Consider the following 56,882-nt stretch of genomic DNA (forward strand, 5'->3'; position numbering starts at 1 on the left):
TCAGGATCCAGCGTATCGTTCACCGGCTGCCCCGGGCAGGAATTGTCGTGAACTGCTCGATTCCCGGCTGGTTCGGGGTCTACCGTAGAGGGGTGAGTGATCGCCCCGATATCTTCACCGTTGGTGAGTTGCGTGCCGCCGGCCATGTCCGCAAGGACCTGCGCCTCGAAATCCGTGACAACCTGCTGGCTGCGCTCGCCGCAGGCAGCGACCCCTGGCCGGGGATCTTCGGGTTTGGCCGGACTGTGCTGCCCCAACTGGAGCGCGCCCTGATCGCCGGGCACGACGTCGTCCTGCTCGGTGAACGTGGGCAGGGCAAGACCCGGCTCCTGCGCACCCTGGCAGGCCTGCTTGACGAGTGGTCGCCGGTGATCGAAGGATCCGAGCTGAACGAACACCCGTACGAACCGATCACCGAGCAGTCCCGCGCCCAGGTCCTCACCGAAGGGGACCGCCTGCGGGTGGCGTGGCGCCACCGCTCGGAGCGTTACGTCGAGAAGCTGGCGACGCCGGACACCTCCGTTGCCGACCTCATCGGCGACGTCGATCCCATGCGTGTGGCCGAGGGCCGCCGGCTCGGGGACCCGGAAACCATCCACTACGGCCTCATCCCGCGCTCCAACCGCGGCATCGTCGCCATCAACGAACTGCCGGACCTCGCCGAGCGGATCCAGGTATCGATGCTGAACGTGATGGAGGAGCGGGACATCCAAATCCGCGGCTACGTGCTGCGGCTGCCGCTCGACGTGCTGGTGGTCGCGTCCGCGAACCCGGAGGACTACACCAACCGCGGCCGGATCATCACGCCCCTCAAGGACCGCTTCGGCGCAGAGATCCGCACCCACTACCCCTTGGAGCTGGAGGACGAGGTCTCGGTGATCCGGCAGGAGGGCCGGCTCGTGGCCGACGTCCCGCCCGTCATCCTCGAAATACTGGCCCGGTACACCCGGGCGCTGAGGTTGTCGCCGGCCGTCAACCAGACCTCGGGCGTCTCGGCACGGTTCGCCATCGCAGGAGCCGAAACGGTTGCCGCCGCGGCCCTGCGCCGGGCCAGCGTGCGCGGGGAGGAGCAGGCCGTGGCGCGGATCATCGACCTGGATACCGCCGTCGAAGTCCTCACCGGAAAGATCGAATTCGAATCCGGGGAGGAAGGCCGCGAGGAGGCAGTCCTGGACCACCTGCTGCGCACGGCCACCGCTGAGGCGGTGCGGGCGCACTTCCAGGGCCTGGACCTTGGACCGCTTGTGGCCGCACTCGACGGGCACCGGACTGTCACCACCGGAGACCAGGTCACTGCCCGCGAGTTCCTCGAAAACCTGCCGTCCCTCAACGGATCAGCCCTTTACGACGAGATCAGCGGCAGGCTGGGCGCACAAAATGACGGTCAGCGCGCCGCCGCCATCGAACTTGCCCTCGAAGGCCTTTACCTCGCCCGACGGATCTCGAAGGAGTCCGACGACGAGGAAACCATCTACGGCTAGCGAATCCGGAGAGAGGCGAACCATGAGCCTTCACCACCGATCCTCCAAATACGGCCGGTACGCGGGAGGGCCGGACCCGCTTGCGCCTCCGGTGGACCTGGCCGAGGCCCTCGACGCAATCGCCGAGGACGTCATGGACGGGTACTCGCCCCGGCACGCCCTGCAGGAGTACCTTCGCCGCGGCGGCCGGAACAGGGAGGGGCTGGACGACCTCGCCAGGCGGGTTCAGCAGCGCCGCAAAGACCTGCTGGGCCGGCACAAGCTGGACGGCACCTTCAACGAGGTCAAAAAGCTGCTGGACACCGCGGTGCTGGAGGAGCGCAAGCAACTGGCCCGCGACGCCATGATGGACAACACCGACCGCGCCTTCCGGGAAATGCAGCTGCAAAACCTGCCGCAGTCCACGGCCGCGGCTGTCAACGAGCTTGCCGCCTACGACTGGCAGTCCAGCACCGCGCGCGAAGCCTACGAAGCGATCAAGGATCTGCTGGGCCGCGAGGTCCTGGACCAGCGCTTTGCCGGCATGAAGCAGGCACTCGAGGGCGCAACGGAGGAGGACCGGGCGGCCGTCAAGGAGATGCTGCAGGACCTTAACGGGTTGCTCGGCAAACACCGCCGCGGCGAGGACACCGACGCTGACTTTCAGGACTTCATGGCCAAGCACGGCCAGTTCTTCCCGGAGGATCCGCAGTCTGTCGAAGAGCTGATCGATGCCCTCGCCCAGCGGGCGGCTGCGGCCCAGCGGCTCATGCAGTCGATGTCCGCCGAGCAGCGGGAGGAGCTGATGCGCCTGTCCGCCCAGGCGTTCGGCTCACCCGAACTCATGGCGCAGCTGGACCAACTCGACGACAGCCTGCGGGCCCTGCGCCCCGGCGAAGACTGGACCGGCTCCGAACGGTTCGACGGACAGGAAGGCCTCGGCCTGGGTGACGGCACGGGCGTGCTCCAGGACATCGCCGAGCTCGACGAGCTGTCGGAACAGCTCTCCCAGTCCTACAACGGATCACATCTGGACGACCTGGACCTGGATGCCCTCGCGCGGCAGCTCGGGCAGAACGCCGCCGTAACAGCCCGCACCCTGGCCGACATCGAGCGGGCCATGCAGGACGGCGGCTATTTGCGGCGCGGGACCGACGGTGACCTCCGGTTGTCCCCGCAGGCGATGCGGCGGCTCGGCAGGTCCCTGCTGCGGGACACCGCCAAGCAGCTCTCCGGGAGGCAGGGGCGCCGCGACACCCGGGTGGCCGGCGCCGCCGGCGAGCAGACCGGTTCCAGCCGGCAGTGGGAGTTCGGGGACGCGGAGCCCTGGGACGTCACCCGCACCATCACCAACGCGATCCGCCGGACCATGGCCGACGGCGGCGACCCGGGCAGCGGATTACGGCTCAGCGCGGCGGACATCGAGGTGGCGGAGACAGAGGCACGCACCCAGGCCGCCGTCGTTCTTTTGGTGGATGTGTCGTTCTCGATGGCGGCCGAGGGGCGCTGGGTGCCCATGAAACGGACCGCGCTTGCCCTGCACCACCTGGTTTCAAGCCGGTTCCGGGGGGACAAGCTGCAGCTTGTCACCTTCGGGCGCTACGCCCAGAACCGGGATATCGGCGAGCTCACTGCGCTGGCGTCGCAGCGGGAGCAGGGAACAAACCTGCATCACGGCCTGCTGCTGGCCAACCGTTTCTTCCGCCGGCACCCCTCGATGCAGCACGTCCTCCTGGTGGTCACCGACGGTGAGCCAACCGCGCACCTGCTTCCGGACGGAGACTCATGGTTCGACTATCCGCCCGACCCCGAGACCATCCGCGTCACCATCGCCGAACTCGACCGCCTTGGCCGTGCCGGCACACAAACCACCTTCTTCCGCCTCGGTGATGACCCGGGGCTCGAGCGCTTCGTCCAGCGGATGGCCCGCCGGGTGGACGGCCGCGTGGTTGCGCCCGAAGCCGGGGATCTCGGCGCCGCCGTCGTGGGCGAATACCTCAGGGCCCATTTCCGCGACCGCCCCTACGGCGACGCCGACTGGGTCTCCTAGCGCTTCCGGGCCGGCTTCCACCCCGCTGAATGCCCGACGGCGGTCAGGCGGGTTGGGGTGCCTTGCTCACCGCGGCATCGTCTACCTCGGCTGCGTACGCCTGTGCCTGCCGGCCAAGCCAGTGGGCGCTCTCCTTGGGTGTCCTTTCCTGGGTCTCGCGGTCCACCGCGATGAGGCCGAACTTCGGACGGTAGCCGAACACCCACTCGTAGTTGTCGAAGGCAGTCCAGGCGATGTAGCCGCGGACGTCGATGCCGTCCGCCAGGCAGGAGGCGACGCAGTCCACTGCCGCTCGCAGGTAGTCCACCCGCTGCGCATCGTCCTCGGTAGCCAGGCCGTTCTCCGTCACGATGACAGGAATCCCGGCAATCCTGGCAGCTTCCCGGATGGTCGCCTCGAGGGCCTGCGGGTAGATCTCCTCACCCATCTGGTTGGTGGGCACACCCTCAGGCGCCGGGGCATGGCCGTTCGGGCCGTACACGGTGCGGCCGTAGGTTTGAATGCCCACAAAGTCGTCACCGCGGGACGCTTCCAGAAAGCGTTCGTTGACGTCGCGGCGCACCCGGCCGGCAAGTTCCTCGCCGCCGGCAATCGACTGGATGTCCGAGTTGGCGAGCGTCCAGCCCACCGGAAGCTCCGGCCGCCGGGCTTTAATCGCAGCGGTGGCGGCGCGGTGTGCCGCCAGCTTCACGGCGAACCCGGCCTCCGTGGAGCAAAACTGGAACGGCGCCACCGTGCTGGCGTCCACACCGAGGCGTTCCGCGGCCGCGGCCCACACCGGCACTGAGCCGCGGTTCTCCGGTGCCACGCCGCCGATCCCGAAGGACTCCAGCAGCCACGGCAGGTTGGGCTCATTCAGGGTGCAGGCAACGCCAATAAGGTCGCCCAGGTGTGCCATGACGCGGTCGCAGTAGCGGGCAAAGAGCTCCGCGGTTCGGGGGCCTTCCCACCCGCCCACGGCGAGGAGCCAGCGCGGTGACGTGAAGTGGTGGAAGGTGACCACCGGGGTGAGGCCGTGCTCGTGGCAGGCCACCAGCATGCGCCGGTAGTGGTCCAGTTCGGCCCGTGAGAAGTGGCCTTCCTCCGGTTCGATCCGGGCCCACTCGACGGAAAAGCGGTAGGTGGTGAAACCGAGGCGGGCAATGAGGGCGATGTCCTCGCGGTAGCGGTGGTAGTGGTCCACGGCGTCACCCGACGGCTCGGAAAACATGCTGCCCGGGAGGTGCTCGAGGAACCACGTGTCGCTGTTGACGTTGTTTCCCTCCACCTGGTGCCCGGCGCTGGCGACGCCCCAGAGGAAGTCCTGCGGGAATGGTGTTGCGGTGGTCATGTGGTTCCTTTCGGTTCAGCGCTTAAGAACAGCGCAGGGGGCCTCTCTGCCCTGGCTTTCAATCCTTTCCTGCCGCGTGACCGGGGACACAATACCTTTTCAATCAATGACATTCTCATGTGAGCGCCAAACGTCCCCGGCCGATGCTGGAGGGGAGCCGGCCACCAGCCCGGCCCCGAACTCTTCACTCTTCGTTGTCACCTCGGAATGCAAAGGCGCACCACATGAAACTGAACTCCACCGCCCGTGCGAGCTCCGCCGTTCTGGCCGGCGCGCTCCTGCTGGGATCACTGACCGCCTGCGGCGGCTCCAGCCAGGCCACCGCCAAAGCCGACACCAGCTCCCTGACCCTCGCCGTCGACAGCGACTCGGCATCGTTCGGCTTTGACCCGCTGCGCGTCTCAGCTGCGCAGCGGCAGTTCTTCGAGGGCCTCTACGAGAGCCTAATGACGCTGCAGCCGGACGGCTCGGCAGCCCCGGGCCTGGCCAAGGAGTTCAGCTACAACGCCGACAACACCGTCCTGACGCTGACGCTCAAGGACGGTGTGACGTTCACGGACGGGTCAAAGCTCGACGCCGAACTCGTCAAGGCAAACCTCGACCGCCGGTCCGATACTGCCCTCAGCGCCTACTCCGCCGTAGCCAAGGGCGGCGCCCAGGAAATCGCCTCCGTTGACGTGGTCAGCCCCACCCAGGTGGCTTTGACCTTCACCAAGCCCCAGCCCGGCTTCGAGAAGAACCTGGCCTCCACCACCGGCATGATTGTGGGCAAGAACGGCGTCACTGACACGGCCAGCCTCGCCGCCACCCCGGACGGATCCGGTCCCTACACGCTGGATCCCAGCACGGTGAAGGGCAACAAATACGTCCTGGTGAAGAACAGCAAGAGCCCGGAAGCCACGAAGTACACCTTCGATAAGGTCATCTTCAGCGTGGTCCAGGACCCGCAGGCCCGGGCGAACGCCCTGGTTTCGGGCCAGGCCGACGTCGCCATGCTGACCTCGAACACCGTTGACTTCGCTAAGTCCAAGGGCGTGGGTGTGTCCCAGATCGGCGGCACCGTCAACACCATGATCTCCTTCGACAAGATCGGCAAGACCGCCCCCGCGTTCGCGGAGGAGAAGGTCCGGCAGGCCATCCAGTACGCCATCAACCGCCAGGCCCTGGTGGACGCGCTGCATAAGGGTGACATCCCCGCGTGGAACGCCCTGCCCAAGGATTCCGCAGGCTTCACCAAGGACATTGAAACCACGTTCGCCTACAACCCGGACAAGGCCAAGAGCCTGCTGGCGGAAGCCGGTTACCCGAACGGTTTTGAGTTCACCATCATTGCCAGCGCCCAGACCCAGACGGACCTGCAGGCAGTCCAGAAGGACCTCGCCGCCGTCGGAATCACCATGAACGTGAAGATGGCCTCCTCCACGGATGAAGCCTTCGCCGCCGTGGCCACCACGCCTCTGGGCTACGCGCCGCTGAACTGGGACAACCCCGTGGGCGTGATGTACGGAGCCATCCTGAACGGCTTCACCAATGTGCAGAAGGCCACTGATGAGAAGTTGACCGCAGCCACGGGCGAGCTGGCAGCCGCCAAGGACGACGCCGCCGTCAAGGCCGCGGCCACGAAGCTGAACACCCGGCTCGTGGAGTCCGGCTGGATGATCCCGCTGTATGAGGCGCTCACCAACCAGGGATACAACACCAAAAAGGTTGCCCCGGTGACGTTCGCCGGCACCAACGCCTACCCGCTCCTCTCGTCCTACAAGCCGGCCAGCTAATACCCCCGAACTCTCCGGGCGGCCGCCCCGAGGGACGGCCGCCCGGAAAGCTCTGACCGATGGAGGTCACCATGGCACTATTCATCACCAAGCGCCTGCTCATGGCGCTGGCCACCGTGCTGGTGGTTGCGGTGCTGGCATTCCTGCTGGTGCACGCAATGCCCGGCAGCCCCGGAGCCGTTTCCCTCGGCGCCGGCGCCTCCCAGGACGCGATCGATGAGGTCAACCGGCGGCTTGGCTGGACTGACCCGCTCCTGGTCCAGTTCTTCAGCTGGCTCGGTGGCGCAGTCCAGGGTGACCTCGGAATCTCCCTCATCGACGGACGCTCGGTGAGCGCGGACCTCGCCAGCAGGCTTCCCGTCACGGCGTCACTCGCTGCCGGTGCCACCCTGCTCAGCGGAATCCTCGGCATCGCACTGGGCGTCACAGCGGCTGTCCGGGGCGGCCTGGTTGACCGCGTCATCGGCGGCGTTGCGGGCATGGCCGTAGCCCTCCCGTCGTTCTGGATCGGCATCATCTTCGTCTATCTCCTGGCCGTGCAGTCCTCCGTCTTTCCCGCCACCGGCTATGTTCCGTTCGAGGACTCCCCGCAGGACTGGGCGTTGTCCCTCGCGCTGCCGGTGATCACCCTGGCCGTGGGCGGCGGGGCCTTCATTGCCCGCCAGACCAGAGCCTCCATGCTCGAGGCGCTCCAGCAAGAGCACATCCGTACCCTCCGGGCCACCGCCACACCCACCTGGAAAATCCTGTACGTCCATGCCCTGCGCTATGCCAGCCTCCCGATCGTGGCCGCCATCGCGCTGCAATTCATCCAGCTTTTCGGCGGCTCCGTCATCGCCGAGCAATTGTTCGCCATGCCGGGCCTGGGCCAGGCCGTCCAGAACTCCGTCAGCACCCATGACGCCCCGTCCGTCCAGGGCGTGGTGGTGATCGCCACCGTTGTGGTGGTCGCCGTGAACCTGGTGCTCGAACTCGCCACCAAGTTCCTCGACCCGAAGTTGCGTGCCTCATGATCCCCAACGTTGCCCCCGCCCCCGCGGACGCGGACCAGACAGCAAGTACGACGGCGGCTGCCGTCCTTCCCGCGGCCCCGCGCCAAGGCGCGGTGAAGAAATTCTCCGGCAGCAAGCTGTTCGGCTCACCGGCGAGCATCGCCGGCGTCATCTGGCTGGCCGCGCTGGTGGCCGCATCCCTGACCGCGCCGCTGTGGCTGCCCTTCAAGACCGAGGACCAGGACTTCACCGCCGTCCTGTCCGGACCCACTGCCGCCCACTGGCTCGGCACCGACGAGCTGGGCCGGGACCTCCTGAGCCGCATCTTCGCTTCCGCAGCCGGCACACTGGGGACGTCCATGATCACGGTGATTGTCGCCGTCGGCCTCGGCACCCTCCTGGCGATGCTCGCGGCGGCCGCCAGGGAACGCGCGGAGAACGTCATCAGCCGCGTCACCGAAATCATGATGTCCCTGCCCGGCACGGTGATCATCCTGGCCGTCATCGGCGCCGTGGGAACCAACATCCCGCTGGTCATGGGAATCCTGGGCGTGCTGATCTCGGCGGGAATCTACCGCGTGATGCTGGGCCAGGCGAAGTCCCTGCAATCCCAGCTTTACGTGGACGCCGCCAAGGTGGACGGCATGGGCATGCCGGGCATCAGCCTGCGCCACGTGCTGCCCGGCCTGACCAACACCATCGTGGTCCAGGCCGCCCTGATCTTCGCCGTCGGCATGCTCATCCAGGCCGGCCTGGCGTTCATCGGCTTCGGGCCGCCCCTTCCCGAACCCAGCTGGGGCGGCATGATCCAGGGTGCCTCGCAGCACGTCTACGACGCCCCCTGGCTGATGGTTCCCACCGGTGCCGTGCTGGCGCTGACAGTCCTGGCCGCCAATGCGATCGGCAACGCCCTCGGCAAGGCACCCAACGCCACTGCCTCGCACCTGCCCTCGGCCGCCGCCCGGCGCCAGCGGGCAAAATCCGTCGCCGCGATCGCGGCAGCTGCGCCGGCTCCGAAAGACGCAGTGAAGGACACGCTTAGCGTCCGGAACCTTTCCGTAGGCGTGGAGAACGGGGTCCGCCTGGTCACGGACGTCTCCTTCGACGTCGAAGCCGGCATGGTCCTGGGCCTGGTGGGCGAGTCCGGTTGCGGCAAGACCATGACGGCGCTCTCGCTGCTGGGACTGCTGCCCTCCGGAGTTTCCGTGGCTGAAGGGCAGATCCTCTGGAACGGGACGAACCTGGCCGCGGCCACCGAGAAGGACATGGAAGGCATCCGCGGGCGCGAGGTGGCGCTCATCTCGCAGGAGCCCATGCGCGCCCTGGACCCCATGTTCACGGTGGGCTACCAGCTCACCGCCGCCATCCGCCGGCTCCGCAGGACGGGCAAGGCCGAAGCGAAGGCCGAAGCCCTGGGCCTGCTGGAAAAGGTGGGCATCGTGGACGCCGCGCGCATCCTCAAGACCTACCCGCACCAGATCAGCGGCGGCATGGCCCAGCGCGTGGCCATCGCCCTGGCGCTCTCCGGACGGCCCCGCCTGCTCGTGGCAGACGAACCCACCACCGCGCTGGACGTCACCGTGCAGGCCGAGATCCTCTCGCTGCTGCGCAGCCTGGTGAAGGACACCGGAATGTCCGTGGTCATGGTCACCCACGACCTCGGCGTGGTGGCCGACCTCTGCGACCAGGTGGCCGTCATGTACGCGGGTCAGGTGGTGGAGAACGGCAGGACGGACAGCATCCTGGACAACCCCCGCCACCCCTACACGCTTGCCCTGCTGGCCGCGGACCCGCACGCCAACCACGCCTCGGACATGCCCGAACGGCTGGCCACCATCACCGGCCAGGTTCCGCAGCCCAAGGACTGGCCAAGCCCGTGCCGGTTCGCTGCCCGCTGCCAGTTCGCCGGCTCCGCCTGCATGGTCCCCGTTCCGCTGCTTACCTCGGGAACGGGCGACGGCGTGGTGCGCTGCGTCAAAGCCGACGAACTCGCCGTCGAAGGCCTGGACTGGGTGCCAACGGACGTCCCCGCCCGCCACGTATTGACCCTGTCTGAAACCCGGACTGTTAAAACCCGGACTGTTGAAAAGGATCACGCATGAGCACCGCAACCTCGGTCCGCCCCGAATCATCGCGGCCCGCTCCCGTCCAGCCCCTGCTGGAGGTCAAGGACCTGGTGGTCCGCTACGGCCGGAGCCGTAAGGCAACCGCGGCTCCCGCCGCCGTCGACGGCGTGAGCTTCAGCATCGCCGCCGGCGAAACCGTGGGGCTGGTGGGGGAGTCCGGCTCGGGCAAGTCGACCATCGGCAAAGCGATCCTGGGCCTGCAGAAGGTTTCCGGCGGGTCCATCACCTACCAGGGCAAGGACATCACTTCGGCCGTCGCCTCCCAGCGCCGGGCCCTGGGCGGGGAGCTGCGGGCCGTCTTCCAGGACCCCAACTCGTCGCTGAACCCGCGGAACACCGTGGGCTCCTCGCTGGCGGAACCGCTCCGGCTCCGCGGCGTGGACGCGGCCGAGGCCCGGCAGCGCGCCGAGGACATGCTGGAACGCGTGGGCCTGCCCCGCGAAGCCGTGGACCGGTACCCGAGCCAGTTCTCGGGCGGCCAGCGCCAGCGCATCTCCGTGGCCCGTGCCCTCATCTGCGACCCCACCCTCGTGGTCTGCGACGAAGCCGTGAGCGCCCTGGACCTCTCCACCCAGGCCCAGGTGCTGAACCTCCTGGCCGACCTCCGGGACGAGCGCGGCCTGGGCTACCTGTTCATCGCCCACGACATCGCCGTGGTCCAGTTCCTGGCCCAGCGCGTGGTGGTCCTCTACCGCGGGCAGGTGATGGAAAGCGGACCGGCCGCCGCCGTCACAGAAGACCCCAAGCACCCGTTCACACAAGCGCTCGTGGCAGCGTCCCCGGTGCCACGGCCCGCCGAACAGGCCGCACGCCGCCAGGCCCGCGAGTCCCTCGGCGTCCGGACCGGAGCGGCCGCCACCCCCGGTCCCGGCGGGTGCCCCTTCAGGCTCCGCTGCCCCCTGGCCACGGATCTCTGCCGCGACGAACGCCCGGCGCTGCGGCTGGTGGGCGCATCCGAGGTTGCCTGCCACTACGCTTCCTGACCCCTTTCACGCACCCCTGACCTTTCCCTCCGTCACCTCCTGACGGCCCAGCAGAACGGAACACCACCCCATGCCCCTGGCACCCTGGCAAGCAGCCATGATCACCCCCGATGAAGACTTCGACGGCGCCCCGCTCCTGCGCAAGGAATTCCAGCTGGCAGAAGGCCACGGCCCCGTGGCCCAGGCGACGCTCCACGCCACCGCATTCGGCGTCTACGAGGCCTTCATCAACGGCGTTCCCGTGGGCGACGACGTGCTCAGCCCGGGCTGGAGCTCCTACGAGTGGCGCCTCCGCTGGCGCAGTTATGACGTGACGTCGCTGCTGGGACCCTCCACCGTTATCGGGGTGTCCTTGGGGAACGGCTGGTACCGGGGGCGGCTGGCCTGGCACGGCATGTCCAACCTCTACGGCAGTGAGTTGGGGTTCTTCGGGCAGCTGGACGTCGAGTTCGCGGACGGTTACCTGCAGTCCGTCGCCTCCGACAGCACCTGGCAGTCCGGCCCGTCCGCCACCACCGCGAACGACCTCTACGACGGGCAGACTATCGACGCCCGCCGCAACCAGCCCGGCTGGGCGGAGCCGAACTTCGACGCCGTTGCGTCCGAGGGTGCCTGGACGGGCGTGCACACTCTGGAGTTCGACGCCGGCCGGCTGGCCGAGCCGGTGGGCCCGCCCGTGGTGCGCGCCGGCGTCGTACGCCCCGTGAAAATCTCCACATCCCCAGCAGGCAAGACGCTGGTCGACTTCGGCCAGAACCTGGTGGGCTGGCTGCGGTTCACCGTCCAGGGCGCGGCGGGGGAGACCATCACGGTCCGGCATGCGGAAGTGCTGGAAGACGGCGAACTCGGGGTCCGCCCGCTCCGCTCCGCCAAGGTCACGGACACGTTCATCCTGTCGGGCCGCGAGGACTTCTTCGAGCCCACCAAGACGTTCCATGGCTTCCGCTACGCAGAGATCACCGGCTGGCCCGGCACACTCACCGAGGACTCGCTGGAAGCCGTGGTGGTCCACTCCGAACTGGAGCGCACCGGCACCTTCGAGTGCTCCAACGAACTCGTCAACCAGCTGCACCGCAACATCGTCTGGGGCCTGCGGGGCAACTTCCTGGACCTCCCCACGGACTGCCCGCAGCGGGACGAGCGGCTCGGCTGGACCGGTGATATCGCCGTCTTCGCGCCCGCCGCGGCGTTCCTCTACGACGTCAAGGGCTTCCTGCAGGACTGGCTCCTGGACCTCGCGGCCGAGCAGAAGGCGGCGGACGGCCTGGTGCCCATCACCGTCCCGGACGCGCTGAAGTACTGTCCGCAGCCGCCCGAATTCCCGAAACCGGAATCCTCCGCGCTGTGGAGCGAGGCCTCCGTCTGGGTGCCGTGGGCGCTGTGGGAAGCGTACGGCGATGACAGCGTCCTGAAGAACCAGTACGAATCCATGACCTCGCACACCCGCCGGGTGGAGGGCCTGCTGTCTCCCGCCGGGCTCTGGGACACGGGCTTCCAGTTCGGTGACTGGCTGGACCCGGACGCCGATCCGGACAAGCCGTGGGATGCGAAGGCGGACACCGGCGTGGTGGCCACGACGTGCATGTTCCGCACCGCCTCGATCACGGCCCGCACCGCCCGGCTGCTGGGACACCAGGACGACGCCGAGTACTTCGAGCAGTTGGCGGCACGGGTGCAGACCTCGTACCTGGAGCATTACGTGACCACTGACGGCACCATCCACAGCGACTGCACCACCGTTTATGCTCTCGCCATCGCCTTCGGGATCCTGCCCAATGCCGAGCACGTGGACTTCGCCGGGGAACGCCTCGCCGAGCTGGTCCGGAAGAACAACTACCGCGTGTCTACCGGATTCGCCGGGACCCCGTTCATCACCGGAGCCCTGACAGGTACCGGCCACAGCGAGGAGGCCTACCGCCTGCTCCTGGAGGAGGGCTGCCCCTCCTGGCTGTACCCGGTGACCATGGGCGCCACCACTGTCTGGGAACGCTGGGACTCCATGCTGCCGGACGGCACCATCAACAAGGGCGAGATGACCAGCTTCAACCACTACGCCCTCGGCGCCGTGGCGGACTGGCTGCACAAGGGGGTCGGCGGGATCAGCCCGCTGGCACCGGGCTACAGCAAGGTCCGGATCGCGCCGGTGCCCGGCGTTGGCATCGACTGGGCCAAGACGTCGCTGCAGACCCCGCACGGAACCGTCCGCGTGGAATGGAAGCTCGACGACGGCGCCCTCCACGTTGAGGCGACGGTACCTGAGGGAGTGGAGGCCGACGTCGTACTTCCGGACGGTGAGCTTCGCACCGTCCAGGGCGGTATCCATCACTTCGAGGGCTACCTTGCGGCCGCCGAATTGGACCACCAGGGAAGCCGCTGATGGGCCGCGGCGGGCTGCAGGAGGCCGTTCAACAACGTCGCCTCGGAGAGATCCGGATGCGCGACCCGTTCATCCTTGAACCGGTTCCCGGCGAGTTCGTTTTGTTCGGGACCAGCGACCAGAACATCTGGGGCGGACCCGCAACTGGGTTCGACTGCTACACCAGCCACGATCTTGAACAGTGGGATGGCCCGTTCGCCGCGTTCCGCCCACCAGTGGGCTTCTGGGCAGATACGCAGTTCTGGGCGCCGGAGGTTCATGCAATTGACGGTCGGTTCTTTATGTTGGCCACCTTCGCCGCCTCCAACGGGGCGCGCCGCCGTGGCGTCGCAGTCCTTGTCTCGGACCGTGCCACTGGCCCGTACGAACCCTGGAGTGACGGGCCGGTGACACCGGCGGATGAACCTTGCCTCGACGGAACACTCCATACTGACGATGACTCCACCCGCTGGCTTGTCTACAGCCGCGGGCCGGAAGGGACACCCGACCGACGGGGGATCGCTGACGGCGAAATGTACGCCCTCCGCCTGTCAGAGGACCTGCGCGGCGGCGTCGGCGAGCCAGTCCTGTTGTTTGCCGCCTCCTCGGCGGGCTGGACCCGGCCGCTGCGTTTTCCTGAGGGGATCGAACCTCCACAGGACCTGCACCTGGCCCCTGACCCCCGGTTCACCGACGGGCCTTTCCTGCTCCGCTCCGACGAGGGGACACTGCTGATGCTGTGGTCAAGCCACGGTGAGGCGGGGTATGGGATAGGCATCGCCGAGTCGGAGACCGGAACCATCACGGGGCCCTGGATTCACCACGATGACCCCCTATGGTCCAGCAACGGAGGTCACGGCATGGTCCTTCGTGCGTCCAGCGGGCGGGACTACCTGGCTTTCCACTGGCCGAACAACACCCCCGACGAACGCGTCCAGCTCACCGAAGTGGAAATCACAGGGGCCAGCGTCACGATCCTGTGATCACTCGGGTGCCTGGCGCATGTCCAGGTGCGGCCTGTGGTCTCGATCTGCGACGATGTGCGAAATGAAAATTCCCAGGAGGATGCATGCCGTACACCGTTGATTTCAAGAACGTGTCCACCGTTGGTCTGGAGTCGTCACCCGTCGCGGAGGCCCTGGCGGGGCTGCGCGCCAATGAGGCGCGCTACTTCAAGAACAAGTACGACCACGATTTCACCGTCACCCGTGCAGACGAGGCGCCGGAGACGCTCGACTGGATCCACGGGATTCTCTCGAGCGAGCGCAACATCGCCATCTCCTCCCGCTCGCTTGAGGTGTCATCCTTCGAGGTGGAAGGTACCCGGATGGCCTACGTGTTCTACGAGTCCGGCCTGTCCATCAACGTGATGTACGGCCTCGAGGAGGGCGCGAAGCGGGCCGTAGGGTTCAAGCTGTCCGACGGAATGGAAATTCCGGAGGAGCTGGCGTCCAGCTTCAAGTTTGCCCGGCAAAAATCAAAGCTCGCCGGCACCATCCGCGGCTCCTACTTTGTGATCAAGGGCCAGCACTGAGGCCAGTGCCTGAAGGCTTTCCAAAGAATGGAATCAGCCCCTGCGGGTCTGTCCGGGAGGCGGAAGGATCGATCGGAGGGCCTACGCCGGCTGTGGCATCTGCAGTTAGCGGTTGTTGGCAGGCAAGGCCACTGCAACGACTGATTGAGAGACGCCGCAACCGATGAAATCCAACCCCATTCTCTCCGGGTTCAATCCGGATCCGAGCATCGTTAGTACGCCAGAGGGCTACTACGTTGTTACCTCGTCGTTCGAATACCTGCCGGCGCTGCCCATCTATCACAGCAAGGATCTGGAAAGCTGGCAGCTGGTGGGCCACGTGGCGACGCGCGAAGAGCAGGTCCAACTTGCGGACGTACCCACGCCCGGGGGTGTCTGGGCGCCTACCCTCAGAGTCCGGAACGGTGTGTTCTACCTGATCGTCTCGGTCTTCCTCGGCGGCCGGGGCTGCGTCCTGTTCACTGCAACCGACGCCGCCGGGCCCTGGAGCGACGGGACCGTCATCGAGGCAGTGGACGGCATCGACCCCGATCTCGCGTGGGACGACGAGGGTACCGCGTACGTGACGTTTGCCCGGCACCCCGACGCGATCCAGCAGGTGAGGGTGGACCTTGCGACGGGACAAGCGCTCGAAAAGCCACGTCCCTTGTGGTCCGGCAGTGGGCTCTATTCCCCTGAAGGGCCGCATCTTTACCGCCGCGGCGACTGGTGGTACCTGATTGCGGCAGAAGGCGGGACCGACCGCGGCCATGCGGTGACAGTCGCCCGCTCGCGCCGGCCCGACGGACCCTTCGACCCGGCACCGCACAACCCTATCCTCACCGCGGCGGGGACAGGCGCGCCCGTCCAGAACACCGGACATGCAGACCTCTTCGAACTGTCCGACGGCGGCACTGGGATGGTCTTGCTCGGCGTTCGTCCGGTGGGCCTCACCCAGGCGTTCTCACCCTTGGGCCGGGAGACGTTCCTGACCACGGTGGACTGGATTGATGGCTGGCCGCATCCCCGGCCGCCGCAGCCGGCCGGTGTGCGTTCGGAGGAGGTCGAGTACGACTTCACGAACGGCGCGGGCCTGGAAGATCCGGCGTGGATCGCTGTGCGCCGGATGCCTGCGGAATTCGCGGCACGCACCCCCGACGGTCTTGTTCTCAAGGGGGAGGGGAACAGCTTGGATTCGCCCCGGCCCAGCTTCGTCGCCCAGCGGCAGCGCCACCTTGGGGTCGACTGCCGGGCGGTGCTCGACGTCAGCTCCGGCACGGGCGGACTCGCCTTCCGCAACGCCGAGGACAACTGGTTCGGCATCGAAGCCAAACAGCACGGGGACACCATCAGGGTCACCGCCCGCGTCGTAGTCGCCAGTTTTGAACGCACATGGGAAGCAGTAGTTTCCCGCGGCGACATTGAGCTGACGGTCCTGACCACCCCGCCACCGGCGGACTTCAGTGCCGGCGCCGTCGGCGGCGACAGAATCCGCCTCCTGGTGAAGGCGTCAGAGGCCGACGCTGGCGACGAAGGTGTGGTTCTGGCCGAACTCGATGGAAGGCACTGGGCATTCGAAACCGCCAAGGCGTTCACCGGCCGGGCGTTCGGTGTCTACGCCGTGGAAGGCGAGGTCCTGGTGCGGCGTCTTCACTACCGCGGCAGGGACTGACAGCCAGGGTGACCGGCGGTTAAAAGGCACCCGGAAGTGGAACCCTTTGCGGGACGCATGTAGTCATTGCGAGCATTGCCAGTTCAACTTAGGACAAGGCAGTTGGCCGCTTGGAATGTCGATCTGACTTTGATCCCAGTTTGGCGGTAAATGGCAGTCTCCTTGGAACCCATATCAGCCGGGATCCGGTGTGGTTCCGGCTCTTCCCACCAGCGATATTCTGGTGGGAAGAAGGTTTGGTTCCACCGTTCCAGTCGTTCAGGCTCAAAGGAGATGTAGAGATGGTTGAACGTCGCACGGTGACTGTTCCCCATCTTGTTGGGCAGCCTGTGCATATTGTCGAAGAGATGGCGGCGAACATTGGACTGGGTCTCACAGACGGGAACCCTGACGGGCCGGGGATGCGTTCGCGTACGTGGCCGGGGCTGTTCTGGGTGACCTCCCAAGATCCTCCCGCAGGGTCGGTCCTTGAGTGGGCGAGCCAAATCAGGATTACCTTCGTTGAGGACGGTCAAACCCGCAGCGACGTGCCTGCGCGGAAGGGCGGGCCGCCCCCCTCACTTCATGCGGAGGCTGAGGAGGACGGGTGAGAGCAGTTCGAGAGAACCAGTCAGTGGGCTGATCTCTGCGAATTCCTCCGCCGTGGCGATTCTCATAACGATGTCTCGAAATCTTCTTCGTGAATCGGTGCATCCACCGTTAGTTACTGGACACTTCGGAGCAGCCCATGATGCAACTGACCGATGGTGAACCTTGGCAGCCGGCCCCGCCGGTCACCGACAGCCAGCCGCGAAGCGCAGCACATCATCCTTCAGTTCACCCCTCCGAGTGCGTCCGCACGTCCGGGCTGACCTCGGCAAGGTGGCCCAGGTTCCTGGAGACTGCGCGTGCCGTGGCGCGCACCGCCGGTGCCAGTACGTTGGGCGGCGTGGAACCATCCGGGACCACAATGGAGAGGGCCGCCACCACGGATCCCTGGGCGTCAAAGATCGGCGACGCCACCGACACCGTGCGCGACGGGGCCGAGCGGCGGATCATGGCAATCCCGGTGCGCCGGACGTCGGACAGGGTACGGCGCAGCTGGCCTTCGGGCATATGGTCCACTCCGGGTTCGTTTTCCGGCGGTTTCCGGAGCGTGGCCTCCTGGAACTGCTGGTCGGCGCCGGCCAACAGCACCAGCCCGACAGCGGTGGACCGCAGCGGCGCGCGCCCGCCCACCCGGTAGGCCACTTCGGTGGCTTCCTTCGAGGACAGCCGCTCGATGAGCACGGCCTCTTCGTTGTCGCGAACGGCAAGCAGCACGTGATGGCGGGTCACCTCGAAGAGGTCCTCCAGGTAGGGCAGCGCGATCTCGCGCACTCCGTGGCCCCGCGGCGACAGGGACGCCACCTCCCACAGGCGAACCCCCACGACGTACCGGCCGTCGTCGAGCCGTTCCAGCGCGCCCCACGCAACCAGCCGGGCGATCAGGCGCAGCGCGGTGGGCGCGGGCATCCCGGCGTGCCGCGCCAGTTCCGAAAGGGTCAGCGCCCGACGGCGGTCGGAAAAGACCGCGAGCAGGCTCAGCGCCCGGTCAATCACCGGTTCGCCCTGCTTGGGCCGCTTCCCGCGGGTGGGGCTGGTATCGGTGTCCGGTTGGACAGTCATGGCCTGTGGTCCTTGCGCCGTTACGAGTTCGGACCGCAGTCCGTGAGCTAGAGCACAATACCATTCCAACCAATGAAAGAACCCTGTGGGCTTCACCTTGTCGGATACGAAGCTGGAACCCCAGATACCCCACGTTCAGGAGCCCTTCCGCATGACCGCCCCCACCAGGCTTCGCGCCGAAAACCTCCGGGAAGCCCTGGGCGTCACCGTGTCCGAGCCCCGGCTCAGCTGGACCCCTCCGGCAGGAACAACGGAACAGGCGGCATACCGCATCACGGCCACCAACGGCTGGGACACGGGCCGGGTTGCGTCCGGGCGGCGCCGGGTTACATACTCCGGCCCGGCGCTGCAGTCACGCAGCCGGTTCCAGTGGCGAGTCCGCACCTGGAACACAGGTTCGGAAGGCACTGAAAGCGTCTCCGATTGGTCGGAGCCCATGCCGGTGGAGCTGGGACTCCTGCACGCCGCGGACTGGACGGCGCAATGGATCGGCCCGGACGAGCCGGAAGTTCCTGCCCCCGGCGAACGCCCCGGCTATGCCCTGCACAAAACCTTCACCCTGAATGCAGCACCGGAAACAGCCCGCGCCTACGCCACCGCCCACGGCATCTACGAACTGTTCCTGAACGGCGAGCGGGCGGGGGACCAGCAGCTCACCCCCGGCTCCACCAGCTACAACACAACCCTCCAGGTCCAGGCCTACGACGTCACGGCGCTGCTGCGGCCGGGCACGAACAGCATTCGGGCCGTCCTTACTGACGGCTGGTACCGCGGGACCTTCGGGTACACGCGCGACGCCGACATGTACGGCACGCAGACGGCATTCCTCGCGCAGCTGGAACTGCAGTCCGGGGACAGCAGGACGGTCATCGGCACCGATGAGTCCTGGCTGGTATCGCGAACGGAAATCGTCAGTGCGGACCTGATGGGCGGGCAGCGGGTGGACTTCCGCGTGCCGCACGCTGCCGACGGCAGCGCACCTCCGGCGAGCGCCGTCGTCCGCCAAGGCAGCTACGAAACGCTGACCGGTCCGGTGGCGCCGCCCACCCGGATCGTGGAAGAGCTCACGCCGGTCTCCGTCAACCGCCTGGCCAACGGACACCAGGTGGTGGACTTCGGCCAGAACATCCATGGCTGGGTGCGGCTCACAAAGCTGGGTGCGGCGGGGGAGAGGGTCACCCTCGTCCACGGCGAGGCGCTGGATTCTCGCGGTGACGTCACCCAGGACCACCTGCGCCCGCACGACTTCAAGCGCCCCGGCCAGTTCCTGGCCGCCGGGCAGGTTGACGAGGTGACGGCGTCGGGAGCTTTGGGCGAAGTGTTCGAGCCGCGGCACACCACGCACGGCTTCCAGTACGTGTCCATGCAGGGCCTCGCCGCGGACCTGGCGCCGGAGGACATCACCGCCTGCCTGGTCCAGACCGACCTGGAACCGATCGGAACGTTCACCTGCAGCGACAGCCGCCTGAACAAGCTTCACGACATTGTGGACTGGGGTTTCCGGGACAACGCCTGCGAGGTGCCCACCGACTGCCCGCAGCGGGAGAAGGCCGGCTGGACGGGGGACTGGCAGTTGTTCGTGCCCACGGCTGCATATCTCTACGACGTGACCGGCTTTTCGCGGAAATGGCTCAACGACGTCCGCGCCGACCAGTGGGCGAACGGCGTCATCGCCAACATCTCGCCGTCGCCCGGCCCGGAAGCCACCGCGGCGGACTTCATGGCTTTCGTCAACGGCTCGGCCGGCTGGGGCGACGCGATGGTGATGGTGCCGTGGGAGCTGTACCTGGCCACCGGAGACGCAACGATCCTCGCCGAGAACTGGGATGCCATGAAGCGCTGGCTGGATTTTGTCCGGACCACCGCCGAATCTCACCGGCACCCGGTCCGCACTGCTGCCAGCCCGTTCCCCGCGGAGCACGAGAAGTACCTCTGGGACACCGGCTTCCACTGGGGCGAATGGATGGAACCGGACGGCCCGGAGCCGGACCTGTTTGCCGCCCGCTCCGCCGATCATGGCATTGTGGCCACCGCGTATTACCGGAACACCACCGCGCTGATGGCGAAGATCGCCGGCGCCCTCGGACACAACGGGGAAGCCGCCGAGCTCGCTGAACTCTCCGAAAAGGTCCGGCAGGCCTGGGCGTCCGAATACCTTGACAACGCCGGGCAGGTCGCTGAACCGAGCCAGGCCAACTGCGTCCGTGCCCTCGCGTTCCACCTGGCCGGCCCGGAGCAGCGCGCCGCTGTCACCTCCCAGCTCGTCGCTCTGATCAGGGCTGCCGGCACGCATGTGGGGACCGGGTTCCTGGCCACGCCCTATCTGCTGCCGGTCCTCGCCGACAACGGTGAACCGGACCTGGCCTACGAACTCCTCATGCACGACTCGGAGCCCTCGTGGCTGACGATGGTGGACCGCGGCGCCACCACCATGTGGGAGCTGTGGAACGGCCTCGACGCCGACGGCGCCCCGCACCAGTCCCTGAACCACTACAGCAAGGGCGCCGTGGTGTCCTTCCTCCACCGCTACACGGCAGGGCTGCGGCAGGCCCCCGGCAGCGCCGGCTACGAGCGGATCATCATCGAGCCTCTCCCGGGTGCAGACCTGACGTCCGCGGCCACCTCACATCGCGGCCCGCAGGGCCTGATTGAGGTGCGGTGGGCAACGGACGACGGCGGGCTGCAGCTTCGCGTTGCCGTCCCCCCGGGCACCACCGCCGAAGTCCGCCTGCCCGGCCGGCCTCCCGCCGTCGTCGGACCCGGAACTCACCGGTTCACTGCCCCCGCCACCCGCCAAACCACCGAACGTCCCCAGCTTGTAAGGAGCACACCATGAGTGTCAACGAAGCCACCGAGGTCTACGAAACCGGACTGCCCGATGCTGCCCGGCCGGGCGGCGTGACGGTTCCGCCGTTCCCCGTCTACGACGCCCCGGGTATCTCCGAAAACGTCTCGGACGTATCGGCGGTGCACCGGGAAGTCACCTATGCCCGCGCCATCGGCTTCCGGCCGCTCAAGATGGACATCTGGCTTCCCCGCCGGGCCATCGGACCTGTCCCGCTGGTGGTGTGGGTCCACGGCGGCGCGTTCCAGCTCGGGGACCGGCGCGAACTGCCGCCCACCTTCGCCCCGGATTCGGTGTTCCGCCTGCTCAACGAGGCCGGGATGGCCTGCGCGACCATTGACTACCGGCACTCCCTCGAGGCGCCCTTCCCGGCCCAGCTGCATGATGCGAAGGCCGCAGTCCGCTATTTGCGCGAATTCTCCGGGGACCTTGGCGTCGATCCGGACCGGTTCGGGGCGTGGGGCGAATCCGCGGGCGGCCAGCTGGCCGCAATGCTGGGACTGACCGGGAACCGGGAAGACCTGCACGGCGGCCTCGGCGTGCAGGGGCACCCCAGTGCCATCAGCGCCGTCGTGGATTTCTACGGAACCTCCTCACTCGCCCAGATCCCGCCGAGGGACGAACTGGCCGGGCTGTTCCCGCCCGCCTTGACTGCCGACGTTCCTGCCGGGATGCCCCTTCAGCCCGGACCCATGCTGGTGGGCGGCTCGGACGACCCCGCGCTCCTGGCCGCGGCCAGCCCGGTGAGTTACGTGACCGCCGGCGCGCCGCCGTTCCTCCTGATCCACGGCGATAGCGACGGCCTGGTTCCCCACGAGCAGACCGACCTCCTTGCCGCCGCCCTTGCAGGCTCCGGGGTGGAGCATGAGGTGGTCACCATCAAGGGCGCGGACCACTGCTTCTTCGGCGCGGAAGACCAGCTGGACGCCATCCTCGCCGCCGCCGTCGGCTTCTTCGCGGAAAAGCTCGGCACGCCGTGACAGCCCGGCAGCGGGAGGCATCCGCTCCTGCCGACGGCGGGACACTGGCGCCCGACGCGGGCTTCGCGCAGTACCTGGCGGCGCCGGAGGGACCGGAAACCATCGCGGAACACGTGGGCCCCGATGTTCCCACCCGGACCGTCACCGCGGACGGCCGGCACGGTCCGGTGGCGATCCGTATTTACGGCGAGGCGGGCCGCGCGTCCGGACCGGCGCTGGTGTGGCTGCACGGCGGAGGCTTCGTCAGCGGCGGGCTGGACATGCCCGAATCGGACTATCTGGCACGGGTGCTGTCATCCGCCGGGACGCCGGTCCTCTCCGTGGACTACCGGCTGGCCCGCGACGGGGTGCACTTTCCCGTGCCCCACGACGACGCCCTCACCGGCTGGTTCTGGGCCCGCAGGAATGCCGCCGGGCTTGGCGTGGATCCGGCACTGATGTGCCTGGGCGGAGCCGGCGCGGGCGGCAACCTCGCCGTGGGAGCAGCGCTGTATCTGACCGACGCCGGAAAGTCCCTCCCAGCGAAGCTCCTGCTGGCCTACCCCTTCCTCCACGCCGAGCTGCCACCGCCTGCGGGCGGACTGGACGAGGACGTGATGGCGACGCTGCCCAGGCACCTGCGCTTCACCCCCGAGGACGGGCTGCGGCAGGCGGAAAACTATGTGGGCGGCCCGGTGAGCATGGCGTCTTCATATGCCATGCCCGGCTACGCCGATCCGTCCGGGCTGCCGCCGGCGGCCATCGTCGCGTGCGAGTACGACGACGCCCGCGGCTCCTCGGAGAGCTTCGCCGCCAACTTGGAGCGCGCCGGAGTTCCGGTGTCCTTCTTCCTGGCCCGCGGCGCAGTCCACGGCCACCTCAACCACGCTGCGGGCAGCCCGGAGGCGCAGCCCGTCCTGGATTTCCTGGCGCGGGAGCTGGCCTCGGCGGCGTTTCTGTAGAAATTGATTCGCTAGCGTTGGACGCCTGAGTGGCGGGTCCGGCCAGAGGGGATCTCGACGTAGTAGATGAAGCCCGCGGCCGGCGCGAGGAACGGGTGTGTCCGGTGGCGGACGGGCCGGTATTCATGGCCGAAAGGGTCTCGCACCGTCGCCTCTTCGAGGTGATCCAGCCCTGCGAGGAGGCCATCGACGTCCCTGAGTGTGGCCGGATGCGTTTCTTCGCCGCCGACATCGAGGGTCCATGATGTCCCGTTGGCCTTGCTGGCGCGTTCCAGGGAAAGGGTTTCAAACAATTCGGCCAGAAGAGCTTCCCGACTTACGGGGTGGAAGCGCTGCAACCGGTGGGCGTGCAGGTTCCGGTGTTGGTTGTTCATCCATGCCGCGCGGAGCCAGTTGGATTCCGCCGGACCGAACGAGGGGCCGAGGACGAGGTTCCTGTCCCCATCCAAGGTCAGGCGGCGATTATTTCCGTCCCGGTCGAGAACGCAGGCCGCTTGTTCCACGTACTCCAGGTCTCCGAGCATGGCGGACTCCGACGGGTAGTAGGTGAAATCGCCGACCTCATCGACCACGACGTAGTCTTTCGGAGGCGTGCCCGGGACGGTGGAACCGCGTGCCGTTCCCTTGATGAAGGCAATGCGCTGCATGGTGAATTCATCTCCTGAGGAGGGCCGGTCMACAGCCCGAATGGCCATGGATTCCTCTCTTTCATCACATCACTGAACAGAGCGGCCGCCCGGATCTTAATAGGTTTCATATGCCGGACAGCGGAGTTTTAACGCTTCCTTAATGAATCCCCAGCAGATACGGACACTGAGCGCCTAAGTTCCTGTTGCGGGCACACGGTGCAGCCGTAGGTTCAGGGCTGGAATCTGTAGCCGATGCCGGCTTCTGTGAGGAGGTGGCGGGGGTTGCTGGTGTCCGGCTCGAGTTTGCGGCGGAGCTGGGCCATGTAAACGCGGAGGTAGTTGGAGTCTTTGGCGTAGGCGGGTCCCCACACTTCGGTCAGCAGTTGGCGGTGTGTGATGAGTTTTTCGGGGTTTCTGACCAGGATCTCCAGGACGTTCCACTCGATGGGCGTCAGGCGCACGTCGGTGCCGGCGCGGGTCACGCGGTGCTTGGCGAGGTCAACGGTGAAGTTGTCGGTTGTGATGATGGGGTCGGGTGTTTTCAGGTCCGCGGTCCGGCGCAGCAATGCGCGGAGCCGGGCGAGGAGTTCGTCGGGTCCGAAGGGTTTGGTGAGATAGTCGTCGGCCCCGGCATCGAGGGCTTCGACCTTGTCGTCGGAGGTGTGGCGCGCCGAGAGCACGAGGATGGGGACGAGGTTCCAGCTCCGGAGTTCTTTGATCACGGTGGTGCCGTCGATGTCGGGCAGGCCGAGGTCCAGGATGACCAGGGCTAGCGGGTGCTGTGTTGCGGCCAGGAGCGCGGACCGGCCATTGATGGCGGTCGTGACCGTGTAGCCGTTGGTTTCGAGCGCGATTTTCAGGACTTTGAGCAGGTGCGGGTCGTCATCGACTACCAGGACGCCGGTCATGGCCGGTTCGTCCGTGGAGGTGACGCCGGGGAGTTGTGGATCCGTCCGGTCAGGAACGACTGCGGGACCAGGGGGGCCTGGTTGTGCTGATCATCGGCTGGCGCTCCGGTGGACAGTGGCAGCCGGATGGCCATGGTCAGGCCACCTCCCGGGGTTTGTTCTGCTGTGAGGGTTCCTCCCATGGCTTCGGTGAATCCCTTCGCCACTGCCAGCCCGAGGCCGACGCCGGTGGTCTGCGGGATATCGTCGAGGCGTTGGAAGGGCTGGAACATTTCAACCACGCTTTCTGCCGGGACGCCCTGGCCGTGATCGACGATACGGAGTTCGCCGGCAGGACGTCCTTTCAAGGTATCGGTGCTGAGGCCGCCGGCGGTTCCGACGAGGACGATGTCCGATTCGGGTGCGTATTTGACCGCGTTTTCCACGATGTTGGCGATGACGCGTTCGAGCATCCCCGGGTCTGCCTCGATTTCGGCCATGTTGGGTGGAAGCTCCGTGCGGACACGGCCCGAGGGGACGGCATGGAGGGCTGCGGGGAGAACCTCGTACCAGCGCAGCGGCCGGAGGAGCGGTTTGGCGGCGTCGGAGGTGATTCGGGACATGTCCAGGAGGTTCCCGACGAGCAGGTCCAACCGGTCCGAGCACTCATCGATGGTTTGGAGCAGTTCGTGTTCCTGATCGGGGGCGTAATGCCGGCCGTCCTGAAGGAGCATGCCGACGGAGAGTTTGATCCCGGCCAGGGGGGTGCGCAGGTCGTGGGATACGGCTCTGAGGATTGAGGTGCGCATGGTGTTGCTTTCGGCGAGGCGGAGGACCTGCTGACGGCTGGCGGCCAGTTGCTGGCGTTCCAGTTGGGCGGCAAGATGCACGCCGAACGCGCCAAGAAGCCTCCGGTCGCTGGCCGGCAGGGCACGGCCGAACAGGACCAGCCGGGTGGCGGGGTCGATCTGTTCGGTGTTGTCGGTGCGGAGGTCCGGGGGTACGGAGGAATCCCCGTTCTCTGTAGCGGGTCCGGGGACCTCTCCGGCCCTGGCGAGGATTTTCCAGTTACTCCCTGCTGGGCTGTCCCGGTTGTTGGCGGTGGCGTACAGGGCTGCACCGCGGACGCTGAAGACGTCCAGCGCCTGGTGCAGCAGGTCTTTGACGGTGTCCTCGGAGCCGGCCGCACCCCGTGTGAGGTCTGAGAGAGTTGTCGCTTCGGCGCGGGCGCGGGCGGCTTCTTTGGAACGGCGTGCGGAGAGGTCAACCACCGTGGCCACGGCGGCGGACACGCCGACGAAGGCCAGGAGTGACAGGACGTTTTGTGGATCGCTGATGGTGAGGGTTCCGACGGGCGGGGTGGAGAAGTAGTTGACGAGCAGGCTGCTGAAGAGAGAGGCGAGGATTGCCGGCCATAGTCCGCCGATGAGCGCCACCGTTACGGATCCGGTCAGCTGGACCAGAACGGCGGTGGCGACGTTCTGGTCCGGATTGAGGCCGAGCACCAGTTGGAGCAGCGCCGGCAGCACGATCGAGAGAACGAAGCCGACGGTCACGCGCGCGCGTCCGAGGTCGCGTTCGCGTCGGCGGCCGGGACCTCGCCCGACCAGCGGGTGGGAGACCATGTGGACATCGATGTCCCCCGACTCGCGGACCACGCGGGTTCCGATGCTTCCGCCAAGCAGACCCCCGAGAATCCCAGCGACTTTTCCGCGTCGGGAGATGCCGACGACGATCTGGGTGGCATTGACGCTGCGGGCGAAGTCCAGCAGGGCGCTGGCCGGGTCCTCCCCGGCCACGATGTGGTAGCTGCCGCCGAGGTCCTGAATCAGGTGGCGCTGGGCTTCCAGCGCCTGGGGCGACTCGCTGGCCACCCCGTCAGCGGCGCGGACGTGCACGGCGAGCAGATCCCCGCCGTTGACCCGGTTCAGGATCCGGGCCCCGCGGCGGATCAGGGTCTCGCCTTCGGGGCCGCCCGTCAGCCCGATGACGATGCGTTCGCGGGCCGGCCAGGTGGCCTGGATGTCGTTCTCCGCCCGGTATCTGGCCAAGCCTTCATCGACCCGGTCCGCAAGCCACAACAACGTCAGTTCGCGCAAGGCGGTGAGATTGCCGAGACGGAAATAGTTGGAGAGTGCGGCGTCGATCTTGTCCGCGGTGTAGATCTTGCCGTCGCCCAGGCGCTGGCGCAGCAGCTCCGGGGAAATGTCCACCAGATGAATCTGATCGGCACGGCGCACCACGTCATCGGGCACTGTCTCGGCCTGGCGAACTTCGGTGATGGAGCCGACCACGTCCCCGAGGGATGCGAGATGCTGAATGTTGACTGTGGACAGGACATTGATGCCGGCGTCTAGGAGTTCATCGACGTCCTCCCAGCGTTTGCCATGCCGGCTGCCGGGGATGTTTGAGTGCGCGTATTCGTCGACGATCGCTGTCGCCGGTGCACGGTGGAGCACGGCATCCAGGTCCATTTCCTCGAACTCGGTGCCCCTGTAGGGGAGATGCCGGGGAGGGATGACTTCGAGCCCTTCGAGCAGCACACCGGTCTCGGCGCGCCCGTGGTCCATGGCGAAACCGACGACGACGTCCTCGCCGCGTTTGGTCAGGCGGTGGGCTTCCTCAAGCATTTCGTATGTCTTGCCGACTCCCGGTGCGGCCCCAAGGAAGATCCGCAGTGTTCCACGTGCCATGCCGTCATTCTTTCACTGACAGGGCCCGGGCATCAGGGCCGGCTGGAGCCGGAGGCAGCGGCCACGGCGAGGTTCAGGGCTGTGACGTTCACGGCGGGCTGCCCCAGGAAGGCTGCCAGGCCGCCATTGGTATTCCGGTCGACGAGGGCTTGGACAGTTGCGGTGCTGAGACGGTGCGCCGCGGCGACACGGGCTACCTGAAGCCTGGCGTACTGCGGGGATATGTCAGGGTCCAGCCCCGACGCGCTCGCGGTCACTGCGTCCGTTGGCACCTCTGGCTCGCTGACGCCTTCGGCGGCGGCGACGGCGGCCCGGTTGGCCGTGACGGCGTCGAGGAGTTTGGGATCGTTGGGCCCGAGGTTGCTGGCCGAGGACGAGGCAGGGTCCCAGGTGACGGCCGAGGGCCGGGCATGGAACCACAGCGGGTCCTGGGCGCCGGAGTTGTCGGCCTTTGCCTGGGCGATCAGCGCGGAAGCCGCCGGGGCACCGCCGCCGTCCCTCAAGATGGATCCATTGGCCTGGTACGGGGCGATGAGCTGCCCGATGCCAAAGACGCCTGCGGGGTAGGCCAAACCGAGGATGACGGTGGCCAGTAGCAGGAACCGGGCGGCGGTTCCTGCCTGGCGAAGATAGCCGGTCACAATGTTCATGCTGCGATTCCTAACCGATGCCGGGGATCAGGGAGATGATCAGGTCGATGAGTTTGATGCCAATGAACGGTGCGATGAGGCCGCCGAGCCCGTAGATCAGGAGGTTCCGGCCCAGGGCCTGGTTGGCCGAGACCGCACGGTATTTGACACCGCGCAGCGCGAGGGGCACCAGGGCGATGATGATCAGGGCGTTGAAGATGACCGCGGACAGGATGGCCGAGGCAGGTGTTGCCAGGCCCATGATGTTCAGCAGACCGAGCCCGGGGAAGGCGTCGGTAAACAGGGCCGGGACGATGGCGAAGTACTTGGCCACATCGTTCGCCACGGAAAACGTGGTGAGCGCGCCGCGGGTGATCAGGAGCTGTTTGCCGATGCCGACAATGTTGATGAGCTTGGTGGGGTCCGAGTCGAGGTCCACCATGTTCGCGGCTTCCTTGGCGGCGGGCGTGCCTGAGTTCATGGCGACACCGACGTCGGCAGCGGCCAGGGCGGGGGCGTCATTGGTGCCGTCCCCGGTCATGGCGACCAGGCGCCCGGCGGCCTGCTCCTTTTTGATGACCGCGAGTTTGTCCTCCGGGGTGGCCTCGGCGACGCAGTCATCGACGCCGGCCTCGCCGGCGATGGCTTTGGCCGTGACGGGGTTGTCGCCTGTGATCATGACGGTGCGGATGCCCATTTTCCGCAGCTCGGCGAAGCGGGCGTGCATGCCGGGTTTGACGACGTCGGCCAGATGGATGGTGCCCAGGATACGGGCACCGTCACCGGCGGTTGAGGCGACAAGCAGCGGTGTGCCGCCCTGCGCCGAGATTTCCTGCACCCGGAGGGTCACCTCGGGAGGAGTGTGGCCGCCCAGATCGTCAACGAACGCGGCCACTGCGGAGGCGGCGCCCTTGCGGATCATCCGGCCGTCCAGGTCCAGACCGCTCATGCGCGTGCTGGCGGTGAACGGGACCACGGTCAGCTGACCGGAGCGGCGTTCGAGCGCGGCGAGGTCCGGACCGGTCACGTCCGTCTCCCCGGCGAGGTCCACGACCGAGCGTCCCTCCGGGGTGTCATCGGCAAGGCTGGAAAGCCGTGCCGCTTCGATCATTTCGGTCCTGTCCACACCGTTGGCGGGGAAGAAATTGACCGCGCGGCGGTTGCCGTAGGTGATGGTCCCGGTCTTATCCAGCAGCAGTGTGGTGATGTCGCCGGCGGTTTCAACGGCACGGCCGGAGGTGGCCAGGACGTTGTGCTGGACGAGGCGGTCCATGCCGGCAATGCCGATCGCCGGGACCAGGGCCCCGATGGTGGTCGGGATCAAGCACACCAGCAGTGCGACGAGGACGATCGGTGACGGTGTCGCCCCGGCCAGGGATGCGAAGGGGGCCAGGGACATGGTGACGGTCAGGAAGACGATGGTCAGGGAGACGAGCAGTACGTGGAGGGCGATTTCGTTGGGTGTCTTCTGCCGGACGGCCCCTTCGACGAGCTTGATCATCCGGTCGATGAAGGTTTGGCCGGGTTCGGCGGTGATGCGGATGACGATCCGGTCCGAGAGAACCTTGGTCCCGCCGGTGACGGAGGACCGGTCCCCGCCGGATTCCCGGATAACCGGGGCGGATTCGCCGGTGATGGTCGATTCGTCGACGCTGGCCAGGCCCTCGATGATTTCGCCGTCGGAGGGGATGACATCCCCTGCCTCGCAGATGACGACGTCGCCCCGGTGCAGTTCCGTCCCGGGAACCTCTTTGAGCGCGCCGCTGCCCAGCCGGAGTCGGGCCTGGACGCCTGTGCGGCTGGCCCGGAGGCTGTCGGCCTGGGCCTTGCCGCGGCCTTCGGCGATGGAGTCGGAGAGCGTTCCGAAGAGCACGGTCAGCCACAGCCAGGCCGTGACTGCGATGCCGAATACCGAGGGCCGGTACAGGGAGATCCCCGTGCACAGGGCCGCGCCCACGAGCACGGTGAACATGACCGGGGAGTGGATCATCTGGGCCGGGGCAAGTTTCCGGACCGCAAGGGGAAGGGCCGCCGCGACGGACGAGACTGTCAGCTTCGCCGGGGCCTTGGTGTGGTGTTTGTGTTCGCCGGGGGTGCCCAGGGGGTTGCCGTCCGCATAGGTTTGGGCGGCCGTGTTGTTGATGGTGTCCATGCTGGACCGGGTCATTTCAGGAGTCCTTCTGCGAGGGGGCCCAGGGCCAGGGCCGGGAAGTAGCTGAGTGCGGTCATGATGAGTGTCACGCCGAGCAGCAGCGCGCCGAACAGCGGTCCGTGGGTGGGTACGGTCCCGGTGGAGGCGGGGATTTGGGCCTGCCGGGCGAGGGAACCGGCCAGCGCCAGGACGAGGACGATCGGCAGGAACCGGCCCAGCAGCATGGCCACGCCGAGCATCGCCGAGAGGTACGGGCCCGAGGTGGTGATGCCGCCGAACGCAGAGCCGTTGTTGTTGGCCCCGGAGGTGAAGGCGTACAGCACCTCACTGAACTGGTGGGGCCCGGTGGCCGGAGCGTTGGCCATGACCTCCGGCAGCAGGACGGTGATGCCGGCCAGGGCCAGCACCAGGAGCGGGGTGACCAGGATGTACATCGCGGTCAGCTTCATCTCCCGCGGACCAATCTTCTTCCCCAGGAATTCCGGTGTCCGGCCGACCATGAGTCCGGCGATGAAGACGGAAATGATGGACAGGATCAACAGACCGTAAAGACCGGAACCAGTTCCGCCGGGGGCAACTTCGCCGAGCATCATGTTCACCATCGCCACGCCTCCCGCCAGTGGCGGGAGGGAATCATGGGCTACGTTGACCGCGCCGGTGGACGTGAGCGTGGTGGACGCGGCATAGATCGCGCTTGGAGCGGCGCCTAACCGCTGTTCAAAGCCCTCGCCGAGACCGCCAGCGGCCGCCGTCGCTGTTCCCTGTGCGGCGGCCGCGGCCCAGCCGGTCAGGGCAGTGCAGCCCAGCCACAGAGTGCCCATGACGGCGGCAACGGTGTAGCCCTGTTTCCGGTCTCCCACCATCCTGCCGTAGGCATAGGGCAGGGCAGAGGGAATCAGGAGGAGCAGGAAGACTTGGAACAGGCTGGTGAAGACGCTGGGATTCTCGAATGGGTGGGCGGAGTTGGCGTTGAAGTAGCCACCGCCGTTGGTCCCCAGGATCTTGATCGCTTCCTGTGAGGCGACTGGCCCGCCAGGGATGACCTGCGTGGCTCCGGTGGCGGTGTTGGTGACCGTTGCGGGCCCGAAGTTCTGCACCACACCGCCGAGGACCATCACAAGCGCCGCGATGCCGGCCAGCGGGAGCAGAACACGGAAGCAGGTCCGGGCCAGATCAACCCAGAAGTTGCCCAGCCGGTCAGTCTTCGTCCGGGCAATGCCGCGGATCAGGGCAACGGCAACGACGATGCCCACAGCAGCTGAGAGGAAGTTCTGCACGGCGAGCAGCACCATCTGCACGAAGATGCCGACCGTGGTTTCAGGAACATAGGTCTGCCAGTTGGTGTTGGTGACGAACGAGATGGCAGTGTTCATCGCCACCCACGGGTCAACACCGGCCAGGGAGCCGGCGCCCGGCAGCACCCCCTGCAACCGCTGGAGTCCGAACACCACCAGGATGGACACGGCCGAGAAAGCCAGCACGCTGCGCAGGTACACGGACCAGGTCTGTTCGGTGCCGGTGTCCACGCCAGCCAGCCGGTAGAACACACGCTCGGGCCGGGACGAGGTCTTGCCTTCGAAAACCCGGGCCAGGTAGACACCCAGCGGCTTATGCACGGCCGCCAAGGCCAGGACGAGTGCCACGACCTGGACGAGGAATGAGGTGGTGTTAAAGCTCATGATCCGCTCACCACCTGTCAGGCCGGATCAGGGCTGCCAGCAAATACCCAAAAAGGCACAGTCCCGCCATCAGCAGGACAAGCCACATGACGGCGTCAGCGCTCATTGCCCGTCCTCCGCCCAGTCACCGGAGCCGTTGACCATTCCGGTCAGGAGCTGACCGATCCACATCACGAATCCCATGGAGACCATGAGGATTCCAATCACAGCCATATCGGCCATTGCAGGTTCCTTTCGACTGTCCCTTTGCGGGGCTACTTCCAGTCAAACCGTGGAAAACCAGCGTCAAGCCGTTCCTAACGGATCCTTAATGCCCTCACCCGGAATCTTGATGCGTTCCTAACGCCTGTGAACTGTCCGCAGGGGCTCTGCCGAACGATGAGCATGGTCATGTCCAGCCCTGATGCGCGGCATGCTGGGTGGTCGCGAAGCTGTTTCATTGAGTGAAACCGGCCACGCGGGGCGAGCTCCCTCTACGCCAGAGTTGAGTAGTGACGCGGTCCACATCGGTGGTCCGGCGCATGAAAGAAACGGCGCGGTAAGACATGGAGCCAACGATGACGGCAGGGCGGGTCCTGAAGGGCATCGAGTTCGCCCACCCCGAGGGATCGGCCCCGCTGCTGCTTGACCTGTACCTCCCCGCAGCCCCGAAGGAGTCCGCGGCTTTGCCGGCGGTCATCCATTACCACGGCGGCGGCTGGCGGGTAGGGTCCCGCTCCTCCCTTGGCCCCTCCGTGGACGCCCTGGGTTTGAGCCCGATTGAGCGCCTGGTGGATGCCGGGTTCGTAGTGGCCTCGGCGGATTATCGGCTGAGTTCAGTGGCCACCTTCCCGGCCCAACTGCTGGACGCGAAGGCTGCAGTCCGGTGGCTTCGGGCCCATGCGGCTGACTGCAACGTGGATCCGGACAGGATCTACGCGTGGGGCGACTCGGCAGGCGGCCACTTGGCCAGCCTGGTGGGGCTGACCGGCGGGTCCCCGGAATACGGCACCGATGCCGGCGAGCTCACAGGCGTCAGCGACATGGTTGCCGCCGTGGCCGCCTGGTACCCGCCCACGGACCTCCTCCGCATGGGCGAACAGGCCCTGCCCGACGCCGCAGCCAGCGCCGATGATCCCGGCTCGCGGGAGGCGCTCCTCCTGGGTGCCCAGCCGGCCGAGGCGCCGGACACGGCAGCCGCCGCAAGCCCCATCACGTACGCGGGGGAGCACGCGCCGCCGTTTTTCCTGGCGCACGGCACCGCGGACCGCTTCGTTCCGCCGGCCCAGTCCGCCACCCTGGCCGCGGCGCTGGAAGCCGCGGGCGCCGACGTCGAACTTTTGCTCATTGAAGGCGCCGACCACATGTGGCAGCTGCCGGGGGAGGACCCCACAGCGGCCGCCAAGGCCGCCGACGCCACCATCGATTTCTTCCGCCGCCAGGCGCACAAGCCCTGACCTACGCATCCCGGGCACCCGTGCCCGGGCAAGAATTGAAAGGCCCCCTATGCAGTTTGTTGGTATCAATCACCGTGGCGAATCCTGGGTTGCAGCCCTCATGGACCCGCACCTTGTCCCGCTCGCACCCGTCGCCGAATTCTGGACCGATCCCGAGGGGTGGCAGGACAAGGCAGTCACGCTAACGGCCGACGCCGGCAGCTCGCTTGAGCGCGGAACCGTCACCGAAGTGCCGCTGGTCCCCGCCTCCGCCCGCGTGATCTGCGTGGGACTGAACTACAAGGCGCACGCGGCCGAGGGCAGCTACAAGAACCAGGACCTGCCGCCGTACCCCACCCTTTTCGGGCGCTGGACGGCGTCGTTGTCCGTGGGCAACGTTCCGGTCCCCGTACCCGGCGGCGAGGCAGGGCTGGACTGGGAAGGCGAAGTTGGGGCCTACATCGGCCGGCGCGTCGAGTCCGCTGATGAAACCGCCGCGGCGGATGCCGTGTTCGGCTATTCCACCTTCAACGATCTCACCGCGCGGCGCGCCCAGAAGCTGACCTCGCAGTGGACGCTGGGCAAGAACGGCGACTTCACCGGCCCGCTCGGCCCCTTGGTCAGCCGCGACGAGGCGGGCGACCTCCGGGACGGCCTTCAGGTCAGGACCCGGGTGAACGGCACCGAGGTCCAGAACGGCAACACGCGGGACATGATCTTCTCCGTGCCGGCCATCATCGCCCTGATCAGCGAAACCTTCACGCTCCACCCCGGCGACGTGATCGCCACCGGCACTCCCGAGGGCGTCGGCTACGCCCGCACCCCGCAGTGGCTCCTGCAGGCCGGAGACACCGTGGAAGTCGAGATTGAGCGGCTGGGCACGTTGACGACCCCCATCGGCGGCCCGGCGCTCCGGGCGAGGGCCTGATGACTGCCATTTCCCATGCCCGGTTGGAGGATCTTCCGGCGGACATTCCGGTCCTGATCTCCGGCGGAGGCCCCAGCGGATTGTTCCTCGCCCTGGATCTCGCCCAGCGGGGGATTCACAGCGTTGTCATCGAGCCGCGGACCGCCATCGATCCCGACCGGCCGCGTGCCAAGACCACCAACGCGCGCACCATGACCCACCTCCGCCGCCTTGGCCTATCGACGGCACTGCGTTCGGCCGCACCGCTGCCGGTGGAGTTCGCGCAGGACATTATCTTCTGCACGTCGCTGACGGGCCGTGAAATCCGCCGTTTCCCGAACGCCTTCCAGCTCCAAACCGGCCGGTATGAGCCGCAGCCCGAGTGCGGGCAGCAGGTACCGCAGCCGGTGCTCGAATCCGTGCTCCGCGAAGCCGTGGCAGCGTCGGCGCATGCCACGCTGCTGACGGGTCTGCGGGTTGAGTCGTTCGCAGGCCCGGGATCCGGCCAGCAGGTGACAATGGCAGATACCGCGGGCCGGCGCCGCACGGTGGGGTGTACGTTCCTGGCAGGAGCCGACGGCGGTTCGTCCGCTGTGCGTCGTGGGTTGGGTCTGCGACTGGAAGGTGGCTCCGCAGCACTGTCCAACATCAGCATCCTGTTCCGTTCCCGCGACCTGGCCGACACCATCACTTTGGACCCTGCCGTCCAGTATTGGGTCCTAGCTGAAGGCGCTGCCGGCATGGTGGGCCGCATGGACCTGGACCAGACCTGGTGGGCCATCGTCCAGGGCGTCAAGGCCCAAGGTGACGCGGGGCCGCCGGATCTGGATGCCGTGGCCCTCGTCCGCTCCCTGGTGGGGGCCGACGTCGAGGTTGACGTGATAGCCACAGACCCGTGGACGGCACGCATGCTCCTCGCAGCCGCCTACGGTCACGACGGCGTGTTCCTGGTGGGCGACGCGGCACACCAGAACCCGCCGTGGGGCGGGCACGGTTTCAACACGTGCATCGGCGACGCCGCCAACCTCGCATGGAAAATCGCGGGCGTCCTGGTCGGCTGGGCCGGGCCCGGCCTGCTGGACAGCTATGAACTCGAGCGGCGTCCCGTGGCTGAGCGCACCATCAACGATGCCGCGGCCAACGGCAAGGCGCTTGCCTACCACTTCGCCGACCCGGCACTGGCGGCCGAAGGGACCGACGGTACTGCCGCCCGTGCGAGCGCGCACGCGGCGCTGGGCGTCAAGCAAAGTGAATTCGATTCCCTCGGGCTGGTGCTCGGCTACAGCTACGCGGCGTCACCGCTGGTGGCCCCGGACGGGTCACCCGTTCCGGCCGAGGATCCCATTCGCTATACCCCGTCGGCCGCCCCCGGCGCGCTCCTTCCGCACGTGTGGCTCGATGACTCCACGTCGGTCTATGACGTTCTAGGGGTGGGGTTTACCCTTCTCGCCGACGCCCGGTCCTTGGCCGGTGCCGCAGCCGGGGACTCGTTTGCGCCGGTCCTTGCCGCAGCGGCCGCACTGCGCATCCCTCTGACCGTTGAAGCGCTGGGCCCGGACCGGAACGGCACCCCCCTCGCGGATACCTGGGCTGCCGATGCCGTCCTGGTCCGCCCGGACCAGCACGTGGCGTGGCGGGGAGCCTCCGCTGAAGCTGCCGCCAACGCCCTGCGGACCGCCGCGGGCTGGACCCACACCCAATCTTTGGAACCAGAGGAGCACGCCCATGTCAGCGCCGTCATTTCGTGATTATCTGTTTCAGCCCGGCCATCCGCGCGTAGCCAAGGTCCGCGGCCTGGATGCACGGTCCTACGCGGAGGCGGCCAAGGATGATCCGTTCGCCGGCCCGATGATCGAAGGCTGGAAGGAGCTCTACCCCCGGCCGTTCACCGGGGTGACCAGCGATGGCGTGGTCCGTGAAGGCCTGTTCCCCCTTGCTGATGCATTGCCCGGGGAGGAGGCGCCGACGGCGGACATGGTGGCAGCGGCCGACAAGCTGCTGGCTCTGGCCTCGCTGGAACGAATGAGCCGGCTGAGCTACTCCGTGGATGCCGGCGAGTGGCAGAGTTGGGCCAACCCCGAGTTTATGCAGCACGACACGGGCCTGCGTCTGGACGAGGTGGATCCGGCTCTGCGTGACGCCGCGCTGGCCGTGGTGGAGTCGAGCCTCAGCCCGGAGGGCCATGCGCTGATGCGGAACCTGATGCGGATCAACGGTTTTCTTGGTGACCTGGTGGACCTGCCGCTGCTTATGAACGAGTACAGCTACAACTTCGCCCTCTACGGGGTGCCCTCCGAGACGGAACCCTGGGGCTGGCAGCTCTTCGGCCATCACGTGGCACTCAACTGCCTTGTGATCGGAAGCCGGATGGTGGTCTCGCCGGTGTTCCTGGGCGCCGAGCCGGACACCATCGACGCCGGCCCGCACCGGGGCGTGAAGGTCTTCAAGGAGCGCATCCAGTGGGCCCGGGAGCTCATGGCCGGTCTGCCGGCCGAACTCCGCGCCGGCGCCGTGGTGTTCGAACAGATGGAGGATCCCGCCATGCCCGATGGGCGGCTGCATCCCGGGGACGAACGGCATCTTGCCGGCTGCTTCCAGGACAACCGTGTGATCCCCTACGAAGGCATTCCAGTCAGCTCGATGCCGCCGTCCGCACTGGCGTTGCTGGAAAGGATTGTGGAGGACTCCATCTCCTATCTTCCGGCCGGGCCGCGCGCTGCCCGCCGCCGGGAAATCCAGGCGCACTACGCCGAAACCTGGTTCTCGTGGATCGGCGGCTGGCAGGGCGGGGACGCCTTCTACTTCCGCATCCAAAGCCCCGTGGTCATCCTCGAACTCGACCACCACACCGGGGTGTTCCTCAACAACGGAACTCCTGCGCCCTTCCACATGCACACCGTGGTGCGGACACCCAACGGCAACGACTACGGCCGGGCACTGGTCAAGCAGGCGGCTGTGCGGCAGAGGGAATCGTTCGCTGTTGGGGACAACGGATGACGACGGCGGAGATCGCCGCAGTGCCGCAGCTCGCGTCCGAACATGGCCCGGCCGGCCCGCTCCAGGGCCTCCTCGTTATTGACCTGAGCCGCGCACTGGCCGGACCGCACGCCGGGATGATGCTGGGGGACCTCGGCGCCCGCGTCATCAAAGTCGAGGTACCCGGGACCGGGGACGACACCCGCGGCTGGGGTCCCCCCTTTGTGGGCCCCGAGGATGACCCGCAGGCCACCTACTTCCTCTCCTGTAACCGGAACAAGGAATCCATCGCCTTGGACCTGAAGAGCCAGGAAGACCGGGAGGTTCTCCAGGGGTTGGTGGCGCGCGCCGACGTTGTTATCGAGAACTTCCGCACCGGCGTGATGGACCGCCTGGGCTTCTCCACCTTGGCCATGCAGGAGTTGAACCCGAGGCTGATCGTCCTGTCCATCACGGGGTTCGGCCACGACGGACCCGAGGGCGGCCGGGCCGGCTACGACCAGATTGTGCAGGGCGAGGCAGGGCTGATGTCCGTCACCGGCAACGGACCCGACGATCCGCAGCGCGTGGGAGTTCCCATCGCGGACCTGCTCTCGGGAATGTACGGAGCGTTCGGGCTGCTCGCGGCACTGCATGAGCGCGAGCGGACCGGACGCGGACAGGTGGTGCGCACGTCACTGCTCGCCGCCGTCGTGGGCGTCCATGCCTTCCAAGGCACCCGGGTTACGGTCGCCGGGGAAGTCCCCGAAGCCCAAGGTAACCACCACCCTTCCATTGCACCCTACGGCCTGTTCCGCTGCCGGGACGGGGCCGTGCAGATCAGTGTGGGCAGCGATGCACTGTGGAGGAAATTCTGCTCGGAGTTCGGGCTCGACGCAGGCGCCCCGGAGGTGGCATCGAACGCGGACCGGGTCCGTCACCGCGGCAGGACCATCGGGCTGGTGGAGCAGGCCTTCGCGCCACATAGTGCCGCCGGGCTGCTCGAGAAGCTTCGCCTGGCCGGAATTCCGGCAGGTAGAGTCCGCTCGCTGGATGAGGTCTACGCCTGGGACCAGGTGGCCTCCCAAGGGTTGCTCATCGACGTGGAGCACGAGCTGCTGGGTACGATCACGCTGCCGGGTCCGCCGCTACGATTCTTCGAGGCCACGCCCAACGGTGAGCGCGAAACCACCGCTGCCAGCCACACCGCTCCACCGTTGCTGGACCGGCATGGTTCAGGCATCCGGAGCTGGCTTGGCTGCGATGTTTTGGGGGAGGAACATGACCGGCGCTGACCTCATCAATTCGCRTGGAATGCTGCACGAAACCGCGCCGGATGTGATCACCTCCCACGACTTCACTTCGGTGCTCGTCGATCCCGGCACTTTTGAGTCGTGGGACATGCCGCCGGTTTACGTTGGGCATGAAGCCGGCTATGCGGATGCACTCGGCGCTGCGCGCCGGAGGAGCGGAACGGATGAGGCCGTGATCACCGGGGCCGGACTGCTGGAGGGCCGCCGCGTGGCGGTGATCGCCGGTGAGTTCGCGTTCCTTGGCGGCTCGATTGGCGTCGCCACCGCTGCCAGGATCGTGGCGGCGCTGGAACGGGCCACCCTCGAGGGTCTGCCGGTCGTGGCCAGTCCCGCCTCAGGCGGCACCCGGATGCAGGAAGGCACGCCGGCGTTCCTGGCCATGGCACGCATCGCCGGCGCCGTGGAACGGCATAAATCTGCCGGCTGCCCCTACCTTGTCTACCTGCGTCATCCCACCACAGGCGGGGCGATGGCATCGTGGGGCTCTTTGGGGCATCTCACGTTTGCCCAGCCCGGGAGTCTGCTCGGATTTCTGGGGCCGCGCGTTTATGAGGCACTGTATGACGAGCCGTTCCCGCCGGATGTGCAGACCGCAGAAAACCTTGAACGGTGCGGTCTGGTGGACGGCGTGGTCCCGTTGGCCGGCCTGCGCGACGTGCTGCTGTCGGTTCTCCGCTACGCAGACGGGGACGGGTGCCGTGTTCGGAACCGCGCCCGCAGCAGTAGCGAGCCAGCCGCCGTCGGCCCTTTCCCGGTCGTAGCTTCTCCGGCCGCACCCGCTGCGTCCGCTTGGGACATCGTGCGGCGGTCCCGCGACAAAGACCGGCCCGGACTGCGGGAACTGCTGGCTGTGGCGGCGCATGACGTGGTGCCGTTGTTGGGCGGGGCCGGCCCGCAGTCCTCCGGGAATGCACAGCCGGGAGCGGGCAGTCCACTGATTGTGGCGCTGGCTTCGTTCGGTGCGGTCCGCTGCGTGGTGGTAGGGCAGGAGCGCCGGGCTCAGGCAGCCGGTTCGCTCATCGGCCCCGCGGAGCTGCGCCGTGCCCGGCGCGGAATGCACCTGGCCGCAGAACTGGGTCTGCCGCTGCTGACAGTCATTGACACGCCTGGTGCCGAACTGAGCGTGGACGCGGAAGAAGGCGGCCTGGCCCGCGAGATCGCCCGCTGCCTGGCCCTGCTGCCGCAACTGACCGTGCCTTCCCTGTCCTTCATCCTGGGCGAGGGCACCGGGGGAGCCGCCATCGCGCTGCTTCCCGCCCGCCGGACCATCTGCGCGCAGCATGCCTGGCTGGCTCCGCTGGCGCCGGAAGGTGCCAGCGCCATCCTGCACCGCACTACCGAACGCGCGGCGGAACTCGCACAGGGCCTCCGAATGACGGCGACGGACCTCACAGCATCCGGCGCTGTCAGTGCGGTGGTGGCGGAGGAACCGGACGCCGCCCGGGAGCCAAAGGATTTCTGCCTTCGGGCGGGGCAGGCTATCGAGCGTAACTTCTTGGAACTTCTCGCCTAGCCGTTTGTCGCGGATTTCCCCACCACGCAGGAATGCCCGGACCCCCACAGGGATCCGGGCATTCATGCCCGTAGCTCAGATATCCAGGGCCGCACGCCGCTGTGGGGGCGGACCAACAACGGTGAGGTCCATCTCCGCCTGCGCCCGGCCGAAGCCTTCCATATCCATGTATGGTGTGCCGCCTTCGGCGTACATGTGGTCCTCGGTGGGCTGGTTGAAGTACTCAAAGAACCCGTTGAAGACCGACGGTGTCAGGAACCCCAGCATCTGCGTGTTGTGCGAGTCCAGGGCGAACGAGTGGATGGTGCCGGCCGGGGCGTGGACAAAGTCGCCCTTGGTCAGCAGCATTTCGCGGCCGTTGGCGTACAGCCACATCCGGCCTTCGGTGACGAGGAAGTTCTCGGTGTGCTGGCTGTGGAAGTGCAGCGGGATGTAGGGCGTCTTGGCGCCCTTGGTGTGCACCGCAAAGTAGTTGGCTCCGGTGTTCGCCGGCCGGGACAGGTAGGTGAACATCGTCTGGTAGCTGACCAGGCGCTCGCCTTCGTGGGCACTGAGGAAGTACGGGCTCTGCGTGGGCGGCAGGCCGGCGTCGTGCTTGAACGTGGGGGTGACCCGCTCAACGTCCGGGAAGGTGAGGCCGAACTCGGCGCCAACTGCGGCCTGTTTCTGGAAGCTGACCGCGTGGCCGGCGCGGACGGGCGGGACGTGGGAGTCGATGGGAGTGCCCACGCGCTCGTAGTAGGCCTCCCCGCCGCCGGGGGTCATCCAGTTCAGGAAGCGTGTGTAATGGCTGGCCATCCGGTAGGCGTGGGGCGTTCCCGGTGGAATGACTACGGAGTCGCCGGGCGTGAGGATACGGCTCTCACCGGGCAGCCAGACGTGCAGGATGCCGTCAAAGACATAAAGGGTTTTGTGCTCCACCTGGTGGCTGACGAACGGTGATTCCGCCCCCATGCCGCCGGAGATGTAGGCGGCGCTGAAGATCCCGCCCGTGTCCGCCGCGCGGGCAATCACCGTCACGAGTTGGCCGTTGATCTCGTAGCGGGCGCCTTCCCCTGAGGCCATGTAGTAGGGCACTGCCTCGCCCGGCAAGGCATTGGATACCGGTAGCTGCTGGTTCATTTCCTCAACGCTGAGGGACATCGGTTCCTTCTTTCCTGTTTCGCCCGAATGGGGGTCTCGAAAAAGCATCCCCGATATCGCCGGCTGAAAGGAGACGGATTTTCATTGGTTGAAAGCTATCCGCTGCCCGGGTTACGGGCGGCAACCAATGTGCTGATCCAGACGATGACGGCAAGGATGGTGTAGCTGGCGGTGATGGTCGGAAGGCTGATGGTTCTGCTTGCCTGGCCGGCGATCAGGCTTGGAAGCGCGGAGCCCGTGTAGGAGATGGCGTAGATGACCGAGAGCAGGCCGGCGCGCTGCCCCGGGAGCGCTTCGGGCAGGAGGGTGTTCATACTGCCGGCGGTGGCGATGCCCATTCCGATGCCGCCGGCGACGCCCGCGCCGATGAACAAGCCAAGGATTCCGGCCGTGCTGGCAAACGTGAGGCCGAGACCGGCTGCAGCGACCAGCGTCATCCCGACGCGCTGCGCGGCCGCCGGCGTGAAGCGTCCGGCGATGAAACCGCCCAAGAAACCCGGAGCCATATAGGAGGCGAAGACGGCGGCTGCGATGAGTGGGCTGTGGGAGCCGAGGTCATCGGCCGCGATGGAAGGGCCGAACGAGGTGAAGTAACCGCCAAATGCCCACGTGGCGACGAAGATGCCGGAGGCGAGGGGCAGGTAGCGGCGGGACGCCCGGGGGACGGCGAGCTGGGGGATCAGTGATGACCAGGCGCCGCGGCTGCGGACCACCGTCTCGGGCCGGGTCGCCAGGGCGACCGCGCAACCGAGCAGGAGGGTGGCGAACACCAGGAAGGTCAGCTCGCGTGGGGCCGGTGCCAATTCGACGAGCGCTCCGGAGATGAAGACGCCGACGGCGAGTCCCACGGTGGCGGCAGCGGTGGTGACGGTCGAGACAAGCCACCGGGGCCGCTGCGGTGCGGTGTCGACGGCGTAGGCGCCGATCGCGCTGGAAGCCAGACCGGCGGCGAGTCCTTGGAGGGAGCGGCCGATGAGCAGCGGGAGGAAGCTGTGCACGAAGATCAGTGTGAGGCAGCCGGCCACGGCGATGAGCAGCGCGGCGATGGAGACCGGGCGGCGTCCGTGGTGGTTGGAGAGCCGGCCGAGGACAAGCAGGGCGAAGACAGCGCAGGCGAAGTAGGCGACGGCGACCAGTGAGAATTCGTCGTTGGTCAGGCCGTTGACGGTCCGATACGTGTCGTAGAGCGGGATGGGTGTGGCGCCGGCGGCGAAGACCGCGACAAACGAGACCGTCGGGGCGACGAAGCCGCGCGATTTCACACGGGTCGCGGTCAGGTGGGTGGAGTGCGTGCTCATGTGCTTCCTGATGTGACAGACCCGGAACATGGAGGTTCCGGGCCCGTCGCCGGGGTGAGGTCCGGGCTACGCCTGGACTGTGCCGTTGTAGTCGTCGTCGGTGATGTGCTCGCGCCACGTGGTGGTCTTGGCGGGGTCCTCGCCGTTCTGCAGCATGGCGATGTGCTCCATGAAGCAGCCGGGGGCGGCGGCGTGCCAGTGCTCCTCGCCTGGCGGGGTGTAGAGCGTCTGGCCGGGGTGGACCTCGATGATGGTGCCGTCCCGGCCGCCGAAGCGTCCGACGCCCTGGGTGACCCGAAGGTACTGGCCGTGCTCGTGGGAGTGCCAGGCGGTGCGGGCGCCGGGAGCGAACCGGACGGTCGCGACGACCATGGACTGGTCCTTCTCGTGAGGCAGTGCGATCGGGTCGAGCCACACGTCGCCGGCGAACTGGGCCGCGGGGTTTTTCGAGGTGGGAACGGTGGGTTCGATATTCATGATGTTCCTTACTTGGTGTCTGTGAAGAGCTGTTTGGCGACGCCCATCGCGCCCATGCCCTTGGGCCAGCCGGCGTAGAGCGTGACGTGGGTGATGGCTTCGATGAGCTCCTCTTGGGTTACGCCGTTTTCGATGGCGCGGCCGAGGTGGAATCCCAGCTGGTCGGTGTTCCCGCCGGCGGTGAGTACGGCCACCGTGATGAGGCTGCGGTCCCGTGCGGAGAGTTCCGGCCGATTCCATACGTCCTCGAACAGCACGTCGTCGGTGAGCTCGGCCAGCTTCGGGGCGAAGTCGCCGAACATCTTTCGGCCGCCGCCGAGCTGCTTGGGTTGTTCAGCCATGATGTTCCTTCTCTCGGCTTGGAAGTGGTTCGTGTCGGGCTGCGTTCCAGTCAACAGGAATTCAAAGGCGTGAGGGAGTCACTGCTGTAGGTAGCACTGGCAGGGCCTGTCTCGGTAGGCGTTCGCTGATCGACCGGCCCGATTGGAACCGGGCGATTTGGACTAATGTTTACCGATGATTGAATCGCACCAACTTAGCCAGAGCGTCAGCATGCGTGTACTGCGCCTGAGTGATGCGCCCGCGCTCGCCGCCGCATATGTGCGCAACCGGGTCTACCTCTCCCGCTGGGAGCCAGTGCGGCCCGAGGAGTACTACACCGAGACCTGGCAGCGTGCCGACACCGCCAACCGCCGCGCTGCGCATAAAGCCGGGGAGGGGTGTCCCTTCGGCCTGTTTGCCGGTGACACACTCGTGGGCCGGTTCAACCTTGCCGGCATCGCTCGCGGCCCGTTCCAGAGCGCGGGGCTGGGGTACTGGGTCGACGTCGACCATGCAGGCCGCGGGCTGGCGTCTGCTGCAGTACAGAGGATCGTCGCAATAGCACGCGACGAACTCGGGCTGCACCGCATCGAGGCGAGCACGCTGCTGCACAACGTTGGCTCGCAGCGGGTGCTGCAGAAGGCAGGCTTCCAGCACATTGGTATGGCCCCGCGGTACTTGCGGATTGCGGGACAGTGGCAAGACCACAACCTCTACCAGGTGGTCCTGCACGACTGAAGCCCATTCACTGTTCGCTGGGACCCGAAGAGGGCTACGGCGCAGGTCAGCCCCACGTGGAGGAGCCGTTTCGTTACCCCGTGCTTCGGGCCGTGAAGCCACGTTGCGCCGCACGTCGGCGCATTTCACCTCCGGTTGAAAGGGGTGGGGGCGGCTGGTTGGTTGGACGTATCGGCTTTGAAAGGAAGAACATGACGGAACATTTTGATCTCACTCCACAGCGTCTGCGTCACGTCCTGGGCCACTTTGCGTCCGGGCTGACCGTAATTACCGCAGCAACTGACAACGGTCCGGCCGGGTTCACCTGCCAATCCTTCTCCTCCCTTTCGCTGACCCGGCACTGGTGACCTTCAGCCCCGCCCGCAGCTCCAGTACCTGGCCGTTGTTGCGCAGCGCGGGACGCTTCACGGTGAACATCCTGCCGGTAGAGCACCAGCAACTGGCCGGCCAGTTTGCCCGTTCCGGAACGGACAAGTTTGCCGGCGTGGATTACTCCGCCTCGCCGCTGGGCAATCCGGTCCTGGACCAGGCGCTCGCCTGGGTGGACTGCGGGCTTCACGAGGAGTACGACGGCGGCGACCACACCATTGTGGTGGCTGACGCGCACGCTCTTGGCGCGCGGGAAGGCGCCGAGCCGCTGCTCTTCTTAAGGGCGGCTACTTCGAAGGCGTGCCGTCCCGGGCCGAATTGCTGGACAGCGTCGCATGACGCCGGCCAAGTCGGGCTCGTGGAGGCGGCTAGCTCCCGACCGCCCGCGCCGGCGCGACCACCCTGTCCTGAAGGAAGTACGCGCATAGGGTCTTCCATTACGCACTGACAGACGAAGCGCCCACGCCTGGCGATGCCGCCGCCCAATATGCCGGGCTGGCAGGCGCATGGTCCTCCTGACCGGATCCAACCGCAACTGCCGCAGCGATCCTGCCGTCTACCACCACTGCCAGAAGCTGACCGGGGTACCGGCTGCCGCCGTCGGAACGTCCGCCAGGGCAGGTCCCGCACCGACGGGAGTGAACGGAATCCCATGCCGGGCCGCGGGCCCGCTCGCACACCGGTACACGGGGTACGCAGGAGGGACCTGACTGTACCCTCAGATGCTTCAGGCTCCGCGAACCCCCCGCCTTGTTGGCTTCAGTGAGTGAAGATTTCCTTGGCTACCGTGATGGCGGACATCGCTTTAGGCCATCCTGCGTAGAAGGCCAGATGAATGATGGCTTCTTTGAGTTCCGTTTCCGTCAGGCCATTGTCCTTGGCCCGAACGAGGTGGCCACGGAGCTGTTCGGTGCTGCCGCTGGTGACCAAACTGGCGACGGTGACCAGGCTGCGGTCCCGCGGGGACAATTCGGCACGCTCCCACACGTCTCCGAAGAGCACGTTATCGGTGAGGTCGACGAGTTTGGGGGCGAAGTCACCGATGAGTTGCTGGGCGCGGGTTGGGGTTGGTTCGTTCATGGCTGGTCCTTCCGTTTGGTTGGGTCGGCAGGAGCGGGTATGTCAGGGTGCTATTTTTCGACGAGTCTGGTGCGTTGCAGCCAGGAGTCGATGCTCGGACCGGCATCCCTGACTTCCTCGCCCTTCACCGCCAATCCTTGGCCGATGAACCCGCCGGGACAAAACTTGGCGTAGCCACTTTCGGTGTTGCCGAGCCCGCTCATGGCGTGGGTGGTGATTGGGTGAATTGTTTTGCCGGTGAAGTCGTAGCTCTCGGCAAACGTGGTCATGATCATGGGTGGGCGGACGTTCCATATGCCGCTGGCCAGCAGAACGGTGTCGTACTGGTGGATCTCGCAGTTGAAGCGGTCCTTGATCATCCCGGCAAGCACTTCAGTGTTGCCCACTGTCAGGTCAGTCCGGCCTCCGTAGTGGTAGTTCTCGCCGGCTCGTGAGAAGTATGCCAGTAGCACGCGGCCATGGTCTTGGCGGGCTGGTGGGTTCTGCGAAGTCGGTTCTTGCGAAGGCATGTGTGTTTGCTCCTCGACGGATCAGTTGTACCGGCGTCCGCCCAGCCAGCTCACCATGGCCGGGTCGCGGTGGTCGAAGAACTGGCTGTCGCCGGTATCCAAGCCTGAGATGGCGCCCATTTGTTCGTCTGTCAGGATGAAGTCGAAGACGTCGAGGTTTTGCGCCATCCGCTCGGGTCGGACGGATTTGGGGATCACCACGACGTTGCGCTGGATGAGCCAGCGGAGCACCACATGGGCGACGGATTTGCCGTGGGATTTTCCGATCGCGGCGAGGGTTTCGTTCGTGAAGAGGCCGTTCTTGCCTTCGGCGAAGGGGCCCCAAGACTCGATCTGCACGCCTCGTTCGATCATGAGTGCCTGGTCCTCTGCCCGCTGGTGGAAGGGGTGGGTTTCAATTTGGTTCACGGCGGGGACGATCTCGTTGTGGTCGATGAGGTCCACGAGACGGTCCGGGTGGAAGTTGGAGACGCCGATGGCACGGGCGCGGCCTTCTTTGTTGATGTCCTGCATGGCCCGCCATTCGCTGTAGTAGTCGCCGAGGGGTTGGTGGATCAGGTACAGGTCCACATAGTCCAGGCCGAGGCGGGTTAGGGAGTTTTCGAAGGCGCGTTTGCTGTCGTCCTGGACGTTGCCGGTGGGGGCGTGCTGGATCCAGAGCTTGGTGGTGACGAAGAGATCCTCGCGTGCCACGCCACTTGCCTTGATCGCGGCGCCGACGGCCTCTTCGTTGCCGTAGGACGCTGCCGTGTCCAGATGACGGTAGCCGGCTGCGATTGCGGCTTCGACCGCGGCTTGGGTTTCATCGTCCGGGATCTGGAAGACGCCGAAGCCGAGGATCGGCATCTCCACGCCGTTGTTAAGGGTCACGTTGTGCATGTTTTTCCTTTGCGTTGGTGTGGTTATCAGTTGGTTTGACGGTTATGTGCGGTTTGGTAGTCGGCGTCCTGGACGGGTTCAAGCCAGGTGGCGCTTTCCCCGTTGAGGCGTTCGACTACGGACAGGTGGCACATCATGCTCTCCGATGTTGCTCCGTGCCAGTGTTCTTCACCTGGCGGGGTGTGGACTGTGTCCCCGGGGCGCATGAAGATCACGGTGCCGTCCCGTGTCACCACGAGGCCGGCGCCCCCGGTGCAGTGCAGGGTCTGTCCGAGGGGGTGGCAATGCCAGTTGGTGCGGGCACCGGGTGTGAAGTGCACCAGGGAGGCCGTCAGTTGCGATGGTGCCTCGCCGGTGTGGAGAGGGCTGAGGTAGGCATCGCCGGTGAATCTTTCCCGGGGTGCTTTGACCGTTGGGGCGGGGTTGATGAGCTTGACAGGCTCGTTCTCCTTTGTCCGTGGCGCAGCGTCAGGGAGGATATGACGAGAATGATGAGAATGACGGCGGGCCAACCGAGGCTGGTGCGCAGCCCGTCCATGAACCCTCCCCTTGCGAGGACGGCACCGAACATCGCGACGCCGAGCGAGCCGGCTTCTTCAAGCAAACCAGCCCTTTCCCATGCGCGGGAGTGCCTGCTGTGCGGTGTACTGGCAGTTCCTGTTAGACGGACTTGGCCCCACGTAGCCTTGAGCCATGGACAACAACAAAGACGTCCGCGAGTTCCTCATGACGCGGCGGGCGCGCATCAAGCCGGCCCAGGCCGGCCTGACCGCCTACAGCGGGACACGACGGGTCACGGGGCTCAAACGCGAGGAAGTAGCCATGCTGACGGGCGTCAGCACGGAATACTATGCGCGCCTTGAACGCGGGAACCTACGGGGAGTCTCCGAGTCCGTCCTGGACTCGCTGGCCCGTGCCCTTCAGCTGGACGAGGCCGAACGATCCCACTTGCTGGACCTGGCTAAAGCAGCCACTCCACCCCGGCCGTCGGGCGGACGCACTCCACGGGATGAGGTCCGTCCCAGCATTGGACGGATCCTCTCCGGAATGACCGGCACTCCGGCGTACGTCAGGAACGCCAAGATGGATATTGTTGCCGCCAACAGCCTCTGTTTCGCACTCTATACCGGCATTCTTGGCCCGGCGACCCTGCCGTTGAATCTTGCCCGGTTCATATTCCTGGATTCCCGTTCCAAGGACTTCTTCGTCGAGTGGGAGACCATCGCCGATGATTTTGCAGCCGCTCTCCGGGTGGAGTCAGGACGCCGTCCCCGGGACCGCTACTTGAATGGCCTGATCGGGGACCTCGCCGCAGGGAGCACGGAATTTTCCACGCGCTGGGCCCGCCACAATGTGCGCTTCCACCGGTCAGCCCGCAAAAAGATGCGAAACCCCCTGGTTGGCGAAATCGAACTCACAGGGGACGCTCTGGAGCTGCCCGGTGAAGGCATGACCCTGATCGCCTACACGGCCGAACCCGGTAGCCAAGCGGAAGAACAACTGGCCTTCCTCGCCAGCTGGAGCACCACGGGCACCCCACTTGTCCCAGCAGCGAACGAGCGCACAATATCCGCAGCACCGCTTCCAGCCAGCTTGCAGGAATAGTCGGGTACGTCTCCCTGCCTGTTGGCTTCTGGGTGCCGATAGTTCAGGATGTGAGCATCAGGTTCAGTGGCGCTGGCGGAGAACCACCGGGTCCTTGCCCCACTACTCGTGCTCACAGGGGAAGCGGACGATGGGCGGAATTGACGATCTTATGCCCCGGTCCGACGACCGTTGGGCCACCGCCACGCGACGGGCACAGGGCATTGCAGATCATGGTCTGGGCGGTGCGCTGAAGACCTACTATTCCCTCTGTTTCCCGGCCGGGGTTGTCGTCCTTGTCACGGCGGGGACCGTTCTCGGGATATTGGCATTCGGAGGCCGACCGGCGGACTGGCCGTCCTTTTTGGTGGTCGGATTTTTCCTTGCGGTGCTGGGTTGCGCGATTGGCGGCCCCGTTTACAACGCGAAGAAAATCGTGCCTGCAGCGGAGACGGGCAGGATTGATGTCCTGCTGTCGCTGGAGGACGAAGAGCGCAAGGACATCCGGCGCCAGATTCTCGGGAGGACACGCGTTGATGGCGACCACCTTGTCGTTTCGCGGGCCGCGGCCGTGCAACTCCGAAAAAATCTCGCCACACAGCTCATGTGGGTGCCCGTGCTCCCACTCATCTTCATGGCCCAAGTCATGTCCCAGGTCCTGCGCGGAGCCGGGTTCCTCACCTGGATCTATGCAGCCGGCGTGGCTCTCTTGGTGGTCGGGGAGATATCTGTCGTCCGGGACTTCCATCGAGCTGGCCGGTTCCTTGACGGCACGGCGGAGCCGGGCGGTCCGGTCCCAAAGGGTCCACCGGCGTGACCAACCCGGGGATCCTTCAGCGGGCAATTCAATTGAAGCGCAGACCGAATGCTACGCCCATCGACCACTACGAGACGGAAGGCTGACGCCATGCGGAAACTGATTTACGGCATGAATCTGACCTTGGATGGCTACATCGCCGCGGCTGGCGACGACATCGGCTGGAGCACGTCGAGCGACGAACTGTTCCAGTGGTGGCTCGACCAGGAGCAGGCCAGCAGCTTGACGCTGTACGGCCGCAAGCTCTGGCAGACCATGAGCTCCTACTGGCCGACCGGCGGCCAGCAGCCCAACGCCAGCCAGGCGCAGATCGAGTTCGGGCAGAACTGGCGGGACACGCCGAAAGTGGTGTTCTCCTCGACGATCGACAAGGTCGGCTGGAACGCGCGCCTGGTCACCGGCGACGCGATCGCCGAGATCACCCGGCTCAAGGCCGGGGACGGCGGCCCGATGAGCGTCGGCGGCGCAACCCTCGCGGGGGCGGCCATGTGGGCGGGACTGATCGACGAATACGCGCTGGTCACCCATCCGGTCCTGGTGGGCGGCGGTACCCCGTTCTTCACCTCGCTGGACAGCTGGGTGAACCTGAGCCTCGTGGAGACGCGGACGTTTCCCGGCGGCGCGGTCCTGACCAGGTACGAGACGAAGCGCTAAGCAGGAGCCCTCCCGCGAGCGAGGAGGACTCCTGCGCCAGTGGTCTCAACCGGCGGTCACCGCAGCGCGCGCAGGTACCGCCATTGAACGATCCGCTGTGCGATCAGGAGGAAAGGGAAGAGGAGCCGCCATGGCTGTGGTGATGCTTGCGTCAGCCTTCCAGCTTTGCCGGGCCGCAATGATCCCGTCCCGCGTCGCAGCCCGGATGACCCCATAAAGAACCTAAAAGAAAATTGCCGCAAACACGGCACCCAAGACAATATCCATAATTCTTCCCCCGAAGATTCCATTGCCAAAAAGGGCACCGCAAGCCTACGTCAGGTCCCACCTGCTCACCGCTCAGCGAGGCGCCGGGAGGCTGGTGGAGATCGGCAGTACGGCGGAGGTGCTGGGAAACCCGACACACGGGTACACGCGCCAGCTGATCGGCGCCATCCCGAGTAGGAAGCCGGCCCTCACCTGACACGTGCCGCGCGTGCGGCCGGCCGGTCAACGCCACTGTCCTCAGATGAGGCCCAGGTCAGTAAACGCGGCAACCAGTCCTTCGCGGTGCGGCGGCGCGGCAACACGGTCAGCCAGGGCGAGGAGTTCGGGCGAGGACCCCTCGATGGCGATGCCCACACCCGCAAACGCGATCATTTCCAGGTCGTTCTGGCCGTCGCCCGCGGCAATGGTGTTTTCCTGTTCGATGCCCAAGTGGGCAATGACGGCCGCCACGCCGTCGGCCTTGCTGATGCCGCGCTGGTACAGCTCGCCCGCGTGCCGCCCCTCGTTGGCGATCGAATTGGCCACCACAGCGATGCCTACGCCGATTTCCCGGGCTATACGCTCCATGGGGACCGGGGCCTCGAACACCGAGATTTTGGCGAAGGCAGTAGCTGCGCGGTCTGAGGTGGCGCGAACGGAGCCCAGGATGGCCGAGGAGCCTGTCGAATGTCCGTCCGGCGCGCGGCGGAAGTGTTCTTCGATGATGGCGCGGAGCCGCGGCTCCGCCTCCGGGGCAACGTGCAGCGAATCCTGGGCTTCAAGAATGTAGACGGCTTCGTGGCCATCGAGCACAGCCACCGTCCTGGCTGCCAGCTCGGCAGGGAACCGCCGGTCCAGCAGGATCTCGCCATCCACCTCGGCGTACGCACCGGCACTTGCCACCAAACCGTCAAAGCCGGCGGCGAGAATGCTCTGCGGCAGCATGGACACCGGACGTCCGGTACAGAGCAGGACCTTGTGTCCGGCCAACCGCGCGGCACGGACCGCCCGCACATGGCCGTCCGGGACAACCCCGTAGTCCGCATAGGTGCCGTCGACATCAAGGAAGATGGCGCGGACGGTTGCTGTGGAGGTGACTGGCTTGGAGCTCATGATCCCGGATTCTACAGGGGCGGCACGAGGCACCGAAGACTGATGCGCCGTCTGTCCGTCGCCGCCGCAGGGCTAGACACCCGCCGTCGTCCTTCCGCCTGGAAGGCCAACCAGCGGGCTACGATGATGTGGCCGCCGATTCCAACCCGGCCGCAATACCCAAGAGCAAGGAATGCTGAGATGGCACAGTCATACTTCCAGGTAGTTGTCCGCTACACGGTTAAGCCTGCGGAAACGGAAACCGTCCTCCGGCTGCTGGGCGAGATGGCTGCAGCCACCCGAGCGGAAGAGGCGAACCTGTCCTACGAGTTCTTCCAGAGCGTAGAGGACCCCACCCAGATCGTGATCCTGGAGCGCTACACGGACGCCGCCGGATTTACCGCCCACCGCGACTACGACCATGTCCAGAGCATCGGTGCCGCCCAGATCATCCCTCGGTTGGAACGCCGCACCATCCAAACCTTCGAAGCCACCGAATAAGCCTGGGTCCTTTTCTCTGCCGTTCCGGCGGTGTGGCGGGCCTCTGTCTCTGTGAGCGGCGTCCGTGTCAGGATCAGGTATGTCCCAACGCCTGATGCTGCTCGACACCGCGTCCCTGTACTTCCGCGCCTTCTACGGCCTGCCCGATACCATCCGCCGCCCTGACGGCACGCCGGTCAACGCGGTGCGTGGCCTCCTGGACATGATTGCGCGGCTCACCACCGATTACCGGGCGACGCATCTGGTGGCGTGCTGGGACGATGACTGGCGTCCGCAGTGGCGCGTGGACCTTATCCCGTCCTACAAGGCCCACCGGGTCGCGGGGGTGGTGGCCAACGCCCCTGATCTTGAAGTGGTCCCGGACGCTCTTGAAGCACAGCTTCCCATGATCCGCCGGGTCCTGGAGCTTGCCGGCATCGCGGTGGTCGGGGCTGCGGACCACGAGGCCGACGACGTGGTGGGCACCTACGCCAGCGCGGCTGACCTTCCCGTCGACGTGGTGACGGGCGACCGTGACCTCTTCCAGCTCGTCGACGACGACCGCCAGGTGCGGGTCATCTACACCGCGCGCGGCATGCGCAACCTCGAAGTCCTGACCGACGCCGTCGTGCTCGGCAAATACCGGGTGCTGCCCAAACAGTATGCCGACTATGCGACCCTTCGCGGCGACGCCTCGGACGGGCTGCCGGGTGTTGCAGGCATCGGCGAGAAGACGGCGGCGGCCCTGCTTGGCGAATACGGCACGCTCGACAGGCTGCTTGCGGCGGCGACGGACTCGGGGAGCGGGCTGTCCGCCTCTGTGCGGTCCAAGCTTGGCGCGGCCAGCGATTACCTCAAGGTCGCACCAACTGTGGTGAACGTGGCGCGTGATCTCGCGCTGCCGTCACTGGAACAGGCAGGCGCGCAACTGCAGCCCGTCGCCGGGGAATCGCGGACGGAACTGGAGCGCCTCGCCGGTGAATGGAACCTGGGCGGCTCGATCACCCGGCTCCTCGCCGCCCTCGACCTTCGCCAGTGACGGCGCCTACGCGTGCGCGGTCTACGGGTGCGAGTAGGTGAGGCAATCCGCGTTGTCGCGGCCGGGGCCCACATGGACTTCCGGTGCCTTGCACATCAGGTGGTCGTTATGGACGCACTCGCCGCGCTGGCAGGCACCAACGTCGGCCAGAACCTTCGGCAGGCCGCCGTGCACGCCTGTATCGATGAACGTGGCGCAGGAAGCGTGGTCTTCAGCCCCGCCCACCGTGATCGCGGCGGCGTTGCAGTGGGTGTGGTCGTTGAAGGAACAGTTGGAAACACTGCAGTCTGCGACGTGGGTTGTCATGGGAATCCTCCGTGTACGGGCTGCCCGGACGGGCGGCTCCCTCCGCCCACGGTAACGCTGCGGAACACGTTCAAAAAGACCCAGTCGTGTGACCTAATTCGTCATGTGACCTAACGAGCAGCCGGGAGGAACTGGCCGTTCCTGATCCGGGACGGCCCGCAGGCCACGGCGACCGGCGGAATGTTCCACGGCCCGCGTTCCCGCCGCGGCGGCCGCCCGACGGCGACGTGGGGCACCCAATGCGGATACCTGAAGCCGAGGGCCCGTGAGCCGAGGATGAAGTCGTCCACATTGTCCACCAGGAGTCCGTCCAGTAGGTCCCGGAGGCCCTCCACCAGGGAAACCTGGTAATCATGCACGTGCTGTGGAACGTGCACTTCGAGCCCGGAAATCCTGCCGCCGCCCAGCACGATCAGCCGGTCCGAGGTTCCGCTGAAGCCTTCCAGCTCAGGCAGGGAATGCAGCCAGCGCACAGTCGCCCGGATCGCATCCACGGCAGGGGTGATGCCCTTGGTCCAGTCCTCAATGTCCTGGGCGAAGTCGTCGAGGATGCCCACATGCAGCAGGGTCAGGTGCAGTCCCTGCGGCCTGCGGAGGGCCTGGACGAAGTTACCCAGTAACTCGTAGTCCGAGGGGCTGGCACCGATCTCCAGGACAGGAACCTCCACGGTGATGCGGGGCGGCGCTTGCATGCTGACCTCCTCAGGCCTCCAGTGCCATTATCCTCCGGCGGGGAACCCTCTCCACGGGGGGACCTATTGCCGTTCAGGGCGCAAGGGTGTCGAATCAAAGGACACGATTCGGCCCGGTGGACGGCACGACGCCAGGAGGTTCCCATGTCAGTGAAGGGCGCAAAGGACGCAGCACGGCTGCCGGGCCGGGGCGGGCCGGAGGCGCGGCGGGGTGACGCAGCGGCAGGCATTGAGGCGGACGGGCCGGCCCACGTGCGGAACGTGGCGCTCATCGGGCATTCGGGTGCCGGGAAGACCATGCTCATCGAGGCTTTGCTGGCAGCCCACGGCATGATTTCACGGAAGGGGTCCATCGCGGAGGGAACCACCGTCGGCGACTCGGACTCCTCAGCCGTCCGGCAGCAGCGTTCGGTGGGGCTGGCCGTGGTGCCGCTGCTCATCAACGGCATCAAAGTGAACGTGCTGGATACACCCGGGTACCCGGACTTCATCGGCGAGTTACGGGCGGGCCTGCGCGCTGCGGATGCGGCCCTGTTTGTAGTTTCAGCCGTGGACGGCATTGATGCCACCACCACGGCGTTGTGGGGCGAATGCGATCGCGTGGGGATGCCGCGCGCTGTAGCGATCACCAGGGTGGACCACCCCCGGGCGGATTACGACGGCGTCCTGGCCGCCTGCCAGCAGGCGTTCGGCGATGCGGTGGTGCCGCTCTACGTCCCGGTCCGGACCGGCGGTGAGATCACCGGGCTGCTCGGACTGCTGCAGGGGACCGTCTCCGATTACCCCGATGGAGAACCCGGAGGGCAGGCACGGGACGCCGGCCCCGGCGAACTCGCCGGAGCCGAGGCGGCACGGGGCCAACTCATCGAAGGGATCATCGCCGAAAGCGAGGACGAGACCCTGATGGACCGCTACCTCGGTGGCGAGGACATCGATACTGACGTTCTGGTCACGGACCTGGAAACCGCTGTCGCCCGCGGTTCATTTTTTCCCGTCCTGCCCACCTCGGCGGTGACCGGACTGGGAGCTTCCGAGCTGATGGAAGTCCTGGCCCGGGCGTTCCCCTCACCCCTGGAGCGGGAACTGCCGGACGTGACTGACCTGGCCGGCGCTCCAGCGGGAGGCCTTTCCTGTGATCCCGACGGGCCCCTGGCCGCGGAGGTTGTCCGTACCACGGTGGATCCTTTCCTGGGCCGCGTTTGCCTGGTCCGGGTGTTTTCGGGCACCCTGCGGGAGGACACCCCGGTTCATGTGGCCGGCCACGGGCTGGCGGACCGCGGCCACCAGGATCATGACACGGACGAGCGCGTCACCCACCTGTATTCACCGCTGGGTGCCAATCTCCGGCCCGTGGCACAGTGCGTTGCAGGCGATATCTGTGCAGTGGCCAAGCTGGGGAGTGCCGAGACCGGCGATACTATTTCCGCCAGGGACCAGCCGGTGCTGCTGTCCACCTGGGAGATGCCGGAGCCGCTCATGCCGGTGGCCGTCGAGGCGGACTCGCGCAGCGACGAGGATGCCCTGTCGCGGAGCCTGGCGAAAGTTGCCGCAGGGGATCCGACGCTCCGGGTGGAACGGAACGCGGAAACGCACCAGCTGATTCTCTGGTGCATGGGCGAGGCACATGCCGACGTGGTGCTGGACAGGCTGCGTGAGCAGGGGGTGAAGCTGCACACCCTGGACGTGGTGACGCCACTGAGGGAAACTTTTGCCGGCCCGGCCTCGGGCCACGGGCGGCACGTCAAACAGTCCGGCGGCCACGGGCAATACGCAGTCTGCGATATCAACGTGGAACCCCTGGCGCGGGGCGGCGGGTTTGAATTTGTGGACAAGACGGTGGGCGGGGTGATCCCCGGAACGTTTATCTCCTCTGTAGAGAAGGGCGTGCGGGCCCAGATGCAAAAAGGGCTGGCCGCCGGCTTCCCGGTGGTGGACCTGCGCGTGACCCTGCTGGGCGGCAAGGCCCACAGCGTTGACTCGTCCGATGCCGCGTTCCAGGCCGCCGGTGCCCTGGCGCTGCGGGAAGCGGCGGCGGCGGGGCGCATCCAGCTTCTCGAGCCCGTCTCCTCGGTCAGCATCACCGTTTCGGATGAGCATGTCGGGGCGGTCATGAGCGATCTCTCCGGACGCCGTGGCCGGTTGACCGGTACAGCCTCGGCAGAGGGCGAGCTGACCGAAATCAGCGCTGACGTCCCGGACCAGGAACTCCTGCGCTATGCCGTCGAGTTGCGGGCGCTGACTGCCGGGACAGGGCGGTTCCGCCGCCGCTACCTGAGGCATGAGCCGGTACCCAGCACCTGACGAGGGGGCCCGTCGTGAACGCCGCCGCCCGCAAGATCCAACGCATCTACCTCACCCTGACGTTGGGCAACACGCTGGCGGCCTCGTTCATCTGGGGCATCAATACGCTCTTCCTGTTGGACGCCGGGCTCACCAACCTTGAAGCCTTCACGGCGAACGCGTTCTTCACCGCCGGCATGGTGCTGTTCGAAGTACCCACCGGGGTGGTCGCAGACGGCTGGGGGCGCCGGGCGTCGTTCCTCCTCGGCACGGTGACGCTGGCGGCAGCAACGTACCTTTACTATCTCCTGTGGCAGCTCTCCGCTCCGTTCTGGGCGTGGGCGGTGGTGTCTGTGCTGCTGGGACTGGGCTTCACGTTCTTCTCCGGAACGGTTGAAGCCTGGCTCGTCGACGCCCTGCATTTCTCGGCATACGAGGGGGATCTGGAGACCGTCCTCGGGCGGGGACAGATGGTGTCGGGCATCGCAATGCTGGTGGGCTCGGCAGCCGGCGGCGTGGTTGCCCAGGTCACCAACCTGGGCGTGCCGTTCCTGATGCGCGTCGGGGTGCTCCTGGCGATGTTTGCGGTGGCCTTTCTGCTGATGCATGATGTGGGGTTCACACCGGAACGCTCCCCGCATCCGCTGCAGGCAACCAGGGCAGTGCTGACCGCATCCATCGACGGCGGGCTCAAGAACCCACCCATCCGGTACATCATGCTCGCAGCGCCCTTCAGCGCCGGCGTCGGCATTTACGTCTTCTACGCACTGCAGCCCTTCCTCCTTGAACTCTTCGGCGACCCGCGGGCCTACTCCATTGCGGGCCTCGCTGCAGCCATTGTTGCCGGCGCCCAGGTGGTGGGCGGCTGGCTGGCGCCGACGCTTCGGCGGCTGGTCCGCAAGAGGACCACTGTCCTGGTGGCGACCAGCGCCCTGGGCGGGCTGATACTGATGGCCTTGGGATTCACCCGGCTGTTTTGGGTGGCATTGCTGCTGCTGACCCTCTGGGCACTGGTTACCGCAGCGGCCACCCCGGTGCGCCAGGCCTACCTCAACGACATGATTTCCTCCAGGCAGCGGGCAACAGTGCTGAGCTTCGATTCCCTGATGGGATCCAGCGGTGGAATCGTGGTGCAGCCGCTGATGGGCCGTGCGGCAGACGTGTACGGCTACGCTTTGTCGCTGGCCATAAGCGGTGCGATCGAGCTGTTCGCAGTGCCGTTCCTGCTGGCAAGCCGCCGGCGGCGCTCGCCGGCAGACACTGCAACCGCGGCCACCGAAACTTCCCTCTGACGCCGGGGCTGGACGGCTTTCATTTGACCTTGAGAGTGACAATGCGGGGGAGTAGTGTGACGCAAACCACACACTTCGCGAGACTCTGACAAGGGAGCATCATGCCTACTTTGCGACGTCAAGTGGCTGCCGTCACGGCAGTTT

52 protein-coding genes (2 of these 52 cut by a window edge) are annotated in these 56,882 nt (G+C 66.6%); 31 read left to right on the forward strand and 21 right to left on the reverse strand.

The genetic code is table 11. The features are described 5' to 3' along the window. Position 1, reverse strand: a 1-nt sliver of a protein-coding gene (locus tag AC1DIM_RS07395; RefSeq protein ID WP_477709850.1) for an MSMEG_4193 family putative phosphomutase. It extends 671 nt beyond the left edge of the window; just 1 of its 672 coding nucleotides falls inside the window; only part of the start codon is in view: it crosses the left edge, with 1 base visible at position 1; its stop codon lies beyond the left edge, outside the window. A gap of 91 nt (positions 2-92) precedes the next feature. Between AC1DIM_RS07395 and AC1DIM_RS07400 the strand changes: the two genes are divergently transcribed. Both AC1DIM_RS07400 and AC1DIM_RS07405 read left to right on the forward strand, forming a co-directional pair. Next, positions 93-1,481, forward strand: coding sequence for a sigma 54-interacting transcriptional regulator (locus AC1DIM_RS07400; protein WP_477709851.1), 1,389 nt, complete (start codon positions 93-95; stop codon positions 1,479-1,481). 22 nt (positions 1,482-1,503) lie between these two features. Beyond that, a complete protein-coding gene (locus AC1DIM_RS07405; RefSeq protein WP_477709852.1) occupies positions 1,504-3,510 on the forward strand; it encodes a vWA domain-containing protein in 2,007 nt (668 codons plus the stop codon). 43 nt (positions 3,511-3,553) lie between these two features. Here the strand turns inward: AC1DIM_RS07405 and AC1DIM_RS07410 are convergent, their stop codons facing one another. After that, the gene (locus tag AC1DIM_RS07410) at positions 3,554-4,840 is read right to left on the reverse strand and encodes a glycoside hydrolase family 1 protein (RefSeq protein WP_477709853.1); all 1,287 of its coding nucleotides are present in this window, start codon (positions 4,838-4,840) and stop codon (positions 3,554-3,556) included. Between the two features lie 224 nt (positions 4,841-5,064). Between AC1DIM_RS07410 and AC1DIM_RS07415 the strand changes: the two genes are divergently transcribed. From AC1DIM_RS07415 to AC1DIM_RS07455, 9 genes are all read left to right on the forward strand, one after another. After that, positions 5,065-6,615, forward strand: coding sequence for an ABC transporter substrate-binding protein (locus AC1DIM_RS07415; protein ID WP_477709854.1), 1,551 nt, complete (start codon positions 5,065-5,067; stop codon positions 6,613-6,615). Positions 6,616-6,674: 59 nt separating this feature from the next. Next, positions 6,675-7,628 carry an ABC transporter permease gene (locus AC1DIM_RS07420; protein ID WP_477709855.1) on the forward strand — a complete coding sequence of 318 codons (954 nt, stop codon included), beginning with the start codon at positions 6,675-6,677 and terminating at the stop codon, positions 7,626-7,628. Continuing rightward, positions 7,625-9,709, forward strand: a complete 2,085-nt coding sequence (locus AC1DIM_RS07425) for a dipeptide/oligopeptide/nickel ABC transporter permease/ATP-binding protein (protein WP_477709856.1) — start codon at positions 7,625-7,627, stop codon at positions 9,707-9,709. The genes AC1DIM_RS07420 and AC1DIM_RS07425 overlap by 4 nt, the downstream gene beginning before the upstream one ends. Then, a complete protein-coding gene (locus AC1DIM_RS07430; RefSeq protein WP_477709857.1) occupies positions 9,706-10,716 on the forward strand; it encodes an oligopeptide/dipeptide ABC transporter ATP-binding protein in 1,011 nt (336 codons plus the stop codon). Before AC1DIM_RS07425 ends, AC1DIM_RS07430 begins: the two co-directional genes overlap by 4 nt. A 70-nt stretch (positions 10,717-10,786) precedes the next feature. Beyond that, a complete protein-coding gene (locus AC1DIM_RS07435) occupies positions 10,787-13,093 on the forward strand; it encodes a family 78 glycoside hydrolase catalytic domain (protein WP_477709858.1) in 2,307 nt (768 codons plus the stop codon). Further along, positions 13,093-14,055: a glycoside hydrolase family 43 protein gene (locus AC1DIM_RS07440; RefSeq protein WP_477709859.1), complete on the forward strand. Its 963-nt coding sequence runs from the start codon at positions 13,093-13,095 to the stop codon at positions 14,053-14,055. The genes AC1DIM_RS07435 and AC1DIM_RS07440 overlap by 1 nt, the downstream gene beginning before the upstream one ends. Positions 14,056-14,141: 86 nt before the next feature. Next, a complete protein-coding gene (locus AC1DIM_RS07445) occupies positions 14,142-14,606 on the forward strand; it encodes a phage tail protein (RefSeq protein ID WP_477709860.1) in 465 nt (154 codons plus the stop codon). Positions 14,607-14,769: 163 nt separating this feature from the next. Then, the gene (locus tag AC1DIM_RS07450; protein ID WP_477709861.1) at positions 14,770-16,257 is read left to right on the forward strand and encodes a glycoside hydrolase family 43 protein; all 1,488 of its coding nucleotides are present in this window, start codon (positions 14,770-14,772) and stop codon (positions 16,255-16,257) included. Positions 16,258-16,538: 281 nt separating this feature from the next. Continuing rightward, positions 16,539-16,847 carry a PASTA domain-containing protein gene (locus AC1DIM_RS07455; protein ID WP_477709862.1) on the forward strand — a complete coding sequence of 103 codons (309 nt, stop codon included), beginning with the start codon at positions 16,539-16,541 and terminating at the stop codon, positions 16,845-16,847. A 226-nt stretch (positions 16,848-17,073) separates the two neighbouring features. Here AC1DIM_RS07455 and AC1DIM_RS07460 read toward each other — a convergent pair whose 3' ends face one another. Continuing rightward, a complete protein-coding gene (locus AC1DIM_RS07460; RefSeq protein WP_477709863.1) occupies positions 17,074-17,904 on the reverse strand; it encodes an IclR family transcriptional regulator in 831 nt (276 codons plus the stop codon). A gap of 151 nt (positions 17,905-18,055) precedes the next feature. On the opposite strand from AC1DIM_RS07460, the gene AC1DIM_RS07465 reads away from it, so the two are divergent. From AC1DIM_RS07465 to AC1DIM_RS07475, 3 genes are read left to right on the forward strand one after another with little or no spacing between them, the layout of a single operon-like run. After that, positions 18,056-20,740, forward strand: a complete 2,685-nt coding sequence (locus AC1DIM_RS07465) for a family 78 glycoside hydrolase catalytic domain (protein WP_477709864.1) — start codon at positions 18,056-18,058, stop codon at positions 20,738-20,740. Next, positions 20,737-21,729, forward strand: coding sequence for an alpha/beta hydrolase fold domain-containing protein (locus AC1DIM_RS07470; protein ID WP_477709865.1), 993 nt, complete (start codon positions 20,737-20,739; stop codon positions 21,727-21,729). Before AC1DIM_RS07465 ends, AC1DIM_RS07470 begins: the two co-directional genes overlap by 4 nt. Beyond that, positions 21,726-22,670 carry an alpha/beta hydrolase gene (locus AC1DIM_RS07475; RefSeq protein ID WP_477709866.1) on the forward strand — a complete coding sequence of 315 codons (945 nt, stop codon included), beginning with the start codon at positions 21,726-21,728 and terminating at the stop codon, positions 22,668-22,670. Before AC1DIM_RS07470 ends, AC1DIM_RS07475 begins: the two co-directional genes overlap by 4 nt. Positions 22,671-22,681: 11 nt before the next feature. On the opposite strand, the gene AC1DIM_RS07480 is transcribed toward AC1DIM_RS07475, so the two are convergent. From AC1DIM_RS07480 to AC1DIM_RS07510, 7 genes are all read right to left on the reverse strand, one after another. Next, complete coding sequence (locus AC1DIM_RS07480) at positions 22,682-23,317, reverse strand: hypothetical protein (RefSeq protein WP_477709867.1); 636 nt, start codon at positions 23,315-23,317, stop codon at positions 22,682-22,684. A gap of 212 nt (positions 23,318-23,529) precedes the next feature. Beyond that, the gene (locus AC1DIM_RS07485; RefSeq protein WP_477709868.1) at positions 23,530-24,207 is read right to left on the reverse strand and encodes a response regulator; all 678 of its coding nucleotides are present in this window, start codon (positions 24,205-24,207) and stop codon (positions 23,530-23,532) included. Next, complete coding sequence (locus tag AC1DIM_RS07490; protein ID WP_477709869.1) at positions 24,204-26,879, reverse strand: DUF4118 domain-containing protein; 2,676 nt, start codon at positions 26,877-26,879, stop codon at positions 24,204-24,206. The genes AC1DIM_RS07485 and AC1DIM_RS07490 overlap by 4 nt, the downstream gene beginning before the upstream one ends. A gap of 32 nt (positions 26,880-26,911) precedes the next feature. Next, positions 26,912-27,529: a K(+)-transporting ATPase subunit C gene (gene kdpC / locus AC1DIM_RS07495; protein ID WP_477709870.1), complete on the reverse strand. Its 618-nt coding sequence runs from the start codon at positions 27,527-27,529 to the stop codon at positions 26,912-26,914. Between the two features lie 10 nt (positions 27,530-27,539). Then, complete coding sequence (kdpB, locus tag AC1DIM_RS07500; protein ID WP_477709871.1) at positions 27,540-29,675, reverse strand: potassium-transporting ATPase subunit KdpB; 2,136 nt, start codon at positions 29,673-29,675, stop codon at positions 27,540-27,542. Continuing rightward, entirely contained in the window at positions 29,672-31,339 is a 1,668-nt protein-coding gene (kdpA, locus tag AC1DIM_RS07505) for a potassium-transporting ATPase subunit KdpA (protein ID WP_477709872.1), read from the reverse strand. The genes kdpB and kdpA overlap by 4 nt, the downstream gene beginning before the upstream one ends. Before the next feature lie 7 nt (positions 31,340-31,346). After that, positions 31,347-31,445 carry a potassium-transporting ATPase subunit F gene (locus AC1DIM_RS07510; protein ID WP_477709873.1) on the reverse strand — a complete coding sequence of 33 codons (99 nt, stop codon included), beginning with the start codon at positions 31,443-31,445 and terminating at the stop codon, positions 31,347-31,349. A 451-nt stretch (positions 31,446-31,896) separates the two neighbouring features. Between AC1DIM_RS07510 and AC1DIM_RS07515 the strand changes: the two genes are divergently transcribed. The 6 genes from AC1DIM_RS07515 to AC1DIM_RS07540 are packed head-to-tail and all read left to right on the forward strand — an operon-like array spanning position 31,897 to position 39,442. Beyond that, on the forward strand, positions 31,897-32,775 hold the full coding sequence (locus tag AC1DIM_RS07515) for an alpha/beta hydrolase fold domain-containing protein (protein ID WP_477709874.1): 879 nt from the start codon (positions 31,897-31,899) through the stop codon (positions 32,773-32,775). A gap of 49 nt (positions 32,776-32,824) precedes the next feature. After that, positions 32,825-33,682: a fumarylacetoacetate hydrolase family protein gene (locus AC1DIM_RS07520; protein ID WP_477709875.1), complete on the forward strand. Its 858-nt coding sequence runs from the start codon at positions 32,825-32,827 to the stop codon at positions 33,680-33,682. Then, on the forward strand, positions 33,682-35,409 hold the full coding sequence (locus tag AC1DIM_RS07525) for an FAD-dependent monooxygenase (protein ID WP_477709876.1): 1,728 nt from the start codon (positions 33,682-33,684) through the stop codon (positions 35,407-35,409). Before AC1DIM_RS07520 ends, AC1DIM_RS07525 begins: the two co-directional genes overlap by 1 nt. After that, positions 35,387-36,658: a DUF3500 domain-containing protein gene (locus AC1DIM_RS07530; protein ID WP_477709877.1), complete on the forward strand. Its 1,272-nt coding sequence runs from the start codon at positions 35,387-35,389 to the stop codon at positions 36,656-36,658. Before AC1DIM_RS07525 ends, AC1DIM_RS07530 begins: the two co-directional genes overlap by 23 nt. Continuing rightward, positions 36,655-37,911 (forward strand): CaiB/BaiF CoA transferase family protein, encoded by a 1,257-nt coding sequence (locus tag AC1DIM_RS07535; protein WP_477709878.1) that lies wholly within the window; start codon positions 36,655-36,657, stop codon positions 37,909-37,911. Before AC1DIM_RS07530 ends, AC1DIM_RS07535 begins: the two co-directional genes overlap by 4 nt. Next, a complete protein-coding gene (locus AC1DIM_RS07540) occupies positions 37,898-39,442 on the forward strand; it encodes a carboxyl transferase domain-containing protein (protein WP_477709879.1) in 1,545 nt (514 codons plus the stop codon). The genes AC1DIM_RS07535 and AC1DIM_RS07540 overlap by 14 nt, the downstream gene beginning before the upstream one ends. Positions 39,443-39,517: 75 nt before the next feature. On the opposite strand, the gene AC1DIM_RS07545 is transcribed toward AC1DIM_RS07540, so the two are convergent. The 4 genes from AC1DIM_RS07545 to AC1DIM_RS07560 all read right to left on the reverse strand — a co-directional run bounded on the left by AC1DIM_RS07545 (position 39,518) and on the right by AC1DIM_RS07560 (position 42,701). Beyond that, positions 39,518-40,585: a quercetin 2,3-dioxygenase gene (locus tag AC1DIM_RS07545; protein WP_477709880.1), complete on the reverse strand. Its 1,068-nt coding sequence runs from the start codon at positions 40,583-40,585 to the stop codon at positions 39,518-39,520. A gap of 95 nt (positions 40,586-40,680) precedes the next feature. Beyond that, entirely contained in the window at positions 40,681-41,883 is a 1,203-nt protein-coding gene (locus tag AC1DIM_RS07550; RefSeq protein WP_477709881.1) for an MFS transporter, read from the reverse strand. A gap of 66 nt (positions 41,884-41,949) precedes the next feature. Next, positions 41,950-42,360, reverse strand: coding sequence for a (R)-mandelonitrile lyase (locus AC1DIM_RS07555; protein ID WP_477709882.1), 411 nt, complete (start codon positions 42,358-42,360; stop codon positions 41,950-41,952). Between the two features lie 8 nt (positions 42,361-42,368). After that, positions 42,369-42,701, reverse strand: a complete 333-nt coding sequence (locus AC1DIM_RS07560; protein WP_477709883.1) for a carboxymuconolactone decarboxylase family protein — start codon at positions 42,699-42,701, stop codon at positions 42,369-42,371. Positions 42,702-42,876: 175 nt separating this feature from the next. On the opposite strand from AC1DIM_RS07560, the gene AC1DIM_RS07565 reads away from it, so the two are divergent. From AC1DIM_RS07565 to AC1DIM_RS07575, 3 genes are all read left to right on the forward strand, one after another. Continuing rightward, the gene (locus tag AC1DIM_RS07565) at positions 42,877-43,419 is read left to right on the forward strand and encodes a GNAT family N-acetyltransferase (protein WP_477709884.1); all 543 of its coding nucleotides are present in this window, start codon (positions 42,877-42,879) and stop codon (positions 43,417-43,419) included. A gap of 191 nt (positions 43,420-43,610) precedes the next feature. Further along, positions 43,611-43,766: a hypothetical protein gene (locus AC1DIM_RS07570; RefSeq protein WP_477709885.1), complete on the forward strand. Its 156-nt coding sequence runs from the start codon at positions 43,611-43,613 to the stop codon at positions 43,764-43,766. After that, positions 43,763-44,236: a flavin reductase family protein gene (locus AC1DIM_RS07575; protein WP_477709886.1), complete on the forward strand. Its 474-nt coding sequence runs from the start codon at positions 43,763-43,765 to the stop codon at positions 44,234-44,236. Before AC1DIM_RS07570 ends, AC1DIM_RS07575 begins: the two co-directional genes overlap by 4 nt. A gap of 311 nt (positions 44,237-44,547) precedes the next feature. Here the strand turns inward: AC1DIM_RS07575 and AC1DIM_RS07580 are convergent, their stop codons facing one another. The 4 genes from AC1DIM_RS07580 to AC1DIM_RS07595 form a co-directional block, all read right to left on the reverse strand. Continuing rightward, entirely contained in the window at positions 44,548-44,868 is a 321-nt protein-coding gene (locus AC1DIM_RS07580) for a carboxymuconolactone decarboxylase family protein (RefSeq protein ID WP_477709887.1), read from the reverse strand. Between the two features lie 50 nt (positions 44,869-44,918). Beyond that, positions 44,919-45,254, reverse strand: a complete 336-nt coding sequence (locus AC1DIM_RS07585) for a flavodoxin (protein ID WP_477709888.1) — start codon at positions 45,252-45,254, stop codon at positions 44,919-44,921. A 144-nt stretch (positions 45,255-45,398) separates the two neighbouring features. Further along, on the reverse strand, positions 45,399-46,256 hold the full coding sequence (locus AC1DIM_RS07590; protein ID WP_477709889.1) for an aldo/keto reductase: 858 nt from the start codon (positions 46,254-46,256) through the stop codon (positions 45,399-45,401). A 26-nt stretch (positions 46,257-46,282) separates the two neighbouring features. Continuing rightward, the gene (locus tag AC1DIM_RS07595) at positions 46,283-46,768 is read right to left on the reverse strand and encodes a (R)-mandelonitrile lyase (RefSeq protein WP_477709890.1); all 486 of its coding nucleotides are present in this window, start codon (positions 46,766-46,768) and stop codon (positions 46,283-46,285) included. 181 nt (positions 46,769-46,949) lie between these two features. Here AC1DIM_RS07595 and AC1DIM_RS07600 point away from each other — a divergent pair, with 181 nt between their 5' ends. From AC1DIM_RS07600 to AC1DIM_RS07610, 3 genes are all read left to right on the forward strand, one after another. Further along, positions 46,950-47,861: a helix-turn-helix transcriptional regulator gene (locus AC1DIM_RS07600; protein ID WP_477709891.1), complete on the forward strand. Its 912-nt coding sequence runs from the start codon at positions 46,950-46,952 to the stop codon at positions 47,859-47,861. Positions 47,862-48,276: 415 nt separating this feature from the next. Beyond that, positions 48,277-48,657, forward strand: a complete 381-nt coding sequence (locus AC1DIM_RS07605; protein ID WP_477709892.1) for a hypothetical protein — start codon at positions 48,277-48,279, stop codon at positions 48,655-48,657. A gap of 90 nt (positions 48,658-48,747) precedes the next feature. Continuing rightward, on the forward strand, positions 48,748-49,311 hold the full coding sequence (locus tag AC1DIM_RS07610) for a dihydrofolate reductase family protein (protein WP_477709893.1): 564 nt from the start codon (positions 48,748-48,750) through the stop codon (positions 49,309-49,311). Positions 49,312-49,815: 504 nt separating this feature from the next. On the opposite strand, the gene AC1DIM_RS07615 is transcribed toward AC1DIM_RS07610, so the two are convergent. After that, a complete protein-coding gene (locus AC1DIM_RS07615) occupies positions 49,816-50,670 on the reverse strand; it encodes an HAD-IIB family hydrolase (RefSeq protein WP_477709894.1) in 855 nt (284 codons plus the stop codon). A 180-nt stretch (positions 50,671-50,850) separates the two neighbouring features. Here AC1DIM_RS07615 and AC1DIM_RS07620 point away from each other — a divergent pair, with 180 nt between their 5' ends. Next, entirely contained in the window at positions 50,851-51,150 is a 300-nt protein-coding gene (locus tag AC1DIM_RS07620; protein WP_477709895.1) for a putative quinol monooxygenase, read from the forward strand. A gap of 79 nt (positions 51,151-51,229) precedes the next feature. Further along, positions 51,230-52,168, forward strand: a complete 939-nt coding sequence (locus AC1DIM_RS07625; protein WP_477709896.1) for a 5'-3' exonuclease — start codon at positions 51,230-51,232, stop codon at positions 52,166-52,168. A gap of 21 nt (positions 52,169-52,189) precedes the next feature. Here AC1DIM_RS07625 and AC1DIM_RS07630 read toward each other — a convergent pair whose 3' ends face one another. Continuing rightward, positions 52,190-52,474: a DUF1540 domain-containing protein gene (locus AC1DIM_RS07630; protein WP_477709897.1), complete on the reverse strand. Its 285-nt coding sequence runs from the start codon at positions 52,472-52,474 to the stop codon at positions 52,190-52,192. Between the two features lie 110 nt (positions 52,475-52,584). Further along, positions 52,585-53,166, reverse strand: coding sequence for a hypothetical protein (locus tag AC1DIM_RS07635; RefSeq protein WP_477709898.1), 582 nt, complete (start codon positions 53,164-53,166; stop codon positions 52,585-52,587). A gap of 144 nt (positions 53,167-53,310) precedes the next feature. On the opposite strand from AC1DIM_RS07635, the gene AC1DIM_RS07640 reads away from it, so the two are divergent. From AC1DIM_RS07640 to AC1DIM_RS07650, 3 genes are all read left to right on the forward strand, one after another. Continuing rightward, positions 53,311-55,467, forward strand: a complete 2,157-nt coding sequence (locus AC1DIM_RS07640; protein ID WP_477709899.1) for an elongation factor G-like protein EF-G2 — start codon at positions 53,311-53,313, stop codon at positions 55,465-55,467. A gap of 14 nt (positions 55,468-55,481) precedes the next feature. Continuing rightward, a complete protein-coding gene (locus tag AC1DIM_RS07645) occupies positions 55,482-56,738 on the forward strand; it encodes an MFS transporter (RefSeq protein WP_477709900.1) in 1,257 nt (418 codons plus the stop codon). Positions 56,739-56,839: 101 nt separating this feature from the next. Beyond that, a protein-coding gene (locus AC1DIM_RS07650; protein WP_477709901.1) for a gamma-glutamyltransferase family protein crosses the window boundary here: on the forward strand, positions 56,840-56,882 show its 5' end (the start). It continues 1,820 nt past the right edge of the window; only the first 43 of its 1,863 coding nucleotides appear in the window; it begins with the start codon at positions 56,840-56,842; its stop codon lies beyond the right edge, outside the window.

Source organism: Pseudarthrobacter sp. 01T43, from assembly GCF_056398665.1.

Coding starts and splice junctions, on each gene's coding strand:
- AC1DIM_RS07405 (WP_477709852.1), top strand. CDS start 1,504: ATGAGCCTTCACCACCGATCCTCCAAATACGGCCGGTACGCGGGAGGG.
- AC1DIM_RS07410 (WP_477709853.1), bottom strand. CDS start 4,840: ATGACCACCGCAACACCATTCCCGCAGGACTTCCTCTGGGGCGTCGCC.
- AC1DIM_RS07415 (WP_477709854.1), top strand. CDS start 5,065: ATGAAACTGAACTCCACCGCCCGTGCGAGCTCCGCCGTTCTGGCCGGC.
- AC1DIM_RS07420 (WP_477709855.1), top strand. CDS start 6,675: ATGGAGGTCACCATGGCACTATTCATCACCAAGCGCCTGCTCATGGCG.
- AC1DIM_RS07425 (WP_477709856.1), top strand. CDS start 7,625: ATGATCCCCAACGTTGCCCCCGCCCCCGCGGACGCGGACCAGACAGCA.
- AC1DIM_RS07430 (WP_477709857.1), top strand. CDS start 9,706: ATGAGCACCGCAACCTCGGTCCGCCCCGAATCATCGCGGCCCGCTCCC.
- AC1DIM_RS07435 (WP_477709858.1), top strand. CDS start 10,787: ATGCCCCTGGCACCCTGGCAAGCAGCCATGATCACCCCCGATGAAGAC.
- AC1DIM_RS07440 (WP_477709859.1), top strand. CDS start 13,093: ATGGGCCGCGGCGGGCTGCAGGAGGCCGTTCAACAACGTCGCCTCGGA.
- AC1DIM_RS07445 (WP_477709860.1), top strand. CDS start 14,142: ATGCCGTACACCGTTGATTTCAAGAACGTGTCCACCGTTGGTCTGGAG.
- AC1DIM_RS07450 (WP_477709861.1), top strand. CDS start 14,770: ATGAAATCCAACCCCATTCTCTCCGGGTTCAATCCGGATCCGAGCATC.
- AC1DIM_RS07455 (WP_477709862.1), top strand. CDS start 16,539: ATGGTTGAACGTCGCACGGTGACTGTTCCCCATCTTGTTGGGCAGCCT.
- AC1DIM_RS07460 (WP_477709863.1), bottom strand. CDS start 17,904: ATGACTGTCCAACCGGACACCGATACCAGCCCCACCCGCGGGAAGCGG.
- AC1DIM_RS07465 (WP_477709864.1), top strand. CDS start 18,056: ATGACCGCCCCCACCAGGCTTCGCGCCGAAAACCTCCGGGAAGCCCTG.
- AC1DIM_RS07470 (WP_477709865.1), top strand. CDS start 20,737: ATGAGTGTCAACGAAGCCACCGAGGTCTACGAAACCGGACTGCCCGAT.
- AC1DIM_RS07480 (WP_477709867.1), bottom strand. CDS start 23,317: ATGCAGCGCATTGCCTTCATCAAGGGAACGGCACGCGGTTCCACCGTC.
- AC1DIM_RS07485 (WP_477709868.1), bottom strand. CDS start 24,207: ATGACCGGCGTCCTGGTAGTCGATGACGACCCGCACCTGCTCAAAGTC.
- AC1DIM_RS07490 (WP_477709869.1), bottom strand. CDS start 26,879: ATGGCACGTGGAACACTGCGGATCTTCCTTGGGGCCGCACCGGGAGTC.
- kdpC (WP_477709870.1), bottom strand. CDS start 27,529: ATGAACATTGTGACCGGCTATCTTCGCCAGGCAGGAACCGCCGCCCGG.
- kdpB (WP_477709871.1), bottom strand. CDS start 29,675: ATGACCCGGTCCAGCATGGACACCATCAACAACACGGCCGCCCAAACC.
- kdpA (WP_477709872.1), bottom strand. CDS start 31,339: ATGAGCTTTAACACCACCTCATTCCTCGTCCAGGTCGTGGCACTCGTC.
- AC1DIM_RS07510 (WP_477709873.1), bottom strand. CDS start 31,445: ATGAGCGCTGACGCCGTCATGTGGCTTGTCCTGCTGATGGCGGGACTG.
- AC1DIM_RS07515 (WP_477709874.1), top strand. CDS start 31,897: ATGACGGCAGGGCGGGTCCTGAAGGGCATCGAGTTCGCCCACCCCGAG.
- AC1DIM_RS07520 (WP_477709875.1), top strand. CDS start 32,825: ATGCAGTTTGTTGGTATCAATCACCGTGGCGAATCCTGGGTTGCAGCC.
- AC1DIM_RS07525 (WP_477709876.1), top strand. CDS start 33,682: ATGACTGCCATTTCCCATGCCCGGTTGGAGGATCTTCCGGCGGACATT.
- AC1DIM_RS07530 (WP_477709877.1), top strand. CDS start 35,387: ATGTCAGCGCCGTCATTTCGTGATTATCTGTTTCAGCCCGGCCATCCG.
- AC1DIM_RS07535 (WP_477709878.1), top strand. CDS start 36,655: ATGACGACGGCGGAGATCGCCGCAGTGCCGCAGCTCGCGTCCGAACAT.
- AC1DIM_RS07545 (WP_477709880.1), bottom strand. CDS start 40,585: ATGTCCCTCAGCGTTGAGGAAATGAACCAGCAGCTACCGGTATCCAAT.
- AC1DIM_RS07550 (WP_477709881.1), bottom strand. CDS start 41,883: ATGAGCACGCACTCCACCCACCTGACCGCGACCCGTGTGAAATCGCGC.
- AC1DIM_RS07555 (WP_477709882.1), bottom strand. CDS start 42,360: ATGAATATCGAACCCACCGTTCCCACCTCGAAAAACCCCGCGGCCCAG.
- AC1DIM_RS07560 (WP_477709883.1), bottom strand. CDS start 42,701: ATGGCTGAACAACCCAAGCAGCTCGGCGGCGGCCGAAAGATGTTCGGC.
- AC1DIM_RS07565 (WP_477709884.1), top strand. CDS start 42,877: ATGATTGAATCGCACCAACTTAGCCAGAGCGTCAGCATGCGTGTACTG.
- AC1DIM_RS07570 (WP_477709885.1), top strand. CDS start 43,611: ATGACGGAACATTTTGATCTCACTCCACAGCGTCTGCGTCACGTCCTG.
- AC1DIM_RS07580 (WP_477709887.1), bottom strand. CDS start 44,868: ATGAACGAACCAACCCCAACCCGCGCCCAGCAACTCATCGGTGACTTC.
- AC1DIM_RS07590 (WP_477709889.1), bottom strand. CDS start 46,256: ATGCACAACGTGACCCTTAACAACGGCGTGGAGATGCCGATCCTCGGC.
- AC1DIM_RS07600 (WP_477709891.1), top strand. CDS start 46,950: ATGGACAACAACAAAGACGTCCGCGAGTTCCTCATGACGCGGCGGGCG.
- AC1DIM_RS07610 (WP_477709893.1), top strand. CDS start 48,748: ATGCGGAAACTGATTTACGGCATGAATCTGACCTTGGATGGCTACATC.
- AC1DIM_RS07615 (WP_477709894.1), bottom strand. CDS start 50,670: ATGAGCTCCAAGCCAGTCACCTCCACAGCAACCGTCCGCGCCATCTTC.
- AC1DIM_RS07620 (WP_477709895.1), top strand. CDS start 50,851: ATGGCACAGTCATACTTCCAGGTAGTTGTCCGCTACACGGTTAAGCCT.
- AC1DIM_RS07625 (WP_477709896.1), top strand. CDS start 51,230: ATGTCCCAACGCCTGATGCTGCTCGACACCGCGTCCCTGTACTTCCGC.
- AC1DIM_RS07630 (WP_477709897.1), bottom strand. CDS start 52,474: ATGACAACCCACGTCGCAGACTGCAGTGTTTCCAACTGTTCCTTCAAC.
- AC1DIM_RS07635 (WP_477709898.1), bottom strand. CDS start 53,166: ATGCAAGCGCCGCCCCGCATCACCGTGGAGGTTCCTGTCCTGGAGATC.
- AC1DIM_RS07640 (WP_477709899.1), top strand. CDS start 53,311: ATGTCAGTGAAGGGCGCAAAGGACGCAGCACGGCTGCCGGGCCGGGGC.